This is a genomic window from Mycobacterium sp. E3339, from assembly GCF_001666915.1.
Classification (GTDB): Bacteria; Actinomycetota; Actinomycetes; order Mycobacteriales; family Mycobacteriaceae; genus Mycobacterium.
This window is the reverse complement of record NZ_LZIZ01000030.1, coordinates 1-50,659: the sequence shown is the minus strand read 5'-3', so window position 1 is coordinate 50,659 and position 50,659 is coordinate 1. Positions and strand designations below refer to the sequence as shown.

The window sequence follows — 50,659 nt, the reverse complement described above, 5'->3', positions numbered from 1 at the left end:
CGTCCCGGATTCCCCGACGCAACTGGTCGGTGGGGCCGGCTTCGCCACCGACTTCACCGAGGCCGAGCACCTCGAGCGGATGCTGAGCCTGGATGACGTCTTCGACCGCGACGAGCTGGTCGCCTGGAGCAACCGCGTCGAGAACGAGGTCGGCCGCGACCCGCACTACCTGTGCGAACTCAAGATCGACGGCGTCGCGTTGTCGCTGGTGTATCGCGACGGCCGCCTGGAACGCGCCGCCACGCGCGGCGACGGACGGGTGGGCGAGGACGTGACCCTCAACGCGCGCACCATCGAGGACGTGCCCGAACGGCTCAGCGCCAGTGCCGACTTCCCGATTCCCGCGGTGCTCGAGGTGCGTGGCGAGGTGTTCTTCCTGCTCGCCGATTTCGAGGCGCTCAACGCCAGCCTGGTCGAGGACGGCAAGGCGCCCTTCGCCAATCCGCGCAACAGCGCGGCCGGGTCGCTGCGCCAGAAGAACCCGGCGGTCACCGCCCGGCGCCGGCTGCGGATGATCTGTCACGGCGTCGGCCGCACCGACGGGTTCTCGCCCAAAACCCTGCACGAGGCGTACACGGCGCTGAAGGCCTGGGGACTGCCGGTGGCCGAGCAGACGACGCGGGTGCACGGGCTGGCCGCGGTCGAAGAGCGGATCGCGTACTGGGGCGAGCAGCGCTACGACCTGGCGCACGAAATCGACGGCGTGGTGATCAAAGTCGACGACTTCACGCTGCAGCGCCGGCTGGGGACGACATCCCGGGCGCCGCGGTGGGCGGTCGCGTACAAGTACCCGCCGCAGGAAGCCCAGACCAAGCTGCTCGACATCCGCGTGAACGTCGGGCGCACCGGCCGCGTCACGCCGTTCGCGTTCATGACGCCCGTCAAGGTCGCGGGGTCGACGGTGGGCCTGGCCACCCTGCACAACGCCGCCGAGGTCAAGCGCAAGGGGGTGCTGATCGGCGACACCGTGATGATCCGCAAGGCCGGCGACGTGATCCCGGAGGTGCTCGGCCCCGTCGTCGACCTGAGGGACGGGTCCGAACGCGAATTCGTCATGCCCACAACGTGTCCCGAATGCGGCACGACGCTGGCCCCCGCCAAGGAGGGCGACGCCGACATCCGTTGTCCCAACGCCCGGTCCTGCCCGGCGCAGCTGCGGGAGCGCGTCTTCCACGTTGCCGGTCGGGGCGCGTTCGACATCGAGGGGCTCGGCTACGAGGCGGCTATCGCGCTGCTCAAGGCCGGGGTGATCGCCGACGAGGGGGACCTGTTCACCCTCACCGAGGACGACCTGTTGCGCACCGAGCTGTTCCGCACCAAGGCCGGCGCCCTGTCCGCCAACGGCAGGCGGCTGCTCGACAACCTGGACAAGGCCAAGGCGGTGGCGTTGTGGCGCGTGCTGGTGGCGCTGTCCATCCGCCACGTCGGGCCGACGGCCGCGCGCGCCCTGGCCACCGAGTTCGGCAGCCTGGACGCGATCATGTCGGCGTCCACCGAGCAGCTGGCCGCGGTCGAGGGTGTCGGGCCGACCATTGCCGCCGCGCTCACCGAGTGGTTCACCGTCGACTGGCATCGCGCGATCGTCGACAAGTGGCGGGACGCGGGCGTGCGGATGGCCGACGAGCGCGACGCCAGCGTGGCCCGCACCCTGGAAGGGCTGACCGTCGTCGTCACCGGCTCACTGACCGGTTTTTCGCGTGACGACGCTAAGGAGGCGATCATCGCGCGCGGCGGGAAGGCCGCCGGTTCGGTGTCGAAGAAGACCGACTACGTCGTCGCCGGCGACTCGCCGGGCTCCAAGTACGACAAGGCGGTCGAGCTCGGCGTGCCGGTCCTCGACGAGGACGGTTTCCGCAAGCTGCTGGCCGAAGGGCCGCCGAAAAACCCGGCGGACTAGGCCCATGTCCGGTCGCCACGGCGATTCCACGACCTGCCTCAAAGCCGTTATCCCACAGGCGATTCCGGGTCAACCGGTCGTACCGCAGGCGGTTGCTCGCCGCGACCTATCACCTGGCCGTCGACGAGGCGGAGGCGCCGGACAGCTACGGTCGCGGCTCCAATCCGACGTGGGGCGGTCCCCGTCGCCGACGGGTTCGCGCGCATCTCGCTGGGCATCGAAGACACCGAGGATCTCGTCGCCGACATCGGGCAGGCGCTCGCGGCCATCCGGCGATAAATTAGCCCGCATCGCCCCGGCAGTCCTATCGTGGGCGCTATGACCCAGACGGCCGAGGCGTACGCGCAGACGTCACCGTGGTCGCCCCGTGAGGGCGAGATTCTGGCGGTGACGCTGCGCCTGCTGCAGGAACACGGCTATGACCAGCTGACGATCGACGCCGTCGCCGCGGCCGCCCACGCGAGCAAGGCCACCGTGTATCGGCGCTGGGCCTCGAAGGCCGAATTGGTGTTGGCCGCCTTCATCGAAGGCGTGCGCCTGGTCGCCGTCGCACCCAACACCGGCACGCTGCGCGGCGACCTGCTGAGCCTGGGGGAGACGTGTGGTCAGCATGGCCGCGAGCACGCCAGCACCATTCGCGCGGTGATGGTCGAGGTGTCGCGGCACCCGGCGCTCAACGACGCCATGCAGGAGCAATTCCTCAAGCAACGCAAGGCGTTGCTTCAACATGTCCTGCGCCAAGCCGTCGACCGCGGTGAGATCACCGAGGACGTGATCAGCGACGAGCTCTGGGATCTGTTGCCCGGCTATCTCATCTTCCGGTCCATCATTCCCGGCCGGCCGCCTACTCGTCGCACCGTCCAAGCGCTCGTGGACGGGTTTCTCATCCCGGGCTTGACCAGAACCAAGGGGTAACGCAGCGTTAACCGCCGAAGCGGAATGTGTACGCTCGCGTCTCTTGTGCAGTACGGTCCCGTACCGTACTGTCATAGCTGTCGATCACGCCCGGCCCGCCCTGGGGGTCGGGGGTGATCTGGTCGCCCGATGATCGAAAGGTGAACGGGTGAAGGGGATTTCGATGACCTCACTGGTCAGGCGAGGGTGGATGGTGCTGGTCGCGGTGTTGGTCGTCGCGCTCGCCGGCTTCGCCATCTATCGCCTGCACGGAATCTTCGGCTCGCACGACACCACGTCGGCCAACAGCGGCCTCTCGAACGAGATCGTCCCGTTCAATCCCAAACGGGTGGTGCTCGAGGTCTTCGGCGCGCCCGGCGCGACCGCGACCATCAATTACCTTGATGTCAACGCCCAGCCCCAGCAAGTCAAGGACGCGACGCTGCCCTGGTCGTTCACCATCACCACGACGGAGCCGGCCGTCCTCGGCAACGTCGTCGCGCAGGGCAACGGCGACACCCTCGGCTGCCGCATCACCGTCAACGGCGAGGTGAAAGACCAACGCACCGTTGACAAAGTCGACGCCTACACCTACTGCCTGGACAAGTCCGGATGAGCGACCAGCACGAGTCGCGGAGCTTCGTCCCGCGCACCATCCGCCGGCTGGCCTTGCCGATCCTGCTCTTCTGGGTGGCGCTGGCCGCGATCACGAACATCGCGGTGCCGCAGCTGGAAGAGGTTGGCAAGACCCACAACGTCGCGCTGAACTCACCCGACGCACCGTCGCTCAAGGCGATCAAGCGCATCGGCGAAAAGTTCCACGAATTCGACACAGACAGTTCGGCGATGATCGTGCTGGAAGGTGACCAGCCGCTCGGCGCGGACGCGCACCGCTTCTACGACGAGCTGGTCCGCAGGCTCGGGCAGGACCGCAAGCACGTCGAACACGTGCAGGACTTCTGGGGTGACACCCTGACCGCGGCCGGGTCGCAGAGCGGCGACGGCAAGGCCGCCTACGTCCAGCTGTTCCTCGCGGGCAACCAGGGCTCGGCATTGGCCAACGAGGGTGTCGGCGCGGTGCGCGACATCGTCGAGCACCTGAAGCCGCCGCCGGGGGTGCGGGCGTATGTGACCGGCGCGGCGCCGCTGATTTCCGATCAGTTCGACGTCGGCAGCAAGGGAACCGCGAAGGTCACCGCGATCACCGTCGGCGTGATCGCCGTAATGCTGTTCTTCGTCTATCGGTCCGTCCTCACCACGCTGCTGGTGCTCGCCACGGTCTTGATCGAGATGTCCGCGGCCCGAGGCCTTGTCGCGTTTCTCGGAAACGCCGGCGTCATCGGGTTGTCGACCTACGCGACGAACCTGTTGACGCTCTTGGTGATCGCTGCGGGAACCGACTACGCGATCTTCTTCGTGGGCCGTTACCAGGAGGCGCGCGGCACCGGCGAGGATCGCGAAAAGGCCTTCTACACCATGTATCACGGCACGACGCACATCGTGCTGGGTTCCGGGCTCACCGTCGCCGGCGCGGTCGCCTGTCTGAGCTTCACCCGGCTGCCCTACTTCCAAAGCCTGGGCATCCCCGCCGCGCTGGGCATCGTCGTCGCGCTTTGCGCCGCGCTCACCCTGGGGCCGGCCATCCTCACCCTGGGCGCCAAGGTCGGCATCTTCGACCCCAAGCGGGCGATCAGAACCCGCGGCTGGCGGCGGATCGGCACCGCCATCGTCCGCTGGCCGGGGGCCGTGCTCGCCGCGGCCTGCGCGCTGGCGCTGGTGGGGCTGATCGCCTTGCCCGGGTACAAGACCAGTTACGACACCCGCCCCTACATGCCCGCCAGCGCGCCGGCCAACATCGGGTACACCGCGGCCGAGAAGCATTTCTCGCGGGCCCGGCTCGAGCCCGAATTGCTCATGGTGGAAACCGATCACGACATGCGCAACCCGGAAAGCATGCTCATCCTGGACAAGGTGGCCAAGGCGGTGTTCCACGTTCCCGGCGTGGCGCAGGTGCAGACCATCACCCGGCCCTTGGGCACCCCGCTGGTGCACAGCTCGCTCGCGTTCGTGGTCAGCAATTCCAGCGCGGCGCAGCAGGAAAACCTGACCTACCAACAAGATCGGGCCAACGACGCCCTCAAGCAGGCCAACGAGCTGAACAAGACCATCAACATCTTGAGGCAGCAATACGTATTGCAGCAGCAACTCGCCAACACCACCCACGACGAGACGCAGAGCTTCCACGACACGCTCGGCACGATCCAGGATCTGCGCGACAAGATCGCGAACTTCGACGACTTCTTCCGGCCGGTCCGCAGCTACTTCTATTGGGAGCGGCACTGTTACGACATCCCGGTCTGCTTCGCGTTCCGCTCGCTGTTCGACGCGCTCGACGGCATCGACCAGCTCACCGAGAAGTTCGAAAACCTCACGGCCTCCCTCGACCAGCTCGACGCGCTGCAGCCGAAACTGGTGGCGCTGATACCGCCGCAGATCGACAGCCAGCAGACCAATCGCGATCTGACGCTGGCCAATTACGCCACGCTGTCCGGCATTTACGCGCAGACCGCTGCCGCGATCGACAACGCGACGGCGTTGGGGCGGGCGTTCGACGCGGCCAAGAACGACGACACGTTCTATCTGCCGCCCGAGGTGTTCAACAATCCCGACTTCAAGCGCGGGCTCAAGCTGTTCCTCTCGCCGGACGGCAAGGCCGCTCGCATGATCGTCACCCATGAGGGCGATCCGGCCACGCCCGCGGGCATTTCGCACATCGATCCCATGGCCAAGGCGGCGCACGAGGCGCTCAAGGGCACGCCGATGGCGGACGCGGGAGTCTATCTGGGCGGAACCGCCGCGACGTACAAGGACATTCAGGACGGCGCCAAGTACGACCTGATGATCGTGGCGTTCGCCGCGCTGAGCCTGATCCTGCTGATCATGATGATCATCACCCGCAGCCTGATCGCCGCGCTGGTCATCGTCGGCACGGTGGCCCTTTCGTTGGGCGCCTCGTTCGGGCTGTCAGTCCTGGTGTGGCAATATCTCTTCGGCATCCAGCTGTACTGGGTGGTGCTCGCGCTGGCGGTGATCCTGCTGTTGGCGGTCGGGTCCGACTACAACCTGCTGCTGATCTCCCGGTTCAAGGAAGAAATACACGCCGGCTTGAACACCGGCATCATCCGGGCGATGGCGGGCTCCGGATCGGTGGTCACCTCCGCCGGCATCGTCTTCGCGGTCACCATGTGTGCGTTCGTGTTCAGCGGATTCCAGGTGCTCGGCCAGATCGGCACCACGATCGGCCTCGGCTTGCTGTTCGACACGCTGATCGTGCGCTCGTTCATGACCCCTTCTGTCGCAAGGATTCTCGGTCGCTGGTTCTGGTGGCCGCAGCGGGTTCGCCCGCGTCCGGCCAGCACCATGCTCCGGCCCTATGGGCCGCGTCCCGCGGTGCGTCAGCTGCTGCTATGGGAGGACGACGACCCGGTGGTGGCGGCGCCAGCGCGCTAGCGCAGCATCGTGGCCACGATGCCGGCCAGGTAGCCTAGGCGGGCCACCTCCGACGGCCGAAACTCCGGGCCCGGGCGCCCCAGCACCACCGCCGTGTGCGGGTCCCCCAGCGGGGCGGCGACCATCGTGGTGTCCATGTCGCGCCACGCCTGCGGCACCCACTCGGCGGCGCCGTCCAACGTCGCGGCGCGTTCGATCGGGAGCCACGGGGCCGAAACCGCCCGCGTCTCCGGCGCGCCCCGGCTGGACGCCAGGCGCTGAAGCTCGTCGCCCGCACCGCGCACCACGGTGCACCAACTGACGCGCAGCACCCGGGGCGCCTCGTTGGCCAGCACCTGCAACCGCGACGCGCTGTCACCGGCCGCGGCGACGTGGTCGAGCAGCTCCAGTTCGCGATGGGCTTCGAGCAGCCCGGTGTGCGGACGCACGCTGTCCACCCGCACACCCGCAAGCGACTCCGCCGCGGTGATCAGCGTGTCCGGCATCGCCCCCGGCGGCAGCTCGATCACCAGGTCGTCGATCGCGTACCCCGAGCTGCGCTCCACCACGTCGAGCGACAAGATGTCGGCGCCCACCGAACCGAGCGCCACGGCCAGCGAGCCCAGGCTGCCTGGGCGGTCGACCAGCTCGATGCGCAATAGATAGGACGGCACGGCCAACACTGTCGCACAGCGAGGTGTCCACTGCATTTCTGCGGATAACCGGCGGGCCTGAACCCGGCCGCACCCTCGCGGCTAGGCTTTCGGATCGTGTCTGGAATCTCCCGCGACGAGGTGGCGCACCTGGCGCGGCTGTCCCGCCTGGCGCTGACCGATGCCGAGCTGGACAGCTTCGCCGGCCAGCTCGACGCCATCCTCACCCACGTCAGCCAGGTGCAGGCGGTCGACGTCACCGGCGTCGAAGCGACCGACAACCCCCTCAAGGACGTGAACGTCACCCGCCCGGACGAGCCGACCCCCTGCCTGACCCAATCCGAAGCGCTGGCCGAGGCGCCCGAGGCCGCCGACGGCCGCTTCGCGGTGCCGCAGATCCTGGGGGACAGCGAGTGAACGAGATCATCCGATCCGACGCGGCGACCCTGGGCGCGCGAATCGCCGCCAAGGAGCTGTCGTCGGTCGAGGTCACCCAGGCGTGCCTGGAGCAGATCGCCGCGACCGACGACCGGTACCACGCCTTCTTGCACGTGGCCGCCGACGAGGCGTTGGGGGCGGCGGCCGTGATCGACGAGGCGGTGGCCGCGGGCGAGCGCCTGCCGTCGCCGCTGGCCGGGGTGCCGCTTGCGCTCAAGGACGTGTTCACCACCGTCGACATGCCCACCACCTGCGGGTCCAAGATCCTCGAGGGCTGGCGTTCGCCCTACGACGCCACCGTCACCACGCGGTTGCGCGCCGCGGGGATCCCGATCCTGGGCAAGACCAACATGGACGAGTTCGCAATGGGCAGCTCGACGGAGAACTCCGCCTACGGTCCGACCCGCAACCCATGGAACCTCGACCGGGTGCCCGGCGGCTCCGGCGGCGGCAGCGCGGCGGCGCTGGCCGCGTTCCAGGCGCCGCTGGCCATCGGATCCGACACCGGCGGCTCCATCCGGCAGCCCGCGGCGCTGACCGCGACGGTCGGGGTCAAACCCACCTACGGCACCGTGTCGCGCTACGGCCTGGTGGCGTGTGCGTCGTCGCTGGATCAGGGCGGCCCGTGCGCGCGCACAGTGCTGGACACCGCGCTGTTGCACCAGGTGATCGCCGGTCACGACACCCGCGACTCCACCTCCGTCGAGGCGTCGGTGCCCGATGTCGTCGGCGCCGCCAGGGCCGGGGCGGCGGGGGACCTCAAGGGCGTGCGAGTCGGCGTGGTGAAGCAGTTGCGCGGCGACGGCTACCAGCCGGGGGTGCTGGCCTCGTTCGAGGCCGCCGTCGCGAAACTGACCGAACTGGGCGCCGAGGTGAGCGAGGTGGACTGCCCCCACTTCGAATACGCGCTGGCCGCCTACTACCTGATCCTGCCCTCGGAGGTGTCGAGCAACCTGGCCCGCTTCGACGCCATGCGCTACGGGCTGCGCGTCGGCGACGACGGCACGCACAGCGCCGAGGAAGTGATGGCGCTGACCCGCGCCGCCGGATTCGGGCCGGAAGTCAAGCGGCGCATCATGATCGGCACCTACGCGCTGTCGGCCGGTTACTACGACGCCTATTACAACCAGGCGCAGAAGGTGCGCACATTGATCGCGCGCGACCTGGACCGGGCGTACGAGTCCGTCGACGTGGTGGTGTCGCCCGCGACGCCGACCACCGCCTTCCCGTTGGGGGAGAAGGTGGACGATCCGCTGGCGATGTACCTGTTCGACCTGTGCACGCTGCCACTGAATCTGGCCGGCCACTGCGGCATGTCGGTGCCATCGGGGCTGTCGCCCGACGACGACCTGCCGGTCGGCCTGCAGATCATGGCGCCCGCGCTGGCCGACGACCGCCTCTACCGCGTCGGCGCCGCCTACGAGGCCGCCCGCGGGCCGCTGCCGTCGGCCATCTGACTTTCGCTGCCGTGCCGGTGGCGTGCAAGGCAAGATAAGGGCATGCGGATCGGAATTCTCACCGGAGGCGGCGATTGCCCGGGGCTGAACGCCGTCATTCGGGCCGTGGTGCGCACCTGCGACGCCCGGTACGGCTCGTCGGTGGTCGGGTTTCAGGACGGGTGGCGCGGGTTGCTGGAAAACCGGCGCATCCAACTGCAGAACGACGACCGCAACGACCGGCTGCTGGCCAAGGGCGGCACGATGCTGGGCACCGCCCGGGTGCACCCGGACAAACTGCGCGCCGGGCTGGACCAGATCAAGCAGACGTTGGACGACAACGGCATCGATGTGCTCATCCCCATCGGCGGTGAAGGCACCCTGACCGCCGCGCACTGGCTGTCGGAGGAAAACGTGCCGGTCGTCGGCGTGCCGAAGACCATCGACAACGACATCGACTGCACCGACGTCACTTTCGGTCACGACACCGCGCTGACGGTGGCCACCGACGCCATCGACCGGCTGCACAGCACCGCCGAATCGCATCAGCGGGTGATGCTGGTCGAGGTGATGGGCCGGCACGCCGGCTGGATCGCGCTGAACGCCGGCCTGGCGTCCGGCGCGCACATGACGCTGATTCCCGAGCAGCCCTTCGACGTCGAGGAGGTGTGCCGGCTCGTCAAACGCCGCTTCCAGCGCGGGGATTCGCACTTCATCTGCGTGGTCGCCGAGGGAGCCAAACCCGTACCGGGTTCAATCTCGTTGCGCGAGGGCGGACTTGACGAGTTTGGCCACGAAAAGTTCACCGGTGTCGCCGCGCAGCTGGGCGCCGAGGTGGAGAAGCGGATCAACAAGGACGTCCGGGTGACCGTGCTGGGCCATGTCCAGCGCGGGGGCACGCCGACGGCGTATGACCGGGTGCTGGCCACGCGGTTCGGCGTCAACGCCGCCGACGCCGCACACGCGGGGGAGTACGGCCAGATGGTGTCGCTGCGGGGGCAGGACATCGGGCGGGTGGCGCTGGCCGACGCGGTGCGCCAACTCAAGCTGGTACCCGAGAGTCGCTACGACGACGCCGCTGCCTTCTTCGGCTGAGGCGCGGCCGACACCGCCGTAATTTGCCGGTTTCGACGCGCCGGCCCGGATTCGTGGTTTCCGAACCGCTTGTCGGGGGTTATACCGGGGGTATGCGCAACCGCGGTTCGATTCGCGGAGACGTTCAGCAGCCCGCGTCGTCGGCGGGGCCGCCGCGCCCGCCGGTTCGTCCGCAGCGCGCCCCCAGCTGGCTCGACGTCGACTCCAGGGCGGCCACCATGCCGCAGTCCTATCGGGCGATGCCGTCCGTGCCCCGGCCGAAAACACCGGCTCGACCTGCGCCTTTAGTTCCACGACCGCGCGCACCGAGGCCGGCGGGCGGCACGGCCCTCGACGGGCTCGAGCAGGGCGACCCCAGCGCTTCTGCGGGCTTCAACTGGCGCGACGTGATCCACCGGGTGACCGGGGTCGACCTCGGTCCCGGCAAGGCCGCGCAGTACATGGACGACCTGCGCGACCGGATCCGCGCGGACGTGGGCGGCGCGTTTCCCATCGCCGTTCTCAACCTCAAGGGCGGCGTCGGCAAGACGGCGGTGGTGGAGGCGCTCGGGTCGACGTTCGCCGAGGTGCGTCATGACCGGATCGTCGCCGTCGACATCGACGCCGGGGACCTGGCCGAGCGCCATGGCCGGCTGAACCCGCTGGGCATGGCGGACCTGCTCACCGATAAGACGGCCGCGAGTTACGCGGACATCCGCGCGCGCACCTACATGAACAATTTCGGCCTGGAAGTGCTCGGCCTGCCGGACTACGCGCACACCGACTGGCGGCTCGAGCGCCACGACGTGGTCAAAGCGCTTTCCCTGCTGCGCAACCACTACTCGGTGGTGCTGTTGGACTGCGCCAAGGCGCTCAACTCGGGCGTGATGGACGCCGTCTTGCCCGAGGCGCGGGCGCTGGTCGTGGTGACCAGCACCTCGATCGATGCGATACGAAAGACGGCGACCACGCTGGATTGGTTGGGCAACAACGGATATCAGGCTTTGGTGCGGTGCACGATCCTGGCGGTCAACCACGTCGAGCCGGCCAAAGTGGGGGTGTTGGCCGCCAACGAAATCGACCGATTGTCCGCGCGCGTCGCCGCGACGGTGGTGCTGCCGTTCGATCGGCACATCCACGAAGGCAAGCAGATCGAACTGGATCGACTGAGCAAGGAAAGCCGGCGCTGTTACCTCGAGATGGCGGCCGTGCTGGCGGATATGTTCCCGGGCAGGGGCGCCGAGCCCAACCGATTCCCGGTGTCACGCTCGCCGCACTGGCCCTGAGCTTCGCCCGGCTCCGCCGCGCTCGCGGTCACCACTGGGTCTGATGGTGGTGACCCGCTTCGCCCGGCTCCGCCGCGCTCGCGGTCACCACTGGGTCTGATGGTGGTGACCCGCTTCGCCCGGCTCCGCCGCCCTCGCGGTCACCACTGGGTCTGATGGTGGTGACCCGCTTCGCCCGGCTCCGCCGCCCTCGCGGTCACCACTACGATCGACGGCATGAGTCTTGCCGCCAGTGCCGATCTCATGGATTACGACGAGGTCATCGCCCGTTTCGACCCCGTCCTCGGCCTCGAGGTGCACGTCGAGCTGTCGACGGTCACCAAGATGTTCTGCGGCTGCTCCACCGCGTTCGGCGCCGAACCCAACACCCAGGTCTGCCCGGTGTGCCTCGGACTGCCGGGGTCGCTGCCGGTGCTCAACCGCACCGCGGTGGAATCGGCCATTCGGATCGGGCTGGCGCTGAACTGCGAGATCGTGCCGTGGTGCCGCTTCGCCCGGAAGAACTACTTTTACCCGGACATGCCGAAGAACTACCAGATCTCCCAGTACGACGAGCCGATCGCCATCAACGGCTACCTGGACGCGCCGCTCGAAGACGGCAGCACCTGGCGGGTCGAGATCGAGCGCGCGCACATGGAGGAAGACACCGGCAAGCTGACCCACCTGGGAAGCGAGACCGGCCGCATCCACGGCGCGACGACATCGCTGCTCGACTACAACCGCGCCGGCGTGCCGCTGATCGAAATCGTGACCAAGCCCATCGTCGGCGCCGGCGCCCGGGCGCCGCAGATCGCCCGCGCATACGTCACTGCCTTGCGAGACCTGTTGCGCGCCTTGGGCGTATCCGATGTCCGGATGGACCAGGGCTCGATGCGTTGCGATTCCAACGTGTCGCTGATGCCGACGGGAACCACCGAGTTCGGCACCCGCACCGAGACCAAGAACGTCAACTCGCTGAAAAGCGTTGAGGTCGCGGTCCGTTACGAAATGCAGCGGCAGGCAGCCGTGCTCGCGTCCGGCGGCCGGATCATCCAGGAGACCAGACACTTTCACGAGGCGGGATACACCAGCCCGGGCCGCGCGAAGGAGACCGCTCAGGACTACCGCTATTTCCCCGAGCCCGACCTGGAACCCGTCGCGCCCAGTCGCGAGTTGGTCGACCAGCTGCGCCAGACCATCCCGGAGCTACCGTGGCTGAGCCGCAAGCGAATCCAGCAGGAATGGGGCGTCTCCGACGAGGTGATGCGCGATCTGGTCAACGCCGGTGCCGTGGAACTGGTCACCGAGACCGTCAAGCATGGCGCCGCCAGCGAGCAGGCGCGCGCCTGGTGGGGAAACTTCTTGGTGCAGAAGGCCAACGAGGCCAACATCAGCCTGGACGAACTGGCCATCACGCCGGCTCAGGTCGCCGCGGTGATCGCCCTGGTGGACGAGGGCAAGCTGTCCAACAAGCTGGCCCGCCAGGTCGTGGAGGGGGTGCTGGCCGGCGAGGGCGACCCCGAGCAGGTGATGAGCGCCCGCGGTCTCGAGCTGGTGCGCGACGATTCGGTGACCCAGGCGGCGGTCGATGAGGCGCTGGCCGCCAATCCCGATGTGGCGGAAAAGATCCGCGGCGGCAAGGTGGCCGCGGCGGGCGCGATAGTCGGCGCGGTGATGAAGGCCACCCGCGGGCAGGCCGACGCGGCGCGGGTGCGCGAACTGGTGCTGGCCGCCTGCGGGCAGGGTTGACGAAGGCCTAGCTTTCGCTAGGTCTTATCGTCGTTGTTGCGCGGGAAGCCGCCGCCCTGCGGGAACAGCGGGAACACCACGTCGTCGAGCTTTTCGGCGTCCCCGGCGGTCTTGTTGACCGTTGCGCCCCAGACGTTTCCGTCCGGCGACATCCGCAGCGCCCACGCGTGGGCGTGCGTGTCCTTGCGCACCACGTCGGGTTCGCCGGTGACCGCGCCCGTCGCCGGAGCCAGCCGCACGGCCACCGTGAGCTTCGTGTTGATGAGGTTGACCAGCACCGTCCCGTCCATCGCGGCGCAGCCGGCCACCCCGGGCTTGTCCGGCCAGGTCCACACCGTGGAGACCTCCGAGGCTTTGGTGATGCGCTGCAACCGGTCCGCCGTCGGCGTGCGGTCGGCGACGTAGAGCGAGCCGTCCACCGGGTCGATGCACAGGCCGCCGCCGGAGCCCACACCCGACAGCGCCGTCGTCGGCGGCGCTTGACCGATGGTGGTCGGCTGCTCGATCCGAAGGACCTTGCCGGCCAGCGATTTGGGGTCGGCGGCCGCCGCGGGGTTACCCGCGTCGCCGGTCATCACCACCAACGTGGTGGGGCTGGTGAAGATCAGTGCCCCGCTGTTGCCGGTCGCGCCCTTGGGGATCCCGGTGAGGATGTCCTTGGGGATGTCGCCGTCGGCGATCCGGATCACCCGATTGTCGGTCGGCGTGCTGACGTAGGCGTACATCAGCCGATCTTGGGTGTAGGTCGGCGACAGCACGATGTCCATCAGGCCGCCGTCCCCGGACGGGTCGACCGGGATGACCATCTTCACCTTCGGCTCGGCGCTGACCGAGATCTCCTTGACGGCGCCGGTGGTGCGCTCGGCGACGAGCGCGGTTTTGCTGTCCGGCCCCATGATCAGGCCGCTGGTGCTCTCCAGGCAGCCCTGCATGACGCCCGGCGCCGGGCATGCCTTCGGGAAGGGTGTGGGTGGCAGCGGCGGCGGCGGGGGAGGCGTCGAGCTGGGTTGGGGCTTGAGCTCGGGGTTGGTGGTGAACGGCTGCGATTGCGCGTCGTTGAACCGCGCGCACCCGCTCGCGACCAGCATCGTCGCGCAGAGCGCGGCGATCCCGCACCGAACCGAGCGCCGTAGTCGCATGACCGACAGGCTACGGATAGTGCGCCCGCCGCCGCCACACGCATGCGCCGGGCCGGCTGGGGCGGCATGATCGGCACCCTATTCTCGGCGGCCTGAGCCGCCGGATTCGGCCGTTTTCGACCGCCCGCAGCGTCCCACACGGCCAATCCGGGCTTGTTTGGCGGGCAAACAGGCGATTGCCTGGCGAAAGCGCCGCTCAAATCCCCAATTCAGCGCCAACTGCCCTTACCCTGACACCCGTGACCAGTCAACCGAATGACGGACATTGGCAGCGGCCCGGCGAATCCCCGGAGCCAACCCCGGGACGGCCCGCCACGGCGCGCGTGGTCGACCCCGAAGACGACTTGACGCCCGTCGGTTACCCCGGCGACTTCAACCCCTCCACCGGAACCACCACCGTCATCCCCTACATGGGTGACCACGCCGGCGCGGCCGGGTCCCGGGCGGCGGGTTACCACGTGCTCGATCAGCAGGAGCCCCTGCCCTACGTGCAGCCGCAGGAGTCCCGGCACGCGGCCGCCGAGCCCGCCGAGATCGACGGGGACGAACACCACGGCCGGTTGCACGAAGTCGGCCGGCGTGGAACCCAGCACCTGGGTTTGCTGATCTTGCGGGTCGGCCTCGGGGTCGTGCTGGCGGCGCACGGGCTGCAGAAGCTGTTCGGCTGGTGGGGCGGCTCCGGCGTCGGCGGGTTCAAGAACTCGCTGTCCGACGTCGGCTACCAGCACGCCGACATCCTGGCCTACGTCAGCGCCGGCGGTGAGCTCGTCGCGGGCGTGCTGCTGATCCTGGGGCTGTTCACCCCGGTGGCCGCGGCGGGTGTGCTGGCGTTCCTGATCAACGGCATGCTGGCCACCATCACGGCCCGCCCGCATCCGCACACCTTCACGTACTTCCTGCCGGACGGCCACGAATACCAGATCACGCTGATCGTCCTGGCCGTCGCGGTCATCCTGTGCGGACCCGGCCGCTACGGTCTGGACGCGCGCCGGGGCTGGGCCCACCGGCCCTTCATCGGGTCGTTCGTCGCCCTGCTGGTCGGCATCGCCGCCGGCATCGCCGTGTGGGTGCTGCTCAACGGGGTCAACCCGATCGCCTGACCGTCACTGATAGGGGTTGGGCACGCGTCCCGCGCTGGCCTGCGTCAGCTCCGGAAGCGTCGAGAACGTCACCGCGGGCAGGCGCAGCTCCGCGCCGCTCTTGAGGTGCGCGCGGGCCCAGGAGCCGCGGTGGAAGCGCAGCCCGTCGATCTCGTCCCACGGCATCGTCTGGCTGCCCAGCAGCGTTCGGACGGTCACGCCTTTGTCGTCGGCGACGGTGCGCAGCCGCACGATCATGGCCGACAGCAGCAGGGGAATCAGCAGCAGCGGCGCCGAGGGCGGCCACAGCATCACCGGTATCAGCAACCCCAGCGTGGTGAATCCGACCGCCAGGTGAGCGATCGGGGACACCTTGATCACGACGGGTGTGTTCGAAGACGAACCGGTAGCCACCCGACCATCATTTCACCCGTCGCGATGCACCGGACCTCCGCGCGAGCGGGCGGTAGCGGATTTGACTGCTGAGCTGTGCGAAGGCTACCGTCGGACGTTATGGATACCGCCGGACAGCCCGGGATGCTCGTAGTAATTAGTCGGCGCGTTGGTGCCTGACTAGCCTCTCGGCATTTGAAGCTATCCAGACCAACGCGCAACCCTCGTGCAGCAGAAGAGCTGTCGGGGGTTTTTTGTTGCCCCAGCGAGACTCCCAGAGTGAATAAGGACAAAAGACAGTGAGCGCACCCACCAGGCAGCACGCCACCTCGCCACAGCGTGCCGCCGACGTCGCCTCCGACGCGGCGGAAACTCCCGCCGCCGCCCCCGCCAAGAAGCCGAAACGCGTTGGGCCCGAGCAGCTTACCGGCGCCCAGTCGGTGATCCGATCGCTGGAGGAGCTCGACGTCGAGGTCATCTTCGGCATCCCCGGTGGCGCGGTCTTGCCGGTCTATGACCCGCTGTTCGACTCGAAAAAGCTTCGCCACGTGCTGGTTCGGCACGAGCAGGGCGCCGGCCACGCCGCCAGCGGCTACGCCCACGCCACTGGCAAGGTCGGGGTGTGCATGGCCACGTCGGGCCCCGGCGCCACGAACCTGGTCACCCCGCTGGCCGACGCGCAGATGGATTCGGTGCCCGTCGTCGCCATCACCGGCCAGGTCGGGCGCACGCTGATCGGCACCGACGCGTTCCAGGAAGCCGACATTTCCGGCATCACGATGCCGATCACCAAGCACAACTTCCTGGTCCGCTCCGGCGACGAGATCCCGCAGGTGATCGCCGAGGCCTTCCTCATCGCGTCCTCGGGCCGCCCGGGTGCGGTGCTCGTCGACATCCCCAAGGACGTCCTTCAGGGCCAGTGCACGTTCAGTTGGCCGCCGCGCATGGATCTGCCCGGCTACAAGCCCAACACCAAGCCGCACAACCGGCAGATCCGCGAGGCCGCCAAGCTGATCGCGGCGTCCAACAAGCCGGTGCTGTACGTCGGCGGCGGCGTCATCCGCGGCGAGGCGACCGAGCAACTGCTCGAGTTGGCCGAGCTGACCGGCATTCCCGTCGTGACCACCCTGATGGCGCGCGGCGCGTTCCCCGACAGCCATCGCCAGCACATGGGCATGCCCGGCATGCACGGCACGGTCGCCGCGGTGGCGGCGCTGCAGCGCAGCGACCTGCTGATCGCGCTGGGCACCCGCTTCGACGACCGGGTCACCGGGAAGCTCGACACCTTCGCGCCGGAGGCGAAAGTCATTCACGCCGACATCGACCCGGCCGAGATCGGCAAGAACCGCCACGCCGACGTGCCGATCGTCGGCGACGTCAAAGCGGTCATCACCGACCTGATCGCCATGCTGCGTCACTACGACGTCCCCGGCAACATCGACATGACGGAATGGTGGGCCTACCTGGACAGCGTCCAGTCCACCTACCCGCTGAGCTACGGCCCGCAGAGCGACGGCAGCCTCGGACCGGAATACGTCATCGAGAAGCTGGGCCAGATCGCCGGTCCGGACGCCGTGTACGTCGCCGGCGTTGGGCAGCATCAGATGTGGGCGGCGCAGTTCATCTCCTATGAGAAGCCGCGCACCTGGATCAACTCCGGCGGGCTGGGCACCATGGGGTTCGCCATCCCGGCGGCCATGGGCGCCAAGATGGCTCGCCCCGAGGCCGAGGTGTGGGCCATCGACGGCGACGGCTGCTTCCAGATGACCAATCAGGAGTTGGCCACCTGTGCGATCGAGGGCGTGCCGATCAAAGTGGCGCTGATCAACAACGGGAACCTGGGCATGGTGCGCCAATGGCAGACCCTGTTCTACGAGGAGCGGTACTCGCAAACCGACCTGGCCACCCACTCGCACCGCATCCCGGACTTCGTGAAGCTGGCGGAGGCGCTGGGATGCGTCGGATTGCGTTGCGAGCGTGAGGAAGACGTCGAAGACGTGATCAACCAAGCCCGCGCGATCAACGACCGTCCGGTGGTGATCGACTTCATCGTCGGCGCCGACGCGCAAGTCTGGCCGATGGTGGCCGCCGGCACCAGCAACGACGAGATTCAGGCCGCGCGCGGCATTCGTCCCCTGTTCGGCGACGAGAGCGAAGGGCACGCCTGATGAACACGCACACGCTGTCGGTGTTGGTCGAGGACAAACCCGGTGTGCTCGCTCGGGTGGCGGCGCTGTTCTCGCGGCGCGGATTCAACATCGAATCGCTGGCCGTCGGTGCCACCGAGCAGAAAGACATGTCGCGCATGACGATCGTGGTCGCCTGCGACGAGACACCGCTCGAACAGGTCACCAAGCAGCTCAACAAACTGATCAACGTCATCAAGATCGTCGAGCTGGACGAGGACACGTCGATGTCCCGGGAGCTGGCGCTGATCAAGGTGCGCGCCGACGCCGGCAGCCGCAGCCAGGTGATCGAAGCGGTAAACCTGTTCCGCGCCAAGGTGATCGACGTATCCCCGGAGGCGCTGACGATCGAGGCGACCGGTGATCGCGGCAAGATCGAGGCGCTGCTGCGGGTGTTGGAGCCGTTCGGTATCCGCGAAATCGTCCAGTCCGGAGTGGTGTCGTTGTCCCGCGGTCCGCGCGGCCTGGGCGCGAAATAGCCACGGCCAAGTAATACACAAGGAGATATTGAAAAAGTGGCACTAGAAATGTTCTACGACGACGATGCCGACCTCTCGATCATCCAGGGGCGCAAGGTCGGGGTGATCGGTTACGGCAGCCAGGGGCACGCGCACTCGCTGAGCCTGCGCGACTCCGGTGTGCAGGTGCGCGTCGGGCTCAAGGAGGGTTCGAAGTCGCGGGCCAAGGTCTCCGAGCAGGGCCTGGAAGTCGACACCCCCGCCGAGGTGGCCAAGTGGGCCGACGTCATCATGCTGCTGGCGCCCGACACGGCGCAGGCCGACATCTTCAAGAACGACATCGAGCCCAACCTCTCCGAGGGCGACGCGCTGTTCTTCGGCCACGGGCTCAACATCCACTTCGACCTGATCAAGCCGCCCGGCAACGTCACCATCGCGATGGTCGCGCCGAAGGGGCCCGGCCACCTGGTGCGTCGCCAGTTCGTGGACGGCAAGGGCGTGCCCTGCCTGATCGCGGTCGACCAGGACCCGACCGGCGAGGGTGAGGCGCTGGCGCTGTCCTACGCCAAGGCCATCGGCGGCACCCGCGCCGGCGTCATCAAGACCACCTTCAAGGACGAGACCGAGACCGACCTGTTCGGTGAGCAGGCCGTGTTGTGCGGTGGCACAGAGGAATTGGTGAAGACCGGTTTCGACGTGATGGTGGAGGCCGGTTACCCGCCGGAGATGGCCTACTTCGAGGTGCTGCACGAGCTCAAGCTGATCGTGGACCTCATGTACGAGGGTGGCATCGCCCGGATGAACTATTCGGTGTCCGACACCGCCGAGTTCGGCGGGTACCTGTCGGGCCCGCGGGTCATCGACGCCGGCACCAAGGAGCGGATGCGCGAGATCCTGCGCGACATCCAGGACGGCACGTTCACCAAGAAGCTGGTCGCCAACGTCGAGGGCGGCAACAAGGAGCTCGAGCGGCTGCGTAAGGAGAACGCCGAGCACCCGATCGAGGTGACCGGCAAGAAGCTGCGCGACCTCATGAGCTGGGTCGACCGGCCGATCACCGAGACGGCGTAGTCTTACGCGGGCCGCCGGTCCGCGAAACTGAAACCACGGCGACCGTTTACGGCGTGTCGTGTGCGTGGTTTAAGTGTCGCGAAGGCGGCCCGCGACCGACACCACCCGGCGCGCCAAGTGCTCCAGGGCATTCTCGGTCGCCTCGTCGAACTCGTGGATGTTGTCGTGCGTCGACACCAGGCTGACCCCATACGGATTGCCGTCGACGAACTTGCACGGGTCGGTGTAGCCGGGCGGGACGATGATGCCGCCGAAATGCATCAGCGTGATGTAGAGCGAAAGCAGCGTGGTTTCCTGACCGCCGTGCAGCGTGTTGGACGACGTGAAGGCCGCGTACACCTTGTCGGCGAGCTTGCCCTCGGCCCACAACCCGCCCAGCGAGTCCAGGAAGTTGCGCAATTGCGCGGCGGGAGAACCGAAGCGGGTCGGCGAACCGAAGATCACCGCATCCGCCCACACGATGTCCTCACCCGTCGCCGCCGGAAGGTCCTTCGTCGCTTGATAATTGGCGGTCCAGGCCGGGTTCTGGGCGAACGATTCCGGGTCGCGGGTCTCGGCGACGTGCCGAAGGCGGACTTCGGCGCCGGCGGACTCGGCCGCGGCGGCCACGCGTTGCGCCATCGCGGCGTTATGCCCGGTCGCCGAATAGTAGATGATCGCGAGTTTGGTCATCAGCGCATCGTAGGACCTCACGACCCGCGCCCAACCGCCGTCGGTGCAGGTTACGGCAGTGGTGAGCCCGTCGATGCCCGCCAAACGCAGCCGATAGGCTGGCCGGGTGAATCTGCCTGTTGTATTGATCGCCGACAAACTCGCCCAATCGACCGTCGCCGCCCTGGGAGACCAGGTCGAGGTGCGCTGGGTGGACGGGCCGGACCGGGAGAAGCTGCTGGCCGCGGTGCCGGAGGCCGACGCGCTGCTGGTGCGCTCGGCCACCACCGTCGACGCCGAGGTGCTGGCGGCCGCCGCCAAGCTCAAGATCGTGGCCCGCGCCGGGGTGGGGCTGGACAACGTCGACGTGGACGCCGCGACCGAGCGCGGCGTGCTGGTGGTCAACGCCCCCACCTCGAACATTCACAGCGCCGCCGAGCACGCGTTGGCGCTGCTCCTGGCGGCCGCCCGGCAGATCCCGGCCGCCGACGCCTCCCTGCGCGAGCACGCCTGGAAGCGGTCGTCGTTCAACGGCACCGAGATCTTCGGCAAGACGGTCGGCGTGGTGGGCCTGGGCCGGATCGGGCAGTTGGTCGCCCAGCGCTTGACCGCCTTCGGCACCCACCTGGTGGCCTACGACCCCTACGTGTCGCCGGCCCGGGCCGCGCAGCTGGGCATCGAACTGCTGCCGCTCGACGACCTGTTGGCCCGCGCCGACTTCATCTCGGTCCACCTGCCGAAGACGCCCGAGACGGCGGGCCTGATCGGCAAGGAAGCGCTGGCGAAGACCAAGCCGGGCGTCATCATCGTCAACGCCGCCCGCGGCGGCCTGATCGACGAGGCTGCGCTGGCCGAAGCGGTGAGCAGCGGACACGTGCGGGCGGCCGGCATCGACGTGTTCGCCAAGGAGCCGTGCACCGATAGCCCGCTGTTCGAGCTGCCCCAGGTGGTGGTGACCCCGCACCTGGGTGCGTCGACCTCCGAGGCCCAGGACCGGGCGGGCACCGACGTCGCCGAGAGCGTCAAGCTCGCGCTGGCCGGGGAATTCGTTCCCGATGCCGTCAACGTCGGCGGCGGTGTGGTCAACGAGGAGGTGGCGCCCTGGCTGGACCTGGTGCGCAAGCTCGGGGTACTTGCAGCCTCGCTGTCCGACGGGCCGCCGGTATCGGTGTCGGTTCAGGTGCGCGGCGAGCTGGCGTCCGAAGACGTTGAGGTGCTGAAGCTTTCGGCTCTGCGTGGGCTGTTCTCGGCGGTGGTCGAGGGTCCGGTCACCTTCGTCAACGCGCCGGCGCTGGCCGAAGAGCGCGGCGTCAGCGCCGAGCTCACCACGGCCTCGGAAAGTCCGAACCACCGCAGCGTCGTCGACGTCCGCGCCGTCGCTCACGACGGCACCGCCGTCAACGTCGCCGGCACGCTGTCGGGGCCGCAGTTGGTGGAAAAGATCGTGCAGATCAACGGCCGCAACTTCGATCTGCGCGCCCAGGGCACCAACCTCGTGATCAACTACGCCGACGAGCCCGGGGCGCTGGGCAAGATCGGCACCCTGCTCGGTTCGGCGGGCGTGAACATCCAAGCCGCGCAGCTGTCCGAGGACGCCGAAGGCCCGGGCGCGACGATCCTGCTGCGGCTGGATCGGGACGTGCCGAGCGAGGTGCGGTCGGCGATCGGCGCGGCGGTGGGCGCGAACAAGCTTGAGGTGGTTGATCTTTCGTGAAGCTCGCGGTGATCGGCGGCGACGGCATCGGGCCGGAAGTCACGGCCGAGGCCGTTAAGGTCCTCGATGCGGTGCTGCCCGGCGTCGAAAAGACCGAATACGACCTGGGCGCCCGGCGGTATCACGCCAGCGGTGAACTGCTGCCGGAATCGGTGCTCGCCGAGCTGCGCCAGCACGACGCCATCCTGCTCGGTGCGATCGGCGATCCGTCGGTGCCCAGCGGCGTTCTGGAGCGGGGCCTGTTGCTGCGGTTGCGTTTTGAGTTGGATCATCACGTCAACCTGCGACCGGGGCGGCTGTATCCCGGGGTGAGCAGCCCGCTCGCCGGGAACCCCGACATCGACTTCGTCGTCGTGCGCGAGGGGACCGAAGGCCCATACACCGGCACGGGTGGTGCGATCCGAACTGGCACGCCCCACGAGGTGGCCACCGAGGTAAGCCTCAACACGGCCTTCGGCGTGCGCCGCGTGGTGGCCGACGCATTCGAACGCGCGCAGCGTCGCCGCAAACACCTGACGCTGGTGCATAAGACCAACGTGCTGACCTTCGCCGGGAAGCTGTGGGCGCGGATCGTCGCCGAGGTCGGGGAGGAGTACCCCGGCGTCGAGGTCGCCTACCAACACGTCGACGCCGCCACCATTTTCATGGTCACCGACCCCGGGCGCTTCGATGTGATCGTCACCGACAACCTGTTCGGCGACATCATCACGGACCTGGCGGCGGCGGTGTGCGGCGGAATTGGCTTGGCCGCCAGCGGAAATATCGACGCCACCCGGACCAATCCATCGATGTTCGAGCCGGTGCACGGCAGCGCGCCGGACATCGCGGGTCAGGGCATCGCCGACCCGACCGCCGCGATCATGTCGGTGGCGTTGCTGCTCGCCCACCTCGGTGAGGACGAAGCCGCTAGCCGGGTGGACCGGGCCGTTGAGACCTATCTGGCGACACGTGGGCACGAACGGCTCGCCACCACCGAAGTCGGCGAACGGATTGCCGCCGCGCTGTAGTTTCCAGTCCGGGCGGGAGCAACCGCGCCGGCACCAGCGGCACCGCTGCGACCGGGAACAGCCCGCACAGTATCCACGCGTTCGGATATTTCGCGGCCGTGATGAGCGCGCCGAACAGCGGTGGCGCGACGCCCGCCATCACTCGTTGGGTGGTGTTCTGGATGCCCAGCGCGCGGCCACTCCAGAAGGGTCCGGCGAATTCGGTGATGGCCGTGGCCTCCAACCCGTTGTCGAGCACGGCGATCACCGAGATCACGACCATCAGGGGCGCCTGATAGCCCGAGTTCAGAAAGTCGGCCCAGGCCAATAGGAACAGGGTGACGGCGGCGGCGATCGCGATGATGCGGACCGGTCGCATTCGCGATCCCACCCGGTCCGACCAGCGGCCCACCAGGACGCGGCCGATCGCGCCCAGCAGCTGCGAGAGGGTGACGAGGCTGCCGGCGGCCGCGACCGACCAGTGCAGATTCTTGATCAGCCACACCAGCATGAATGTCACGGTTACCGTCTGCGGCACCATCATTAGACCCGCCACGGCGTGAATTCGCCACAGTGTCAACGATCCTCGGTACGGGCTGGCGAGTTCCGAGAGGGTAGCGTCGGCCCGCGGCTTTCGGGGCGGATCGATGATGCCGACCGCGCTGGCTACCGCGCCCAACGCGCACGCCAACGCGGTGAACCTGAGCCCCGAGCCGGGGCCGTGCTCGGCCAACTCCGGAATCACCAGCGCCCCCAAGGCGATTCCGAGGGGTTGCGCGGTTTGGCGGAAGCCCATGGCCAGGCCGCGTTGCTGCGGCGGGAACCATGCCGACACCAGCCGCCCGCCGGCGGTGTTGCAACTGGCCGCGGCCATGCCGCCGAGGAACAGGTAGACGGCCATCAGCACCATCGAATGCGCGGACGCCGCCGCGAAGGCCGCCACCGCGGTGAGCGCCGAGCCTGCGGCCATCACCAGTCGCTCGCCCACCCGGTCCAGTACGTAGCCCCACAGCACCAGGGTCACCACCATGCCCCAACTGGGCATCGAGGACAGCAGACCGGCCTCGTCGAGCGGGATTCCGCGCGCTGATTGCAGCGAGGGAATGAGGAACGCGACACCGTTGATGAAGAGGAAGGAACTCGCGGTGGCGATTAGCGATACCACCATGATGGACCAGCGCCCGGCCGCGCCCAGCTCGCGCGTGGAGGCCGCGTCCGTTTGCATTCCCCATGCTTGCACAGCCGGGTGAAAATGCTGGTGAGGCTTGCGCGACGGCCTCGCGCCGCGCCCGGTCCCCCGCAAGCGGGAGGTGCCCCCAACGCCGCGCTCGCGGCCGTCACTAGGCTCAACGAAATGCGCCTTGGTCGAATCGCCAGCCCCGACGGTGTCGCCTTCGTCAGCATCGAGGGCGAACTCGCCGATCCCGCCGCAATGGTCGCCCGAGAGATCGCCGAGCATCCGTTTGGCACGCCGAACTTCACCGGCCGGTCGTGGCCGCTTGCCGATGTGCGGCTGCTGGCCCCGATATTGGCGAGCAAGGTGGTCTGCATCGGCAAGAACTACACCGATCACATCGCGGAGATGACCGAGCTGACCGGCCCGGCGGCACCGGACCCCATCATCTTCCTCAAGCCCAACACGGCCATCATCGGCCCGAACGTGCCGATTCGGTTGCCGGCCAACGCATCACCGGTGCACTTCGAGGGGGAGTTGGCGGCCGTCATCGGCAGGCCCTGCAAGGACGTCTCGGCCGCCGAGGCCGCCGACAGCATCCTCGGCTACACCATCGGCAACGACGTGTCGGCCCGCGACCAACAGAAGGCCGACGGACAGTGGACCCGGGCGAAGGGGCACGACACCTTCTGCCCGGTCGGGCCGTGGATCGTCACCGATGTCGATCCCGCGGACCTCGAAATCCGAACCGAGGTCAACGGCGAGGTCAAGCAACACAGCCGGACCTCGCTGATGATCCACGACATCGGCGCGATCGTCGAATGGATCTCGGCCGTGATGACGCTGCTGCCGGGCGATCTGATCCTGACCGGAACGCCCGCCGGCGTCGGTCCGATCGAGGACGGCGACACCGTCGCCATCACCATCGAGGGGATCGGCACGCTGTCCAATCCCGTGGTCCGTAAGGGAAAGTCGTGACCGACGAAACGAAAGTCCGCGTCAGGTTCTGCCCGTCGCCCACGGGCACCCCGCACGTCGGGATGGTCCGCACCGCGCTGTTCAACTGGGCCTATGCCCGGCACACCGGCGGCACCTTCGTCTTTCGCATCGAAGACACCGACGCCGAACGTGACAGCGAGGAAAGCTATCTGGCGCTGCTCGACGCGCTGCGTTGGCTCGGCCTGGACTGGGACGAGGGCCCGGAGGTCGGCGGGCCCTACGGCCCGTACCGTCAGTCGCTGCGCAAAGAGATCTACCGCGACGTGGTGGCCAAGCTGCTCGAGGCGGGCGAGGCCTACTACGCGTTCTCGACCCCGGAAGAGGTTGAGGCGCGCCACATCGCGGCGGGCCGCAACCCGAAACTGGGTTACGACAACTTCGACCGGCAGCTGACCGACGCGCAGCGCGCCGCGTTCCTCGCGGAGGGCCGCAAACCGGTGGTGCGGCTGCGGATGCCCGACGAAGACCTCGGCTGGAACGACCTCGTGCGCGGGCCCACCAACTTCGCCGCGGGCTCCGTGCCGGACTTCGCGTTGACCCGCGCCAACGGAGATCCGTTGTACACCTTGGTCAATCCGTGCGACGACGCGCTGATGAAAATCACCCACGTGCTGCGGGGCGAGGACCTGCTGCCGTCGACTCCGCGGCAGCTCGCGCTGTACCAGTCGCTGATCCGGATCGGCGTCGCCGAGCGCATCCCGGAGTTCGCCCACCTGCCAACGGTATTGGGGGAGGGAACCAAGAAACTCTCCAAGCGCGACCCGCAGTCGAACCTGTTCGCCCACCGCGATCGCGGCTTCATCCCCGAGGGGCTGCTCAATTACCTCGCGCTGCTCGGCTGGGCCATCGCCGACGACCACGACGTGTTCAGTCTCGACGAGATGGTGGCCGCCTTCGACGTCGTGAACGTCAATTCCAATCCCGCGCGGTTCGACCAGAAGAAGGCCGACGCGCTCAACGGCGAGCACATCCGGATGCTCGAGCCGGCGGACTTCGCCGGTCGGTTGCGTGCCTACTTCGAGGCGCACGGCCACCGCCTCGGATTGGATGACGCGGCGTTCGCCACGGCCGCGGACCTGGTGCAGACGCGCATCGTCGTGCTCGCCGACGCGTGGGAGCTGCTGAAGTTCCTCAACGACGACGAATACGAGATCGACCCCAAGGCCGCCGCCAAGGAACTCGGTGCGGACGCGGCCGCGGTGCTGGACGCGGCGCTGACCGCGCTGGACGGCGTGGCGGACTGGACCACCGCCGACATCGAGTCCGCCCTCAAGGCCGCGCTCATCGACGGCCTGGGCCTCAAACCGCGCAAGGCCTTTGGCCCGATCAGGGTCGCCGCCACGGGTACGACGATCAGCCCGCCGTTGTTCGAATCGCTGGAGCTGCTCGGCCGCGACCGCAGCCTGCTGCGGCTACGCGCCGCGCGCGAAACGGTCGGCGGGTAGGCGACGACCTCGCGTGCGGATTGTGTGCCGAGTGTTTGGTAGTCTGCACTGCGGTTTACAAAGGCCGACAACGGCGGGCAGCGGCGGTCTACCGAGCAGGGTGAGAAGGCTCAGGATGGCCGCTGACCAGCGGTTTTAGGCAGCCAATGGGGTATGGTGTAATTGGCAACACAGCTGATTCTGGTTCAGCCATTCTAGGTTCGAGTCCTGGTACCCCAGCAAAATCGCGCCACCTCAAGCGATTAGGTGGGCTTTTAGGGTGTGAGCTATGCTGGCACTCCGGATCGTCTCTGGATCGTTTCTTGGCCCCGTCGTCTAGCGGCCTAGGACGCCGCCCTCTCACGGCGGTAGCGTGGGTTCGAATCCCATCGGGGCTACAAAATTATTGACCGGTTCCTAACACGGCCGGTGCCGTGGAGCCGCCCACCGGCATGGCCGGCAACCCAAGTTTGCGGTGGTCCCACGAGCGGGCGCGCCGGGCCACGATGCGCACGCAGACGCGCTTGTTCATCATCTGCTCCACGAAGGGCAACATGTCGTCCGTGTAGGGGCCGGTGTAGCGCTCCCAGACGCTGACCCCGACCCGGTGCGCGACGTCCGGATCGTCGACGATCTCCGCGACGCCCTCGAACGACACCCCGCGCAAAGTGTCATAGGTGTGCCCGTCCTCGATCAGGAAGCTCACCCGCGGATCCCGGTTGAGGTTGACCGCCTTCTGCGACTTGGCCTTGGTCTCCAGCCAGATTTCGCCGTCGACGACGGCGTACCACATCGCGGTCAGATGCGGCTGACCGTCGGGGCCGATGGTGGCCAGCGTCCCGGTGCGGCTCTTGTCGACGAAGTCCGCGATTTCGTCCGAGGACATGACGATGCTCGCGCGCTGATTCGTTCCCATGGCGGTCAGTCTGTCAGGACACGTTCGTCGCGTGTGCACCGGTGGCGTTGAGTGTGCGCCGATGGCATCGAGTGTGCGGGTGCGGCGGGATTTTGGCGATTTCGCCGCCGTAGTTACACCCGCGACGCCATCGATGCACACTCGACTCGACGGCCCTACAGCCGCCGGGTCAGCGCCTCGGCGGCCGACAACAGATCGGCGGCCCAGCGTGCGCCGGGCCGACGGCCGATCCGGTCGACCGGTCCCGACACCGAGATGGCCGCGACGACGACACCGCGGCTGTCGCGCACGGGAACCGAGACGCTCGCGACTCCGGGCTCCCGCTCGGCCACGCTTTGCGCCCAGCCGCGTCGCCGCACCTCGGCCAGCGTGCGCTCGGTGAACTTGGCCGTCGGGAGCACCGCCTTCTGGGTCGCCGCGTCGCTGTGGGCCAGCAGCACCTTGGCGCCCGAGCCCGCCGTCATCGGCAACCGCGCCCCGACCGGGACCGTATCGCGAAGGCCCGCAGCGGGTTCCAGGGCCGCCACACACACCCGGGCCGTGCCCTCCCGGCGGTAGAGCTGCACGCTCTCCCCGGTGGTCTCGCGCAACAGTGGAAGCACCCCGGCGCTGGCGGCCAGCAGCGGATCGTTGACGTGAGCGGCGAGCTCGCTGACGGCCGGCCCGAGCCGCCACCGCCCTTCGTCGTCGCGGGCCAGCAGGCGATGGACTTCGAGCGCGGCGGCCAGCCGATACGCCGTGGCCCGGGGCAGCCCGGTGCGTTCGCACAGTTCGGCCAACCCGCAGGGGGATTGGGCGATCGTGTGCAGTAGACCCACGGCTTTGTCGAGGACGCCGATGCCGCTATGCTGTCTCACAAGAAGATACTAGCGTCTCGCATTCTGAGATCACAGCCCAAGGTCGATCGGCGAGCCGCGCTTGAGGGAATCGAGGCGAATTCGCGATGGGATCCGGCAAGCCGCGCACCCTGGCCGAAAAGGTGTGGGACGACCACGTTGTGGACAAGGGGAGCGCCGCCGAACAAGGAGGGGCGCCCGACCTCATCTACATCGATTTGCATCTGGTGCACGAGGTCACCAGCCCGCAGGCTTTCGACGGGCTGCGCCTGGCCGGCCGGGGAGTGCGGCGCCCCGACCTGACACTGGCCACCGAGGACCACAACGTGCCGACCGTCGACATCGACAGGCCGATCGCCGATCCGGTGTCGCGCACCCAGGTCGAGACGTTGCGCCGCAACTGCGCCGAATTCGGCGTCCGCCTTTATCCGATGGGCGATATCGAGCAGGGCATCGTGCATGTCGTCGGGCCGCAGCTGGGCCTCACCCAACCGGGAATGACGGTGGTCTGTGGGGATAGTCACACCTCGACGCACGGCGCCTTCGGCGCGCTGGCGATGGGCATCGGCACCTCGGAGGTCGAGCACGTGCTGGCGACCCAGACGTTGCCGCTGCGGCCGTTCAAGACGATGGCGGTCAACGTCGACGGGGAATTGCCCGCCGGTGTGACGGCCAAGGACATCATCCTCGCGTTGATCGCCAAGATCGGCACCGGCGGCGGGCAGGGGCACGTGATCGAATACCGCGGCAGCGCCATCGAATCGCTGTCGATGGAAGGCCGGATGACGATCTGCAACATGAGCATCGAGGCCGGCGCCCGTGCGGGCATGGTGGCACCGGACGCCACCACCTTCGAATTCCTGCGCGACAAGCCGCACGCGCCGCAGGGCGCGCAGTGGGACGCGGCGATGCGCTATTGGCGGGAGCTGCACACCGACCCCGGTGCCGTCTTCGACACCGAGGTCCATCTCGACGCGACATCGTTGAGCCCGTTCGTGACGTGGGGAACGAACCCGGGGCAGGGCGTGCCGCTGGCCGCGGCCGTGCCCGACCCGGAGCTGATGACCGGCGACGCCGAGCGGCAGGCCGCCGAGAAAGCGTTGGCCTACATGGACCTTCGACCGGGTACTCCGATGCGCGATATCGCGGTCGACACGGTGTTCGTCGGCTCTTGTACCAACGGTCGTATCGAAGATCTGCGGGTCGTCGCGGATGTGCTGCGCGGCCGCAAGCTGGCCCCGGGGGTGCGGATGCTCGTGGTGCCCGGCTCCATGCGGGTGCGCGCCCAGGCCGAAGCCGAAGGGCTGGGTGAGGTTTTCACCGCAGCGGGCGCCGAATGGCGACAGGCCGGTTGCTCGATGTGCCTGGGGATGAATCCGGATCAGCTGGCGCCGGGGGAGCGGTGCGCGGCGACGTCCAACCGCAACTTCGAAGGGCGCCAGGGGAAAGGCGGCCGCACGCATTTGGTGTCTCCGGCCGTTGCCGCCGCGACAGCAGTTCGCGGCACCCTGTCCGCCCCGGCCGATTTGAACTGACCCAATCGAGTAAGAAGGCATCAGCATGGAAGCATTCACCACCCACACCGGCATCGGTGTGCCGTTGCGGCGGTCCAATGTCGACACCGATCAGATCATTCCGGCGGTGTATTTGAAGCGCGTCACCCGAACCGGTTTCGAGGACGGTTTGTTCGCGAGCTGGCGCTCGGATCCCTCATTCGTGCTTAACCTCAGCCCCTTTGACCGGGGGTCGGTCCTCGTCGCCGGACCCGATTTCGGGACCGGGTCGTCGCGCGAGCACGCGGTGTGGGCGCTGATGGACTACGGCTTCCGGGTGGTCATCTCGTCTCGATTCGGTGACATCTTCCGGGGCAACGCCGGCAAGGCGGGCCTGTTGGCCGCCGAAGTTTCCCAAGACGGCGTGGAACTACTTTGGAAGCTGATCGAGCAGAGCCCGGGACTGGAAATCACTGCCAATCTTCAAGATCGAAATATCACCGCGGGAACGACGGTGCTGCCGTTCAAGATTGACGACCACACCGCCTGGCGACTGTTGGAAGGGCTCGACGATATAGCCCTTACGCTGCGGAAACTCGACAAAATCGAGTCATACGAAGCCGCGTACCCGCAGTGGAAACCGCGCACTCTGCCCGCTCCCTGAACGGTCGAGAAGGCCGGAATTTTTTCTCGCCCACCTAACTAACGGGGCCGATTTCCAACTCCGCCACCGGTCAAGGGCGGCAACCGGATTGCGAAAACTTCGCAATGCCCGACCCTGAAATTGCGCGTGGCTCTTGGAAATTTGCTGGGTGAGGGTTTACCGTGTGCACTAGTCGGTTCAAATCGAGGACCACTAGCGTCGGAGGGATTGGATGAATAAGGCAGAGCTCATTGATGTGCTCACACAGAAATTGAACACCGACCGACGGCAGGCGACCGCTGCCGTCGAGAACGTCGTCGACACCATTGTGCGCGCGGTGCACAAGGGCGACAGCGTGACCATTACCGGGTTCGGTGTTTTCGAGCAACGGCGCCGCGCGGCGCGGGTGGCCCGCAACCCGCGTACGGGCGAGACGGTGAAGGTGAAGCCGACCTCCGTCCCGGCGTTCCGTCCCGGTGCTCAATTTAAAGCGGTTGTCTCTGGCGCACAGCGTCTCCCGTCGGAAGGACCTGCAGTGAAGCGTGGTGTAGTTTCAAGCGGCGCGGCCAAGAAGACCGCTGCCAAGAAGGCCCCCGCCAAGAAGGCCGCGGCGAAGAAGGCCCCGGCTAAGAAGGCCGCGGCGAAGAAGGCTCCCGCCAAGAAGGCTCCGGCCAAGAAGACCGTCGCCAAGAAGGCTCCGGCCAAGAAGACCGTCGCCAAGAAGGCTCCGGCGAAGAAGGCCGTCGCCAAGAAGGCTCCGGCCCGCAAGGCTCCGGCCAAGAAGGCCGCAACCAAGGCTCCGGCCAAGAAGACCGCCGCAAAGAAGGCTCCGGCCAAGAAGGCCACCGCGCGTCGCGGTCGCCGCTAGGCGGCAGTAGATCAAACGCGAATACCCTTCGGGTCGCAGCGATGCACCCGAAGGGTATTCGCGTGTTACGCCCGCACGTTGGCGGCCAGCGCGCCGCCGATGTGGTCGGCCGCCACCAGCTTGCCGCCTGACAGCGACAGCACCCAGGTGCTGCCCTTGTGATTGCGTGACTTGTCCGGACGCACACCGTCCCGCTCGCACCACCACGCGATCAAGTCGGGGATCACCTTGCCCTGTGTGCAAATGACCGGTGTGCCTTGCTGCCCGGCGATGTCGAGGATCCGACGCCGGGCGCGTTTGGGGCTTTTGGCGTAGGACTCCTCGGTGAGGGTCGGCTCGTTGCGCACGGTCACGCCCAACTCCTCGGCCAGCGGTTCCACCGTCTGGTGGCAGCGCAACCGGTCCGCCGCGTACACGTCGGTGGCGCCGAAGGCCAGCAGCTGCGGAACCAGCGCCTCCGCCTGGGCGCGTCCCCGTTTGTCCAGCGGTCGCTGGGTGTCGTCGCCCTTGAAGCGGGATTTCCGGCCGGCCGTGCCGTGCCGCACCACCACCACGGTGTGCGTGTCGGCGGGATGTTTCGTGAAGTGACGCAACATCTTTCGATCGTGGGAATAGCTGAGCATTTTCAGCGCGTCGGTTATCGGGACCCACACCAATTCGTCGACCTCGTTGCCGGGGGTGAACTCACCGCCGGTGCTGCGCGCCGCCCAGTAGTACACCTTTTTGACGCCCGCCTCGATCGGGTAGCTCACCATGTCGAGCCGCCTGCCCAGGATGGCGTGCTGCCCCGTCTCCTCGCACACTTCCCGCACCGCGGCGACGGGCGCCGTCTCGCCGGGGTCCACCTTTCCCTTCGGCAGCGACCAGTCGTCATAGCGGGGGCGGTGGATCACCGCGATCTCGAGGCCGGGGTTGGCCGAATCGGTCGGTCGCCACAGCACCGCTCCGGCGGCGTGCACGATCCGGCTTCCCGAACGCGAGCTCTTGGTCGGCAAATCAACTCCTGCAGGTCAATTCGGTCGGGGCCGCGCGGTGCGGCCGGGGAACAACCGTAAATCACCACACAGGGGGTTACGGACTGCGGTGCCGCTCCATCAACGACACTTGGTGATCGCGCACGGTGTGGCCCTCCTGCGGCGACGCGATCCACTGCCCGTCGGGCCCGAGCTCCCAGCAGCGGGTGGACGGATCCAGCGCGGACTCGAACAGGTCGTCCAGGTATGAGGTCAGCCGCGGGTCCTTGACCTGAACCAACGCCTCGACGCGCCGGTCGAGGTTGCGGTGCATCATGTCGGCGCTGCCGATCCAGAACTCGTTGATGCGATTGAAATGCATGATGCGCGAATGCTCCAGGAAGCGGCCGAGGATCGAACGGACCGCGATGTTCTCGGAGAATTCGTCGGCGCCGGGGCGCAGCGCGCAGATGCCGCGCACCACCACCTCCACCCGCACGTCGGCCATCGACGCGCGATAGAGCGCGTCGATGACCTGCTCGTCGACGAGGGCGTTCATCTTCAGGCGGATCCGCCCGTTGCCGTGTTCGCGGTGGGCGGCGATCTCGCGCTCGACGCGTTCGATGATGCCGGTGCGAATTCCGTGCGGGGCCACCAGAAGATTGCGATAGGAGACCTTGCGCGAGTAGCCCGTCAGCGAATTGAACAGGTCGGTCAGGTCCGCGCCGATCTCGGGCGACGCCGTCAAGAGCCCGACGTCCTCGTACAGTCGCGCCGTCTTGCCGTTGTAATTGCCGGTTCCGATATGGCAATAACGGCGGATCGCCGAGCCCTCACGGCGCACCACCAGGCAGGTCTTGCAGTGCGTCTTGAGCCCGACGTAGCCGTAGACGACATGGACGCCCGCCTGCTCCAGCGTTCGCGCCCAGCGGATGTTGGCCTGCTCGTCGAAGCGCGCCTTGATCTCCACGAGCGCCACCACCTGCTTGCCCGCCTCGGCGGCGGCGATGAGCGCCCGAACGATCGGCGAATCGCCGGATGTGCGGTACAGCGTCTGCTTGATCGCCAGCACATTCGGATCGGCCGCGGCCTGCTCGATGAATCGCTGCACGCTCGTGGAGAACGATTCGTACGGATGATGAAGCAGCACATCGCCTTCGCGCAGCGTCGCGAAGATGCTTCTGGGCGTCTCGCGATCGACGAATGCGGGGCTGGTGGCGGGGACGAAAGCCGGGTCTTTGAGCGCCGGCCGGTCGACGCTGTAGACCTGCCACAATGACGACAGGTCCAGCAGGCCCGGCACCTCGATGACGTCGCCCGGATTCACGTCGAGTTCGCGCAGCAGCAATTCCAGCATGCTCTCGGTCATGTCGTCGGCGACCTCGAGTCGCACCGGGGACCCGAATCGCCTGCGCGCCAATTCCCGTTCCAGCGCTTGCAACAGGTCTTCGTCGCGGTCCTCTTCGACCTCGTAGTCCGCGTTGCGGGTAATGCGGAAAGCGTGATGCTGAACGATCTCCATGCCCGGGAACAGCACCGGCAGGAAGGCCGCGATCAGCTCTTCCATTGGCAGGTAGCGGATTATCCCGGACCCCTCGGCCTCGTCCGTATGGCCGCGGGCGCCCAATTCGACGAAGCGATCCACGTTGTTGGGCACCTTCACTCGTGCGAAGTGCTGGCCGCCGTCCTCGGGTTGGCGCACCATCACCGCCAGGTTCAGGCTCAGGCCACTGACGAAGGGGAAGGGGTGGGCGGGGTCGACGGCGAGGGGAGTCAGCACGGGGAAGACCTGATCGTGGAAATAGGTCGACAGTTCGTCGCGCTCGCCCTGATCCAAATCGGCCCACGTGACTATATGTATGCCTTCCTCGGCGAGAGCCGGGCGCACCGAATCGAGGAACACCCGCGCGTGCCGGGTCGCGATGCGTTGGGTCTGCTCGCCGATGAGGGCCAGTTGCTCGCGCGGCGTCAGGCCGTCGGCCGAGCGAACCGACAGCCCCATCTCGTCGCGGCGCTTGAGCCCGGCGACGCGGACCATGTAGAACTCGTCGAGGTTGGAGGCGAAGATGGCCAGGAACTTGGCTCGTTCCAGCAGGGCCAACGAATTGTCGGCGGCCAGCGCCAGCACGCGGGCGTTGAAGTCCAGCCAGCTCAGTTCCCGGTTGAGGTAGCGGTCCTCCGGCAGGTCGGTGATGGCGGACGGCGTCGCGGCGGGCGGTGCCGCCACGGCCGAGTCCGGATGCCACAGATTCTCGTCGGGGCGCGCCTCGGCTTCGGTTTCAGTCACCCTGCGATCATTGCTCATCACGCGCCGATGCTGCTAGCGCTCGTTGGACATCCATTCCCCGTTGGCACGACGTTCACCCCGACGACAGGTACCGCCAGGTTCACTGCTGCACCAGCGCCCGGGCGGTCGCGGCACCGACCCCCAGCCGGCGCGCGGCGGCGAGGTCGTCGGGAGTGTCGACGTCGCAGCGCAGGCCCGGCCACGCGCCGGTCAGTTCGATCGCACCCGAACGCCGATGCCGCGCCGCCGAATCGGCGCCGAACTGCGGATCGAGCTGGGCGCCAAAGGCGAACAGGGCGGCGGTTCCGGTCGCCAGCCGGTCGGCGACGAAGCTGCGCCGGTGCTGCCGCGCCGCGGCGATCGCCTCGGCCAGCTCCTGTGTCTGCAGCGCGGGCAAATCGCCTTGCAGCACAACGATATTCGGGAAGAACCCACCCACCGCCCGCTCCGCGGTGGCGATGGCGTTGTTCAGCGGGTCGCCGTGCCCCTCGGGCGTCGGGTCGGCCAGCACCTCGGCCCCCAGCTCGGTGGCCGCCGCGGCCGCGGCCTCGTCGGGGGTGACGACCGTGATGGAACCCAACGCATCAACGCGGGTCGCGGCCGTGAGGGTGTCGATCAACATGGCGAGCACCACGCTCTCCCGGGTGCGCGCCGAGAAAACCGGGGCCAGCCTCGTCTTGGCCGCGGCCAACCGCTTGACGGCGACAATCAGGGCGACGTCTTTACCCGCGTCGTCGGCTCGTATGCCGCTCATGACATCTCATCCTGCCAGCGACGGACGCGCTGGCTCGCGTGACGTCCGCTGATCTAGGGTGTAGCGGCTGCAACACGCTGGAGAAAAAGACGGGGGTGGTTGATGACCGGCTCGAACGGCGCCGTCGCGGTCATGGGTGCCGGCGCGTGGGGCACGGCGCTGGCCAAGGTGCTCGTCGAGGCCGCGGAACCGGACGCGGAGGTCACGCTGTGGGCCCGTCGCTCTGATGTGGCGGACCGCATCAACGCCACCCGATCCAACCCCGACTATCTGCCCGGCACGGCGCTGCCGGCCGGCATTCGCGCCACCACCGACGCGGCCGAAGCGCTCGACGGCGCCTCGACCGTGCTGCTGGCGGTGCCCGCTCAAACGATGCGCGCCAACCTGGAGGGGTGGGCGCCGCTGGTGCCCGACGGTGCCACCCTGGTCAGCCTGGCCAAGGGCATCGAGCTGGGCACCCTGATGCGTATGAGTCAGGTCATCGTGTCGGTGACGGGGGTGGACCCGGCGCAGGTCGCGGTGATCTCGGGACCGAACCTGGCCAGCGAGATCGCCGAATGCCAGCCCGCCGCCACGGTCGTCGCGTGCAGCGATTCCGGCCGCGCCGTCGCGCTGCAGCGCATGCTGAACACCGGCTACTTCCGCCCCTATACCAATAGTGATGTCGTCGGCACCGAGATCGGCGGCGCCTGCAAGAACGTCATCGCGCTCGCGTGCGGCATGGCGGCAGGCGTCGGGCTCGGCGAAAACACCGCGGCCGCGATCATCACCCGGGGTCTGGCCGAGATCATCCGGTTGGGGATCGCGCTCGGCGCCAAGGGCGCGACGCTGGCCGGCCTGGCCGGGGTGGGCGACCTGGTGGCGACGTGCACGTCGCCGCAGTCGCGCAACCGGTCCTTCGGCGAACGCCTGGGCCGCGGCGGGACGATGGAGTCGGCGATGCAGGCGGGCGGTGGCCACGTCGTCGAGGGCGTGACGTCGTGTGAATCGGTGCTGGCGCTCGCGTCGAGTTACGACGTGGAGATGCCGCTCACCGACGCCGTGCACCGGGTCTGCCACAAGGGGCTGTCGGTGGACGAGGCGATGGCCCTGCTGCTGGGCCGCAGGACCAAGCCCGAGTGATCGTCGACCGAAAACCCCAGCTAGCGACCCGCCGCCCGGCCCGAGCGCCGCGCAACCGGTAGCCTCTTTAGGTTGTGAGTGCCAGCGGGAACCGCGTGCGCGTCGCCGTCGTCTTCGGCGGGCGCAGCAACGAGCACGCCATCTCGTGCGTGTCCGCGGGCAGCATCCTGCGCAACCTCGACCCGCAGCGGTTCGAGGTGGTCGCGGTCGGCATCACCCCGGAAGGGTCCTGGGTGCTCACCGACGGTGACCCGGACGCGCTCGCCATCACCAACCGGCAGCTGCCCGAGGTCACGGCTCAGTCGGGCACGGAGCTGGCCCTGCCGGCGGACCCGGGCCGCGGCGGCCAATTGGTCTCCCTGTCGCCCGGGGCCGGTGAGGTGCTGACGTCCGTCGACGTGGTGTTCCCGGTGCTGCACGGTCCCTACGGCGAGGACGGCACGATCCAGGGCCTGCTGGAACTGGCCGGGGTGCCTTACGTCGGCGCGGGCGTGCTGGCCAGCGCGGCGGGCATGGACAAGGAGTTCACCAAGAAGCTGTTCGCCGCCGAGGGGCTGCCGGTGGGCCCGTACGCGGTGCTGCGCCCGTCGCGCTCGACCCTGCGGCCCGAGGAGTGCGAGCGGCTGGGCCTGCCGGTGTTCGTCAAGCCCGCCCGGGGCGGCTCCTCGATCGGGGTCACCCGGGTGTCGAGCTGGGACGAGCTGGCCGCCGCCGTCGCCCTGGCACGCCGCCATGACCCGAAGGTGATTGTGGAGGCGGCGATCACGGGCCGCGAGCTGGAGTGCGGAGTGCTCGAAATGCCCGACGGCACAATCGAAGCCAGCACATTGGGCGAGATCCGGGTGGCCGGGGTGCGGGGACGTGAGGACTCGTTCTACGACTTCGCCACCAAATATCTCGACGACGCAGCCGAATTGGACGTGCCGGCCAAAGTCGACGACGACATCGCCGACGCCATCCGGCATTTGGCGATCCGCGCGTTCAAGGCCATCGACTGTCAGGGTCTGGCCCGCGTCGACTTCTTCCTCACCGACGACGGGCCGGTGCTCAACGAGATCAACACGATGCCGGGGTTCACCACGATCTCGATGTACCCGAGGATGTGGGCGGCCAGCGGCGTGGACTATCCCACCCTGTTGGCGACCATGGTGGAAACGGCGTTGGCGCGCGGGGTGGGTTTGCGCTAGTGGCGATCGCGAGCGCGGCGTGGCCGGGCGAAGCGGGTCGCCACCATTGGGTTAGTGGCGATCGCGAGCGCGGCGTGGCCGGGCGAAGCGGGTCGCCACCAAATGGCTAGTGGGCTGGCCCCGGGTTGATCGGCACCGCCGCAATGGTGTGATCGATCAATTCGGAGAGTTGCTGAATGGGCGTCGGGCCCGACCGCGACGGCAGCGTGAGCGCCACATACACCGGCCGGTCCACGGCATACCAGGTGGATCGGCCCGCGTCACCGGCGGATTGCTGCTCGGGACGCACCTCGAACCACTGCACCCGGTCGACGACCTGAATCGGGGACCCGACCACGAACTCGGCGGGGCGGTCGAGCCCGCAGCGCAGCACCACGGGCTGACTGTCGGGCCCGGCGCGCCACGCGGTGGCGCCCTGGGGCGCCGGCTGCGCGATGGGCGCGCGTTGATAGTCGCCGAGTCGCTGCGGCAGGGCCCCGGCCAGTGCCCGGCACGCGGGGCTGTCGGCCTGCGGCGCTGGGGCGGCCGCCAGGGCGACCGGTTGCGGCGGCGCCTGGCGGTTGGCCGCGATCACCAGGATCGCGCCGATCGCCACGACGGCCACGGCGACCGCGGCGATGATCAGCGCGGTCGGCGGTCCCTCGTCCCCGGCGGGGCCGGTATCGGCGTCGGTCGTCACCGCCCGCGCACCTCCTATCTCTGGCACGACGGCGCGGGGCTCTACACTGGCGCGGGCCGCTCGCGCGGGCAGTTACTGAACTTACCGCAGGTCGGAGAGCGGATAGCGGGCCGCACGGGCCCGGACGCGCGGAGGAGGTGGCGTGCCCGACGACGCATCGAATCCCAGCCTGCAGCAACTCGGTGAGTTCACCGTTATCGATCGGCTGGTGCGCGGCCGCCGACAGCCGGCCGCGGTCGCGGTCGGGCCCGGCGACGATGCGGCCGTGGTGCAGGCCCGCGACGGGCGCCTCGCGGTGTCGACCGACATGCTGGTGCAGGACCGGCACTTTCGCCTGGACTGGTCGACGCCCCACGACATCGGCCGCAAGGCCATCGCCCAGAACGCCGCGGACATCGAGGCGATGGGCGCGCGCCCCACGGCGTTCGTGGTCGCGTTCGGCGGGCCCGGTGACACCCCGGTAGCGGAGGTGGACGCGCTGGTCGGCGGGATGTGGGACGAGGCCCAGCGCATCGGCGCGGGCATCGCCGGCGGCGATCTGGTCAGCTGCCCGCAGTGGGTGATTTCCGTGACGGTACTGGGCGAGCTGGACGGCCGCGCGCCGGTGCTGCGGTCCGGCGCCAAGGCGGGCTCGGTGATCGCGGTCGCCGGTGAACTGGGTCGCTCGGCGGCGGGGCTTGCCTTGTTCGGCAAGGGGATTGAGGGTTTCGACGCGCTGCGCCGCCGGCATCTGGTTCCCCAGCCGCCCTACGGGCAGGGGGTGGCCGCGGCGGCCGGGGGGGCCCAGGCGATGATCGACGTCTCCGACGGGCTGGTCGCCGACCTGCGCCACGTCGCCGAGGCGTCCGCGGTGACGATGGACCTGTCGACCGCGGCGCTGGCGGCGGACCGCGACGCACTGAGCGCCGCGGGCGCCGCCGTCGGCGCCGACCCGTGGCCGTGGGTGCTGGGCGGCGGCGAAGACCACGCCCTGGTGGCATGTTTCGCCGGACCCGCACCGGCCGGATGGCGCATCATCGGGCGGGTGCTCGAGGGCAACCCCGACGTGGTTGTCGACGGGCGCGAGTGGACGGGTTACGCCGGCTGGCAGTCGTATGACCGTTAGGGTGGCGCGGTGAGTGAAATGGGGCCGCGATGACGGCGCGCCCGTTGGCGGAACTCGTCGAGCACGGTTGGGCGGCCGCGTTGCAGCCGGTGGCCGATCAGGTGGCCGCGATGGGCCAGTTCCTGCGGGACGAGATCGCGGCCGGGCGCAGGTACCTGCCGGCGGGTCCGAACGTCTTGCGGGCGTTCACCTTTCCATTCGACGATGTTCGGGTGTTGATCGTCGGGCAGGACCCGTACCCGACGCCGGGACACGCCGTGGGACTGAGCTTTTCGGTGGCCCCCGACGTGCGCCCGCTGCCGCGCAGCCTGGCCAACATCTTCGACGAATACGCCGCCGACCTCGGTCACCCGCCGCCGTCGTGCGGCGATCTGACGCCGTGGGCCGAGCGCGGCGTGATGCTGTTGAACAGGGTGCTCACCGTGCGACCCAGCAATCCGGCCTCGCATCGGGGCAAGGGCTGGGAGGCGGTGACCGAGTGCGCCATCCGCGCGCTGGCCGCGCGCTCGCAGCCGCTGGTGGCCATCCTGTGGGGCCGCGACGCCTCGACGCTCAAACCGATTCTCGCCGAAGGAAATTGCGTGGCGATCGAGTCGCCCCACCCCTCACCGCTGTCGGCGTCGCGGGGGTTCTTCGGGTCGCGTCCGTTCAGTCGCGCCAACGAGCTCTTGACGGGCATGGGCGCCGACCCGATCGATTGGAGGCTGCCGTGACCGAGATGACCGCATTGCGGGCCCACCACCGGGGCGGCCCGGAACAACTCGTCGTGGAGCGCGCGCCCGTACCGGCCCCGGCCGCGGGCGAAGTCCTGGTGGCCGTCCACGCCGCGGCCATCACCTTTGACGAGTTGACGTGGGATGAGACCTGGACCCGTGTGAGCCAGACACCGGTCATCCCGTCCCACGAGGTGTCGGGCGTTGTCGGCGAGGTGGCGCCGGGCGTGACGGATTTCGCGCCCGGCGACGAGGTGTACGGGCTCATCGACTTCGACCGCGACGGCGCCGCCGCCGAATTCGTCTGTGTGCCGGCGGCGGACCTGGCCGCCAAGCCGTCGACGGTGTCGCACGCCGTCGCCGCCGCGCTGCCGCTGGCCGGTCTGACCGCCCTGCAAGCGTTGGTCGACCACGCCGGCGTTCGGTCCGGCGAGGCCGTGTTGGTGCACGGCGGCGCGGGCGGCGTGGGCGCGCTGACGGTCCAGCTGGCCGCGATGCTGGGCGCGCGCGTCACCGCGACGGTGCGCAGTGACGCCGGCGATCTCGTCCGCGGATACGGGGCCACCCGCGTGATCGACGTCCGCACCGAGGCGTTCGACGACGCGGTCTACGACGTCGTGATCGACACCGTCGGCGGCCAGGCGCTGGAGCGTTCGTATCCCGTGCTGCGCCGCGGCGGGCGGCTGATCACCCTGTCGGCGCCGCCGCCCGCAGGTCGAGACGACGAATATGGCATCACGGCAACGTTTTTCATCGTCACACCCAATCGCGATCAGCTCGCCGAGCTCGCCGCGCTGGTCGACAGCGGACGGTTGCGCGTGGATATCGCGCAGACGTTCCCCCTCGACAGGGGGCGGGAGGCGTTCGAAAGCCGCAACCATCCGGGCCATCGCCCCGGCAAGACGGTCATTGTCGTCCGCGATTAGCTCGGTTCCTGTTGCGCGGTTTCTTTGTAATCCCTTGTGCCACTTTGGTTTCACTAGTCACAGCGCGGGCATTTTTGTCGGTGGGTGTTCCTAGAGTTTGAGGCATGGGTGTCAGCAGTCGTGAGGAGATCGTCGAGGTCATCGACGCGCTCGGTGGCGACGCTGAGCGCCTGTGTGAGCTGTCCTTTGACGTCCTCACCACGCCGGAGCGGCTGCGAGCCTTGGAGCGGGTGGAAAGCGTGGCACGCCGGCTGCGGGCGCCTCAGCATGCGTTGATCAATCAGCTTTCCGCGCAGGCCAGTGCCGAAGAGTTGGGTGGCTCGCTGCGTGTGGGGCTGGCCGACCGGTTGCGGATCACCAAGGCCGAGGCGGGCCGGCGCATCGAGGAAGCCGCCGACCTGGGCGAGCGCCGGGCGTTGACCGGTGAGCCGTTGCCGCCGAAGTTGAGCGCGACCGCGGCCGGTCAGCGCGAGGGGCTGATCGGCGAGGGGCACGTCAAGGTGATTCGCGGCTTCCTGGCCCATCTGCCGGCCGAGGTCGACGCGTTGACCCGGCAGGCCGCCGAAGCCGACCTGGCTGTCAAGGCCGCCGACTATCGCCCCGACGAATTGGCCACTTACGCAAAGCGGTTGATGGATTGGCTGCACCCCGACGGGGAATTCAGCGACGCCGAGCGGGCCCGCAAGCGCGGCATCACCCTGGGCGCCCAGGAGTGCGACGGCATGTCGCGCCTCAGCGGCCTGGTGACCCCGGAGTTGCGGGCCGCTATCGAGGCAATGCTCGCCAAGCTGGCGGCCCCGGGCGCGTGCAACCCCGAGGATGAGACGCCGATCGTCGACGCGACACCCGACCAGGACGCGGTGCGTCGCGATATTCGCAGCCCGGCACAGCGCAACCACGATGCCTTCCTGGCCGCGCTGCGCGGCCTGCTGGCTTCCGGTGATCTGGGTCAGCACAATGGCTTGCCGGTGTCGATCGTGGTCACCACCACGTTGCAGGATCTTGAGGCGGCCGCCGGCAAGGCGCTGACCGCCGGCGGCACCTTGGTGCCGATGGCGGATGTGATCCGCTGGGCCGGCCACGCTCACCACTACTTGGCGATCTTCGACAAGAGCAGGTCGTTAGCACTGCACCACACCAAGCGGTTGGCTTCCCCGGCGCAGCGAATCATGTTGTACGCCAGAGACCGTGGGTGTACCAAGCCGGGGTGTGATGCGCCGGCCTACCACAGCCAGGTCCACCACGTCACGGGCTGGCAAGCCACCCGCCGCACCGACATCGACGACCTGACCCTGGCCTGCGGGCCCGACAACCGACTCGCCGAAAAGGGTTGGACCACCCGCACCAACGCCCGTGGCGAGACGGAATGGCTCCCGCCCGCGCACCTGGACCGTGGGCAACTTAGAACCAACAACTTCCACCACCCCGAAAGATTCCTCCGTGACACCGACGACGACGAGCCCGTTTGACGTAACGACCCGTTTCGCCCGGCTTCGCCGCGCTCACGATCGCCGTGGCCTGTGGCGGCGACCCGTTTCGCCCGGCTTCGCCGCGCTCACGATCGGCGTGGCCTGGTGGCGGCGACCCGTTTCGCCCGGCTTCGCCGCGCTCACGATCGCCGCGGGCGCCTGACACCATGAAGCTATGTACGACTTGGAAGACACCATCCGGGAGCGGCATTCGACGCGGCTGTTCCTGCCCGACCCGGTGCCGCGCCACCTGGTGCAGGAATCGCTGGAGCTGGCCATGCGCGCGCCGTCGAACTCCAATGTGCAGCCATGGCACCTGGTTTTCGTCGCCGGCGCCGCCCGCGACCGGTTGGTGACCGCGATGCTGGAAAAGGCCCGCGCCGAACCGCCCCGGGTACCGCAGCTGCCCGCCGAGTTCGCCCATTTTCGCAGCGACACCGGCGCACACGTGTACGGCTCGATGGGCATCGCCCGCCACGACAGCGAGGCGCGACGCATCGCCGTGCTGCGCAACTGGGAGTTCTTCCGCGCCCCGCTGGGTGCCATCGTGTGCATGCATCGCGACCTCGGCTACGCCGACAGCATGGGAGTGGGTATGTTCCTGCAGACCTTGCTGCTCGCCCTGACCGCGCGCGGATTAGGAACCTGCGTGCAGGTGGCGATCGCCGGTTACCCCGACGTGGTGCGCGAGCAGCTGAACATCCCGCCGGAGCTGAACATCCTGTGCGGCCTGTCCATCGGCTACTCCGACCCCGATTTCCCCGCCAACAAGTTGCGCATCGGGCGCGACGCGGTGGACGAGCACGCCGTGTTCGTCGACGAGTGAGGACTAATCCGCGAAGTTCACGTCCTTCGTGACGGATTTCCACTCTTCGATCGATGACGAGAGCGCGGCGATCTTGTCGCACATGGCTTTGAGCACGTCGCGACCCAACAGCAGCCGCAGCGGCGGCTCGTCGAGGGTGGTCACCATGAGCACGGCTTCGGCGACCTTGCGCGGGTCGCCGGGGAGATGATCGGCGAACTGCTTGATCAGATCCTTGCGCGCCGCCACGTCGACGTAATCGGCTATCGGCGTGGCCGACTCCTTCATCGATCGCGTCGCCCAATCGGTGCGGAAGGCACCCGGCTCGATCGCGGTCACCCTGATGCCCAGCGGGCGCACCTCGGTGGCGAGGGCCTCGGTGATCGCCTCGAGCGCGAACTTGGTCGACGAGTAGTAGGCGTTGGGCGGGTTGGCCACCAGGCCGGTCATCGACGACATGTTGATGATGTGCCCGGAGCCGCGCGCACGCATGCCCGGCAACACCGCCTTGATCATGTTGACCGCACCGAAGTAGTTGACCTCGAACAGCTTTCGGACCTCGGCGTCCTCGCCCTCCTCCACGGCGGACAGGTATCCGTGACCGGCGTTGTTGACCAGCACATCGATGCCGCCGAACGCGTCGTCGGCGGCCGACACCGCGGCCGCGATCTGCTTCGGGTCGGTGACGTCGAGCGCGACGGCCAGGGCGCGATCCCCGAACTCGTCGGCGAAGTCCCGCACCGCGTCGGCGCGCCGCGCGGTCACCACCGTGCGGTGTCCCGCTTCCAGTGCCGCGCGGGCGATTTCGCGGCCGAAGCCGGTGGAGCAGCCGGTGACAAGCCAGCGCGCCATCTCAGGCCGGCCCTTCGGGCAGGCGCCGCAGATACGCCGTCCGCCGCTCGGCGAGTTGAGCGGCCCGTTCCTGCGGGCTGACCCGTGGCAGCTCGGGCAGTTCGGTGTCGAGCCGGTCCAGCTTGACGACCCGACCGCGAGCGCCGAGGTCCTCGCGGGGGCCCGACTCGCCGAATTCGGCCATCCGCAGGGTCAGGATCCCTTCCCGCAGGCCGTCGGAATCGATCCAGTTGGCCACGCCGGGGTCGGTCGGCGCGATCACGTAGGTGTACGTGCCGTCCTCGTTGGGAACCGACTGCGCTTTATTGAGGCTGCCGGTGCGGTCGAGGATGTTCAGCGTGGTGCCCCAGATGTTGCTCAGCGGAACCGTGAAGTATTCGGCGCCACCGTCGTTGAGGTCCACCACGAACGCCTCGTCGGGGGCGAGATCGAAGCGGCCCATGACGTACACCTGGTTGCGCATCGCGCCGGCCTTGTCGGCCGACCACGCAAGGTCGAAGTGGTTGGGCGGCATCTTGTAGACGCCGTGGCTGAGCTTGCCGGTGAAGTTGGCGAAGTGCGCCATCATCGCCGCGGTGGCCTCGGCCTGCTCGTCGCGCGTGCGCGCGGGAGCTCGCGGGGGACCGCCAAGCCGTTGCACCTCAATGTGATTGGGGTCGTCGCGCCCCCAGTCCAACAACACGTCCCGGATGTAGAACTCGTGCGCCGCCGGGGTGGTCCGCACGTGGTTGGGCCGCCCACCGGCGGGGTCGGCGTCCACCGTGATCGTGTAGCTGCCGTCGGAGTCGACGTGCATGGTGCGGCCGTTGAGCACGTCGACGGTGCCCATGTTGGCGTCCCAGAGCGTGAAGTAGTTCTCGGTCATGCGGTGCTCGCCCACCCGGCCGTGAATTTCGTAGCGTTCGTCGCCGGAGATCGGGATCACCCGGTAGACGCTGTCGGGATTGTCGATGCCCCAACGAGATCCGGGGATGCGGCGGCCGTCGACCGGGTGCGCCAGCCGGGTGATGCAGCTGACCTTCGGCCGCAGCTTGTCCTGGTTGGACGACCACAGCGCGGCCGAGAACATCACCTCGGCGAACGCGGCGTCGAACCGCTCCCGCATCGCCTCCGACGCCTTCGCCCGGCCCAGCCAGGTCTGCGCCACCGCCTGGTAGGCGGACCTGACGGTGGGGTGTTCGATCAGCTCGAGGGCGGCCAGTTCCTGTTCGTGCTGGGAGGCCGTGGCGACGGGATCATCGGGCATTTGATTTTCCTAAAGGCTTGTCGTACAACACGAACCGTTTCAGAACTTCAGATGCTGACTGACGTCGCCGACCTGGTCGACGAACATTGTGCGGCTGTCGAACCGCCAGGCGCCGTCCACCCGCTGGAACGTGTCCTTGTAGTGCCCGGTCACGATCACCTGCAGCGGCAGGTCGGGGGTGGCCTGGGTGACGCAGTAGTAGGACGTGCTGCGGGCGGTCCCCGCGGCCTCGTCGATATACAGCTGCACGTTGGTCGTGTTGTGCTTGGTCTTCGGCGTGCCGTCGGAGTAGATGCGGGTGGCCATCTCATACATCTCGCGCACCCGGGTGGCGCCGGCGAACACCGTCTCCGGCGGTCCGTCCTCCACGCCGCAGATCCGGCCGTGCTCGAAGAGCCTGGCCACCCCGTCCAGGTCGCCGCCATCGAGAAGCTCGGCGTAGGTGTAGATCAGGTTGGTGATTTCCGTCGCGCTGTCACTCATGTGAAACCACCTGTCGGGCCCGTCTCCGCCGCTTCCGCGAACAATGGTGGCAGAACCGGTCCAATTTACATAGAACCGACCATTACTCTTGATCGCCGTGACCCTATCTTGGACGCCGGCCCGGCTCGGCAACCTCACCGGCAAACGAGTCGTCGTGACGGGCGCGACCAACGGCGTCGGGCTCGGGACCGCCCGCGCCCTGGCCAACGCCGGCGCGCACGTGATCATGGCGGTGCGCAATACCGAGCTGGGCGAGCAGCGCGCCGCCGATATCGGCGGATCCACCGCGGTTGCGCGGGTCGACCTCGCCGATCTGTCGTCGGTGCGCGCGTTCGCGCAGTCGGTCGACGACGACGTCGACATCCTGATCAACAACGCCGGCGCGCTGACCGAGCGCCGCACCGAAACGGTCGACGGCTTCGAGAAGACGCTGGGCACCAATCTGCTCGGGCCGTTCGCGCTGACCAACCTGCTGCTGCCCCGGATCCGGTCGCAGATCATCAACGTGGGCTCCGACGCGCACCGATCGGCGACGCTGCGCCTGGACGACCCACACCTGCGCCGACACAAGTGGACCAGTCTCGGCGCCTACGGGCAGTCGAAGCTGGCGGTGATGCTGTGGGGCCTGGAGCTCGACCGCCGGCTGCGCGCCGCCCGATCGCCCATCGTCAGCCAGCTCACCCATCCGGGCTGGGTGGCCTCGAATCTGTCGCAGGTCGGCGACTCGCCGCTGATGGCGGTGGCCCACAAAGGGGTCAAGGCGGTGGCCGACCGGCTGGCCAACGACATCGACCAGGGCGCGGCGCCCACGCTGTACTGCATCAGCGAACCGATTCCGCCGGGCAGCTACGTCGGCGTCAGCGGCAGGTTCGGCCTGCGCGGCGGCCCGGTGCTCGCCGGCCGCTCGCCGGTCGCCTGCGACTACGAGGCGGCCGCGCGCCTGGTGGCCTTCGCCGAACAAGAGACCGGCACGACACTGGAGGTGTAGTCATGGGTGAACTCGACAACAAGGTCGCCGTGATCACCGGCGCGGCGCGCGGCCAGGGCCGCAGCCACGCGGTGGCCTTCGCCGAACAGGGCGCCGACATCATCGCGGTGGACATCTGCGCCGACATCGACGCGATTCCCTACCCCCTGGGCAGCAAATCGGATCTCGACGAAACCGCGCGTCTGGTCGAAGCGGCGGGCGGCAAGGTGGTGCCGGTCGTCGCCGACGTGCGGGACCTGCCGCAATTGCAGGCCGGGGTGCAAAGCGCAATCGACGTTCTCGGCGAGATCGACATCGTCGTCGCCAACGCCGGGGTGGTGGCGATCGGGCTCACCGACATCGAGTCCGAGCCGGTGTTCACCACGATCGTGGACACCAACCTCAAGGGCGTGTGGCACACGATGCTGGCGACGGTGCCGTCGATCATCCGCAAGGGCGTAGGCGGTTCGGTGGTGCTCATCAGCTCGTCGCAGGGTCTGACCGGCAAGGGCGGAGACGGGAGTGCGGCGATGTTCGCCTACGCCGCGTCCAAGCACGGTGTCGTCGGGCTCATGCGGTCGGCGGCGAATGCCTATGCGCCGCACAAGATTCGGGTCAATTCGGTGCACCCGGCCGGTGTCACGACGCCGATGATTCTCAACGACTTCGTGGTCAACCGGATGCTGGAGAACCCGAACCCGGCCGTCGCCCAGATGCTGCTGCCCGACGTGCCGCTGGTCGAGGCGCAAGACGTGACCGAAGCGGTGCTATGGCTGGTGGGCCCCCGCGCGCGTTACGTGACGGGCGTGTCGATACCCGTCGACGCCGGGCACGTCGTGATGTAGCCCGGACTAACGTCTGGCTAGCCCCGATGGGGCGACCCGCAGCGCCCGGCAACGCCGCGCTTGCGATCGCCCCTGCCCCGATGGGGCGACCCGCAGCGCCCGGCAACGCCGCGCTTGCGATCGCCCCTAGCCCCGGACGACCTTGCCGGCCTTGATGCAGGACGTGCAGGCGTTGAGGCGCTGCTTGTTGCCGCCCGGGCGGGTGACAACGTGCACCGTCTGGACGTTGGGGTCCCACCGGCGGCTGGTGCGGCGGTGGGAGTGCGACACCGACTTGCCGAAGCCGGGGCCTTTCCCGCAGATGTCGCACACAGCGGCCATGGTTCAAGCTCCTCAAATCTCGGGGGTCCGGCTCGGCGGTCTGACACGTGGCCGGGACAGCCCGGTTGACCGGGCCCAACCAGGATAGGCGATCGGCGTGGCAACCGCCAAAACGATCGGGACCGCTGTCGCCCCGTCTGGCTAGGCTCAATGGGCCGGATCGCCCCGCCGGCGGGTGGTGGTCACGGGCGGCCGCGGCCGGTGTCACCGGGCTACGCTGGCGCCCACGCTGGTTGTGAAGGAGGTGGGTAACACTGGGACCGTCGGAACGCCTGCTGGACGCGACCACCTTGCGGGATTGGGCGCACACCGCCGTCAGCGACCTCATCACCCACATCGACGAGATCAACCGGCTCAATGTCTTCCCGGTGGCCGACTCCGATACCGGCGCCAACATGCTGTTCACCATGCGATCGGCGCTGGCCGAGGCCAACGCCGGGCTGAATTCGGAGGGCGGGTCGGCGTGCGTCGCGCGGGCCGCCGCCGCGATGTCGGCCGGCGCCCTGAACGGCGCCCGCGGCAATTCCGGTGTGATTTTGTCGCAGATCCTGCGCGGCGTTGCCGACGTGACCGCGTCCGCGGCGGCCGACTCCGGCGGTGAACTGCCCCACATCGACGCCCCGACGCTCGGCGCGTCGCTGCGCCGCGGTGTCGAGCTGGTCATCGCCTCGATGGGCGGCCAGGAAATCCCCGGGACCATCGTGTCGGTGCTGCGGGCCGCAGCCGACGCCGTCGGGGAGTGCGTCCAAGCCGGGGACGGGCTCACCCCGGCGCTCATCGCCGCCGGGGATGCGGCGGTGGTCGCCCTGGAAAAGACACCCGAGCAGCTCGACGTGCTTGCCGACGCGGGTGCCGTGGACGCGGGGGGCCGCGGCCTGCTGGTCCTGCTGGACGCCCTGCGCGCCACCGTCACCGGGCAGGCGCCCGCCCGGAGCGTCTACGAGTTGTCGCCGCGCGCGCCGCAACCGCAGGGCGCCGCCGAACGCCCCGCGCCGCAGTTCGAGGTGATGTACCGGCTGGACGGATGCGAACCGGCCGCGGCGGACGCCCTGCGGGACCGGCTCGGGGAGCTCGGCGATTCGGTGGGCATCGCCGCCGCGCCGTCGCCGGCCCACCGCACCTACTCGGTGCACGTGCACACCGACGACGCCGGTGCCGCGGTCGAGGCGGGGCTGGCCGCGGGGCGGCTGAGCCGCATCGTGATTTCGGCGTTGAGCTCCGGCGCCACCGGGCTGCCGGCCGGCGGCTGGACGCGGGAACGCGCGGTGCTGGCCGTCGTCGACGGCGACGGCGCCGCCGAGTTGTTCGGCGGCGAGGGCGCCTGCGTGCTGCAGCGGGACGCGGGCGGGGGCGACCCGGTCACCACCATCAGCGCGCACCAGTTGATGCGGGCGGTGATCGACACCGGCGCCGCGCAGGTGATGGTGCTGCCAAACGGCTACGTGCCCGCCGAGGAGCTGGTGGCCGGGTGCACCGCGGCCATCGGCTGGGGCATCGACGTGGTGCCGATCCCGACGGGATCGATGGTGCAGGGGCTGGCCGCGCTGGCCGTGCACGAAACCGGCCGGCAGGCGGTGGACGACGGCTACACCATGGCCCGCGCCGCGGGTGCCGCCCGGCACGGCTCGGTGCGCATCGCGACCGAGAGCGCGTTGACCTGGGCGGGGCGCTGCCAGCCCGGCGACGGCCTGGGCATCGCGGGGGACGAGGTGCTGATCGTGGCCGCCGACGCCATCGCGGCGGCCATCGGCCTGCTCGACCTGTTGCTGGCCTCGGGCGGTGACCTGGTGACCGTGCTGGTGGGCGCCGGCATCGAAACGGACGACGACGTCACGGCCGTGGCCGACATCCTGGAAGAGCACATGCACGACCATCACCCGGGGACCGAGCTGGTCACCTACCGCACCGGGCATCGCGGGGACGCGCTGCTGATCGGGGTCGAGTAGCCGTGGCCACGCTGAGCGACCGGCTGGACTTCGTGGTGGGCGCCAAGGCCGCCGATCAGCTCGACGAGGAGCTGGGCATCCGCACCGTCGACGACCTTTTGCGCCACTATCCGCGCAGCTACACCGAGGGCGCGACCCGCTGGGACTCCGACGACCAGAAGCCGCCGGCCGGCGAGCACATCACGATCGTCGACACGATCGCCGAAACCAAGACGTTCCCCATGAAGAAGACCCCGAACCGGGTGTGCCACCGCATCACCCTCGGCGCCGGCCGCAACAAGGTGACCGCGACGTTCTTCAACGCGAACTACCTGAAGAAGGACCTGACCAAGGGCACCAAGGTGATGCTCTCCGGCGAGGTCGGCTTCTTCAACAACGTCATGCAGCTGACCCATCCGGCGTTCCTCATCCTCGACTCCCCGGACGGCAAGAACCGCGGCACGAGCTCGCTGAAGAACATCGCCATCGCCTCGCAGGCCACCACCGGCGAGGTGCAGATGGCGGCGTTCGAGCGGGCCTTCTTCCCGATCTATCCGGCGACCACAAAGCTGCAGAGCTGGGACATCTTCCGGTGCGTGCGCCAGGTGCTCGACGTCCTGGATCCGGTGGACGACCCGTTGTCCGCGGAGCTGCGCGACCATCACGGCCTGGTCTCCGAGGACCGGGCGCTGCGCGACATCCACCTGGCCGAAGAGGAGGCGGCGCGCAGGCGGGCGCGGGAGCGGCTGACCTTCGACGAGGCGGTCGGGTTGCAGTGGGCGCTGGCGGCCCGGCGGCACAGCGAACTGTCGGAGTCCGGGCCCGCGGCGCCGGCGCGGCCCGACGGCTTGGCCGCGGAACTGTTGGGGCGCTTACCGTTCGAGCTGACCGCCGGCCAGCGCGAGGTGCTGGACGTGTTCGCGACGGAGCTGGCGTCCACCCGCCCGATGAACCGCCTGCTGCAGGGCGAGGTCGGTTCGGGCAAGACCATCGTCGCGGTGCTCGCGATGCTGCAACTGGTGGACGCCGGCTACCAGTGTGCGTTGCTGGCGCCCACGGAAGTGCTTGCCGCCCAACATCTCCGGTCGATCAACG

At 68.6% G+C, this 50,659-nt stretch carries 46 protein-coding genes, 2 tRNA genes and 1 pseudogene; 34 read left to right on the top strand and 15 right to left on the bottom strand.

The features are described 5' to 3' along the window. The 5 genes and pseudogenes from ligA to A5702_RS02390 all read left to right on the top strand — a co-directional run. The coding region (gene ligA, locus A5702_RS02405; RefSeq protein ID WP_068217920.1) for an NAD-dependent DNA ligase LigA at positions 1 to 1,897 on the top strand (1,897 nt) is incomplete at its 5' end. Between the two features lie 4 nt (positions 1,898 to 1,901). Then, positions 1,902 to 2,070: pseudogene (locus A5702_RS27215) on the top strand (cystathionine gamma-lyase); the annotation flags it as partial. A 145-nt stretch (positions 2,071 to 2,215) separates the two neighbouring features. Then, on the top strand, positions 2,216 to 2,812 hold the full coding sequence (locus A5702_RS02400; protein ID WP_055404826.1) for a TetR/AcrR family transcriptional regulator: 597 nt from the start codon (positions 2,216 to 2,218) through the stop codon (positions 2,810 to 2,812). Between the two features lie 163 nt (positions 2,813 to 2,975). Beyond that, positions 2,976 to 3,407 carry an MmpS family transport accessory protein gene (locus tag A5702_RS02395; protein ID WP_197281306.1) on the top strand — a complete coding sequence of 144 codons (432 nt, stop codon included), beginning with the start codon at positions 2,976 to 2,978 and terminating at the stop codon, positions 3,405 to 3,407. Further along, entirely contained in the window at positions 3,404 to 6,301 is a 2,898-nt protein-coding gene (locus A5702_RS02390) for an RND family transporter (RefSeq protein WP_068217917.1), read from the top strand. The genes A5702_RS02395 and A5702_RS02390 overlap by 4 nt, the downstream gene beginning before the upstream one ends. Here A5702_RS02390 and A5702_RS02385 read toward each other — a convergent pair. After that, positions 6,298 to 6,954 (bottom strand): amino acid-binding protein, encoded by a 657-nt coding sequence (locus tag A5702_RS02385; protein ID WP_156669458.1) that lies wholly within the window; start codon positions 6,952 to 6,954, stop codon positions 6,298 to 6,300. The two genes, A5702_RS02390 and A5702_RS02385, sit on opposite strands and share 4 nt — an antisense overlap. 96 nt (positions 6,955 to 7,050) lie before the next feature. On the opposite strand from A5702_RS02385, the gene gatC reads away from it, so the two are divergent. From gatC to gatB, 5 genes are all read left to right on the top strand, one after another. Next, positions 7,051 to 7,350 (top strand): Asp-tRNA(Asn)/Glu-tRNA(Gln) amidotransferase subunit GatC, encoded by a 300-nt coding sequence (gatC, locus tag A5702_RS02380; RefSeq protein ID WP_055404830.1) that lies wholly within the window; start codon positions 7,051 to 7,053, stop codon positions 7,348 to 7,350. Then, a complete protein-coding gene (gene gatA / locus A5702_RS02375) occupies positions 7,347 to 8,828 on the top strand; it encodes an Asp-tRNA(Asn)/Glu-tRNA(Gln) amidotransferase subunit GatA (RefSeq protein WP_068217914.1) in 1,482 nt (493 codons plus the stop codon). The genes gatC and gatA overlap by 4 nt, the downstream gene beginning before the upstream one ends. Positions 8,829 to 8,870: 42 nt before the next feature. Beyond that, positions 8,871 to 9,902, top strand: a complete 1,032-nt coding sequence (locus tag A5702_RS02370) for an ATP-dependent 6-phosphofructokinase (protein WP_067822785.1) — start codon at positions 8,871 to 8,873, stop codon at positions 9,900 to 9,902. Between the two features lie 92 nt (positions 9,903 to 9,994). Beyond that, the gene (locus A5702_RS02365; protein WP_068217912.1) at positions 9,995 to 11,167 is read left to right on the top strand and encodes a MinD/ParA family protein; all 1,173 of its coding nucleotides are present in this window, start codon (positions 9,995 to 9,997) and stop codon (positions 11,165 to 11,167) included. 216 nt (positions 11,168 to 11,383) lie between these two features. After that, a complete protein-coding gene (gene gatB / locus A5702_RS02360; protein ID WP_068217909.1) occupies positions 11,384 to 12,895 on the top strand; it encodes an Asp-tRNA(Asn)/Glu-tRNA(Gln) amidotransferase subunit GatB in 1,512 nt (503 codons plus the stop codon). A 17-nt stretch (positions 12,896 to 12,912) separates the two neighbouring features. On the opposite strand, the gene A5702_RS02355 is transcribed toward gatB, so the two are convergent. Beyond that, a complete protein-coding gene (locus tag A5702_RS02355; RefSeq protein WP_082955918.1) occupies positions 12,913 to 14,034 on the bottom strand; it encodes a sorbosone dehydrogenase family protein in 1,122 nt (373 codons plus the stop codon). Positions 14,035 to 14,273: 239 nt separating this feature from the next. Between A5702_RS02355 and A5702_RS02350 the strand changes: the two genes are divergently transcribed. After that, the gene (locus tag A5702_RS02350; protein ID WP_068217904.1) at positions 14,274 to 15,134 is read left to right on the top strand and encodes a DoxX family protein; all 861 of its coding nucleotides are present in this window, start codon (positions 14,274 to 14,276) and stop codon (positions 15,132 to 15,134) included. 3 nt (positions 15,135 to 15,137) lie between these two features. On the opposite strand, the gene A5702_RS02345 is transcribed toward A5702_RS02350, so the two are convergent. Next, positions 15,138 to 15,494, bottom strand: a complete 357-nt coding sequence (locus A5702_RS02345) for a PH domain-containing protein (RefSeq protein WP_068217902.1) — start codon at positions 15,492 to 15,494, stop codon at positions 15,138 to 15,140. 311 nt (positions 15,495 to 15,805) lie between these two features. Between A5702_RS02345 and A5702_RS02340 the strand changes: the two genes are divergently transcribed. The 3 genes from A5702_RS02340 to ilvC are packed head-to-tail and all read left to right on the top strand — an operon-like array spanning position 15,806 to position 19,221. Further along, on the top strand, positions 15,806 to 17,674 hold the full coding sequence (locus A5702_RS02340) for an acetolactate synthase large subunit (protein ID WP_068217899.1): 1,869 nt from the start codon (positions 15,806 to 15,808) through the stop codon (positions 17,672 to 17,674). Beyond that, complete coding sequence (gene ilvN / locus A5702_RS02335; protein WP_055403321.1) at positions 17,674 to 18,171, top strand: acetolactate synthase small subunit; 498 nt, start codon at positions 17,674 to 17,676, stop codon at positions 18,169 to 18,171. Before A5702_RS02340 ends, ilvN begins: the two co-directional genes overlap by 1 nt. A 48-nt stretch (positions 18,172 to 18,219) precedes the next feature. Continuing rightward, positions 18,220 to 19,221: a ketol-acid reductoisomerase gene (gene ilvC / locus A5702_RS02330; RefSeq protein ID WP_156349549.1), complete on the top strand. Its 1,002-nt coding sequence runs from the start codon at positions 18,220 to 18,222 to the stop codon at positions 19,219 to 19,221. Between the two features lie 69 nt (positions 19,222 to 19,290). Here the strand turns inward: ilvC and wrbA are convergent, their stop codons facing one another. Further along, complete coding sequence (gene wrbA, locus A5702_RS02325) at positions 19,291 to 19,893, bottom strand: NAD(P)H:quinone oxidoreductase (RefSeq protein WP_068217931.1); 603 nt, start codon at positions 19,891 to 19,893, stop codon at positions 19,291 to 19,293. Positions 19,894 to 19,999: 106 nt separating this feature from the next. Between wrbA and serA the strand changes: the two genes are divergently transcribed. Both serA and A5702_RS02315 read left to right on the top strand, forming a co-directional pair. Next, complete coding sequence (serA, locus tag A5702_RS02320; RefSeq protein WP_055403318.1) at positions 20,000 to 21,586, top strand: phosphoglycerate dehydrogenase; 1,587 nt, start codon at positions 20,000 to 20,002, stop codon at positions 21,584 to 21,586. Next, positions 21,583 to 22,593, top strand: coding sequence for a 3-isopropylmalate dehydrogenase (locus tag A5702_RS02315; protein WP_067822762.1), 1,011 nt, complete (start codon positions 21,583 to 21,585; stop codon positions 22,591 to 22,593). The genes serA and A5702_RS02315 overlap by 4 nt, the downstream gene beginning before the upstream one ends. Here A5702_RS02315 and A5702_RS02310 read toward each other — a convergent pair. Next, positions 22,493 to 23,797, bottom strand: a complete 1,305-nt coding sequence (locus A5702_RS02310; RefSeq protein ID WP_068217896.1) for an MFS transporter — start codon at positions 23,795 to 23,797, stop codon at positions 22,493 to 22,495. The genes A5702_RS02315 and A5702_RS02310 overlap by 101 nt on opposite strands. Positions 23,798 to 23,926: 129 nt before the next feature. Between A5702_RS02310 and A5702_RS02305 the strand changes: the two genes are divergently transcribed. The 4 genes from A5702_RS02305 to A5702_RS02290 all read left to right on the top strand — a co-directional run bounded on the left by A5702_RS02305 (position 23,927) and on the right by A5702_RS02290 (position 26,567). After that, the gene (locus A5702_RS02305) at positions 23,927 to 24,724 is read left to right on the top strand and encodes a fumarylacetoacetate hydrolase family protein (RefSeq protein ID WP_067903300.1); all 798 of its coding nucleotides are present in this window, start codon (positions 23,927 to 23,929) and stop codon (positions 24,722 to 24,724) included. Beyond that, positions 24,721 to 26,190, top strand: a complete 1,470-nt coding sequence (gene gltX / locus A5702_RS02300) for a glutamate--tRNA ligase (RefSeq protein WP_082955917.1) — start codon at positions 24,721 to 24,723, stop codon at positions 26,188 to 26,190. Before A5702_RS02305 ends, gltX begins: the two co-directional genes overlap by 4 nt. Positions 26,191 to 26,337: 147 nt before the next feature. Beyond that, positions 26,338 to 26,409, top strand: a tRNA-Gln gene (locus tag A5702_RS02295). Positions 26,410 to 26,494: 85 nt separating this feature from the next. Beyond that, positions 26,495 to 26,567: transfer RNA gene (locus A5702_RS02290), tRNA-Glu, on the top strand. 5 nt (positions 26,568 to 26,572) lie between these two features. On the opposite strand, the gene A5702_RS02285 is transcribed toward A5702_RS02290, so the two are convergent. After that, positions 26,573 to 27,085 (bottom strand): pyridoxamine 5'-phosphate oxidase family protein, encoded by a 513-nt coding sequence (locus tag A5702_RS02285; protein WP_055403315.1) that lies wholly within the window; start codon positions 27,083 to 27,085, stop codon positions 26,573 to 26,575. 155 nt (positions 27,086 to 27,240) lie between these two features. Continuing rightward, positions 27,241 to 27,942 carry an IclR family transcriptional regulator gene (locus tag A5702_RS02280; RefSeq protein WP_068217893.1) on the bottom strand — a complete coding sequence of 234 codons (702 nt, stop codon included), beginning with the start codon at positions 27,940 to 27,942 and terminating at the stop codon, positions 27,241 to 27,243. 86 nt (positions 27,943 to 28,028) lie between these two features. Between A5702_RS02280 and leuC the strand changes: the two genes are divergently transcribed. The 3 genes from leuC (at position 28,029) to A5702_RS02265 (ending at position 30,925) form a co-directional block, all read left to right on the top strand. After that, complete coding sequence (gene leuC, locus A5702_RS02275; RefSeq protein WP_055403313.1) at positions 28,029 to 29,456, top strand: 3-isopropylmalate dehydratase large subunit; 1,428 nt, start codon at positions 28,029 to 28,031, stop codon at positions 29,454 to 29,456. Between the two features lie 25 nt (positions 29,457 to 29,481). Continuing rightward, positions 29,482 to 30,078 (top strand): 3-isopropylmalate dehydratase small subunit, encoded by a 597-nt coding sequence (gene leuD, locus A5702_RS02270; RefSeq protein ID WP_055403312.1) that lies wholly within the window; start codon positions 29,482 to 29,484, stop codon positions 30,076 to 30,078. Between the two features lie 211 nt (positions 30,079 to 30,289). After that, positions 30,290 to 30,925 carry an HU family DNA-binding protein gene (locus tag A5702_RS02265; protein WP_055403311.1) on the top strand — a complete coding sequence of 212 codons (636 nt, stop codon included), beginning with the start codon at positions 30,290 to 30,292 and terminating at the stop codon, positions 30,923 to 30,925. 65 nt (positions 30,926 to 30,990) lie between these two features. On the opposite strand, the gene A5702_RS02260 is transcribed toward A5702_RS02265, so the two are convergent. From A5702_RS02260 to cofC, 3 genes are all read right to left on the bottom strand, one after another. After that, positions 30,991 to 31,920 (bottom strand): NUDIX hydrolase, encoded by a 930-nt coding sequence (locus A5702_RS02260; protein WP_067822754.1) that lies wholly within the window; start codon positions 31,918 to 31,920, stop codon positions 30,991 to 30,993. A gap of 76 nt (positions 31,921 to 31,996) precedes the next feature. After that, a complete protein-coding gene (locus A5702_RS02255; protein WP_055403309.1) occupies positions 31,997 to 34,186 on the bottom strand; it encodes an RNA degradosome polyphosphate kinase in 2,190 nt (729 codons plus the stop codon). Between the two features lie 79 nt (positions 34,187 to 34,265). Continuing rightward, positions 34,266 to 34,919 carry a 2-phospho-L-lactate guanylyltransferase gene (cofC, locus tag A5702_RS02250; protein ID WP_067822752.1) on the bottom strand — a complete coding sequence of 218 codons (654 nt, stop codon included), beginning with the start codon at positions 34,917 to 34,919 and terminating at the stop codon, positions 34,266 to 34,268. 102 nt (positions 34,920 to 35,021) lie between these two features. Between cofC and A5702_RS02245 the strand changes: the two genes are divergently transcribed. Together A5702_RS02245 and A5702_RS02240 are read left to right on the top strand one after the other, a co-directional pair. Continuing rightward, positions 35,022 to 36,041, top strand: coding sequence for an NAD(P)H-dependent glycerol-3-phosphate dehydrogenase (locus A5702_RS02245; protein ID WP_068217890.1), 1,020 nt, complete (start codon positions 35,022 to 35,024; stop codon positions 36,039 to 36,041). Positions 36,042 to 36,115: 74 nt separating this feature from the next. Further along, the gene (locus A5702_RS02240) at positions 36,116 to 37,228 is read left to right on the top strand and encodes a D-alanine--D-alanine ligase family protein (protein ID WP_068217887.1); all 1,113 of its coding nucleotides are present in this window, start codon (positions 36,116 to 36,118) and stop codon (positions 37,226 to 37,228) included. Positions 37,229 to 37,334: 106 nt separating this feature from the next. On the opposite strand, the gene A5702_RS02235 is transcribed toward A5702_RS02240, so the two are convergent. Further along, positions 37,335 to 37,907 carry a DUF3515 domain-containing protein gene (locus tag A5702_RS02235; protein ID WP_068217884.1) on the bottom strand — a complete coding sequence of 191 codons (573 nt, stop codon included), beginning with the start codon at positions 37,905 to 37,907 and terminating at the stop codon, positions 37,335 to 37,337. A gap of 142 nt (positions 37,908 to 38,049) precedes the next feature. On the opposite strand from A5702_RS02235, the gene A5702_RS02230 reads away from it, so the two are divergent. From A5702_RS02230 to A5702_RS02210, 5 genes are all read left to right on the top strand, one after another. Next, positions 38,050 to 39,012: a thiamine-phosphate kinase gene (locus A5702_RS02230; protein ID WP_068217881.1), complete on the top strand. Its 963-nt coding sequence runs from the start codon at positions 38,050 to 38,052 to the stop codon at positions 39,010 to 39,012. Positions 39,013 to 39,041: 29 nt separating this feature from the next. After that, positions 39,042 to 39,725: a uracil-DNA glycosylase gene (locus A5702_RS02225; RefSeq protein ID WP_055403303.1), complete on the top strand. Its 684-nt coding sequence runs from the start codon at positions 39,042 to 39,044 to the stop codon at positions 39,723 to 39,725. Positions 39,726 to 39,730: 5 nt separating this feature from the next. Then, positions 39,731 to 40,651 (top strand): NADP-dependent oxidoreductase, encoded by a 921-nt coding sequence (locus A5702_RS02220; protein WP_068217926.1) that lies wholly within the window; start codon positions 39,731 to 39,733, stop codon positions 40,649 to 40,651. Between the two features lie 104 nt (positions 40,652 to 40,755). Continuing rightward, positions 40,756 to 42,120: an HNH endonuclease signature motif containing protein gene (locus A5702_RS02215; protein ID WP_068217878.1), complete on the top strand. Its 1,365-nt coding sequence runs from the start codon at positions 40,756 to 40,758 to the stop codon at positions 42,118 to 42,120. A 175-nt stretch (positions 42,121 to 42,295) separates the two neighbouring features. Beyond that, on the top strand, positions 42,296 to 42,946 hold the full coding sequence (locus A5702_RS02210; protein WP_068217874.1) for a nitroreductase: 651 nt from the start codon (positions 42,296 to 42,298) through the stop codon (positions 42,944 to 42,946). Positions 42,947 to 42,949: 3 nt separating this feature from the next. Here the strand turns inward: A5702_RS02210 and A5702_RS02205 are convergent, their stop codons facing one another. The 3 genes from A5702_RS02205 to A5702_RS02195 are packed head-to-tail and all read right to left on the bottom strand — an operon-like array spanning position 42,950 to position 45,506. Next, positions 42,950 to 43,777 carry an oxidoreductase gene (locus tag A5702_RS02205; RefSeq protein ID WP_068217872.1) on the bottom strand — a complete coding sequence of 276 codons (828 nt, stop codon included), beginning with the start codon at positions 43,775 to 43,777 and terminating at the stop codon, positions 42,950 to 42,952. Between the two features lies 1 nt (position 43,778). After that, positions 43,779 to 45,023 (bottom strand): DUF1214 domain-containing protein, encoded by a 1,245-nt coding sequence (locus A5702_RS02200; protein WP_068217869.1) that lies wholly within the window; start codon positions 45,021 to 45,023, stop codon positions 43,779 to 43,781. Between the two features lie 39 nt (positions 45,024 to 45,062). Further along, positions 45,063 to 45,506, bottom strand: a complete 444-nt coding sequence (locus A5702_RS02195; protein WP_055403298.1) for a nuclear transport factor 2 family protein — start codon at positions 45,504 to 45,506, stop codon at positions 45,063 to 45,065. Between the two features lie 97 nt (positions 45,507 to 45,603). Between A5702_RS02195 and A5702_RS02190 the strand changes: the two genes are divergently transcribed. Continuing rightward, positions 45,604 to 46,494 carry an SDR family NAD(P)-dependent oxidoreductase gene (locus A5702_RS02190; protein WP_068217923.1) on the top strand — a complete coding sequence of 297 codons (891 nt, stop codon included), beginning with the start codon at positions 45,604 to 45,606 and terminating at the stop codon, positions 46,492 to 46,494. Between the two features lie 2 nt (positions 46,495 to 46,496). Then, entirely contained in the window at positions 46,497 to 47,318 is an 822-nt protein-coding gene (locus tag A5702_RS02185) for a mycofactocin-coupled SDR family oxidoreductase (protein WP_068217866.1), read from the top strand. Between the two features lie 126 nt (positions 47,319 to 47,444). Here the strand turns inward: A5702_RS02185 and rpmB are convergent, their stop codons facing one another. After that, entirely contained in the window at positions 47,445 to 47,639 is a 195-nt protein-coding gene (rpmB, locus tag A5702_RS02180) for a 50S ribosomal protein L28 (protein WP_067749870.1), read from the bottom strand. A gap of 254 nt (positions 47,640 to 47,893) precedes the next feature. On the opposite strand from rpmB, the gene A5702_RS02175 reads away from it, so the two are divergent. Then, entirely contained in the window at positions 47,894 to 49,585 is a 1,692-nt protein-coding gene (locus tag A5702_RS02175; protein ID WP_055405549.1) for a DAK2 domain-containing protein, read from the top strand. Positions 49,586 to 49,587: 2 nt separating this feature from the next. Continuing rightward, the coding region (locus A5702_RS02170; RefSeq protein WP_156669457.1) for a DEAD/DEAH box helicase at positions 49,588 to 50,659 on the top strand (1,072 nt) is incomplete at its 3' end.

What these genes read in the sequence shown, in the direction of transcription:
- A5702_RS02400 (WP_055404826.1), top strand. Translation starts at nt 2,216, where the DNA reads ATGACCCAGACGGCCGAGGCGTACGCGCAGACGTCACCGTGGTCGCCC.
- A5702_RS02395 (WP_197281306.1), top strand. Translation starts at nt 2,976, where the DNA reads ATGACCTCACTGGTCAGGCGAGGGTGGATGGTGCTGGTCGCGGTGTTG.
- A5702_RS02390 (WP_068217917.1), top strand. Translation starts at nt 3,404, where the DNA reads ATGAGCGACCAGCACGAGTCGCGGAGCTTCGTCCCGCGCACCATCCGC.
- A5702_RS02370 (WP_067822785.1), top strand. Translation starts at nt 8,871, where the DNA reads ATGCGGATCGGAATTCTCACCGGAGGCGGCGATTGCCCGGGGCTGAAC.
- A5702_RS02365 (WP_068217912.1), top strand. Translation starts at nt 9,995, where the DNA reads ATGCGCAACCGCGGTTCGATTCGCGGAGACGTTCAGCAGCCCGCGTCG.
- gatB (WP_068217909.1), top strand. Translation starts at nt 11,384, where the DNA reads ATGAGTCTTGCCGCCAGTGCCGATCTCATGGATTACGACGAGGTCATC.
- A5702_RS02355 (WP_082955918.1), bottom strand. Translation starts at nt 14,034, where the DNA reads ATGCGACTACGGCGCTCGGTTCGGTGCGGGATCGCCGCGCTCTGCGCG.
- ilvN (WP_055403321.1), top strand. Translation starts at nt 17,674, where the DNA reads ATGAACACGCACACGCTGTCGGTGTTGGTCGAGGACAAACCCGGTGTG.
- ilvC (WP_156349549.1), top strand. Translation starts at nt 18,220, where the DNA reads ATGTTCTACGACGACGATGCCGACCTCTCGATCATCCAGGGGCGCAAG.
- wrbA (WP_068217931.1), bottom strand. Translation starts at nt 19,893, where the DNA reads ATGACCAAACTCGCGATCATCTACTATTCGGCGACCGGGCATAACGCC.
- A5702_RS02310 (WP_068217896.1), bottom strand. Translation starts at nt 23,797, where the DNA reads ATGCAAACGGACGCGGCCTCCACGCGCGAGCTGGGCGCGGCCGGGCGC.
- A5702_RS02305 (WP_067903300.1), top strand. Translation starts at nt 23,927, where the DNA reads ATGCGCCTTGGTCGAATCGCCAGCCCCGACGGTGTCGCCTTCGTCAGC.
- A5702_RS02285 (WP_055403315.1), bottom strand. Translation starts at nt 27,085, where the DNA reads ATGGGAACGAATCAGCGCGCGAGCATCGTCATGTCCTCGGACGAAATC.
- leuC (WP_055403313.1), top strand. Translation starts at nt 28,029, where the DNA reads ATGGGATCCGGCAAGCCGCGCACCCTGGCCGAAAAGGTGTGGGACGAC.
- leuD (WP_055403312.1), top strand. Translation starts at nt 29,482, where the DNA reads ATGGAAGCATTCACCACCCACACCGGCATCGGTGTGCCGTTGCGGCGG.
- A5702_RS02265 (WP_055403311.1), top strand. Translation starts at nt 30,290, where the DNA reads ATGAATAAGGCAGAGCTCATTGATGTGCTCACACAGAAATTGAACACC.
- cofC (WP_067822752.1), bottom strand. Translation starts at nt 34,919, where the DNA reads ATGAGCGGCATACGAGCCGACGACGCGGGTAAAGACGTCGCCCTGATT.
- A5702_RS02245 (WP_068217890.1), top strand. Translation starts at nt 35,022, where the DNA reads ATGACCGGCTCGAACGGCGCCGTCGCGGTCATGGGTGCCGGCGCGTGG.
- A5702_RS02225 (WP_055403303.1), top strand. Translation starts at nt 39,042, where the DNA reads ATGACGGCGCGCCCGTTGGCGGAACTCGTCGAGCACGGTTGGGCGGCC.
- A5702_RS02220 (WP_068217926.1), top strand. Translation starts at nt 39,731, where the DNA reads ATGACCGCATTGCGGGCCCACCACCGGGGCGGCCCGGAACAACTCGTC.
- A5702_RS02215 (WP_068217878.1), top strand. Translation starts at nt 40,756, where the DNA reads ATGGGTGTCAGCAGTCGTGAGGAGATCGTCGAGGTCATCGACGCGCTC.
- A5702_RS02210 (WP_068217874.1), top strand. Translation starts at nt 42,296, where the DNA reads ATGTACGACTTGGAAGACACCATCCGGGAGCGGCATTCGACGCGGCTG.
- A5702_RS02205 (WP_068217872.1), bottom strand. Translation starts at nt 43,777, where the DNA reads ATGGCGCGCTGGCTTGTCACCGGCTGCTCCACCGGCTTCGGCCGCGAA.
- A5702_RS02200 (WP_068217869.1), bottom strand. Translation starts at nt 45,023, where the DNA reads ATGCCCGATGATCCCGTCGCCACGGCCTCCCAGCACGAACAGGAACTG.
- A5702_RS02195 (WP_055403298.1), bottom strand. Translation starts at nt 45,506, where the DNA reads ATGAGTGACAGCGCGACGGAAATCACCAACCTGATCTACACCTACGCC.
- A5702_RS02185 (WP_068217866.1), top strand. Translation starts at nt 46,497, where the DNA reads ATGGGTGAACTCGACAACAAGGTCGCCGTGATCACCGGCGCGGCGCGC.
- rpmB (WP_067749870.1), bottom strand. Translation starts at nt 47,639, where the DNA reads ATGGCCGCTGTGTGCGACATCTGCGGGAAAGGCCCCGGCTTCGGCAAG.